Origin of the sequence: Haloferax chudinovii, assembly GCF_042663345.1 — an archaeon.
GTDB lineage: Archaea > Halobacteriota > Halobacteria > Halobacteriales > Haloferacaceae > Haloferax > Haloferax chudinovii.
This window is the reverse complement of sequence record NZ_JBHTAB010000007.1, coordinates 109,326-164,160: the sequence shown is the minus strand read 5'-3', so window position 1 is coordinate 164,160 and position 54,835 is coordinate 109,326. Positions and strand designations below refer to the sequence as shown.

The window sequence follows — 54,835 nt, the reverse complement described above, 5'->3', positions numbered from 1 at the left end:
TCGACAACGTCGTCATCATCAACGTGCTCCGCGCCGCGACGCCGTTCGTGGAGGGACTGCTCAAGGCGTTCCCACGGGCGAAGCAGGGCGTCATCTCCGCCGGCCGCGACGAGGAGGCGGGGATGGACGACGACGGCGGCTTCCCCATCACCATCGACTACGTGAAGCTCCCCGAAATCACGGAGAAGGACACCGTCATCGTGGCCGACCCGATGCTCGCCACCGGCTCGACGATGTGCTCGGTCCTCGACCACATCCTCGAAAACGCGGGCGTCGACCCCGAGAAGCTGTTCGTCCTCTCGGCCGTCTCCGCCCCCGACGGCCTGCTCCGCGTCGACAACGAGTTCCCCGAGGTCGACCTGTTGACGGTCGCCATCGACGACTACCTCGACGACGACGGCTACATCGTCCCCGGGCTGGGCGACGCCGGCGACCGCGCGTTCCGCACGACGTAACTCGGTCTCAGCGCGCCTCGCATCGACGCGCGGGAGTCGTCGACGGCCGCCTCGGCCACCGACCCGGATTCGGGTAACGACTAAGTTACCGCCCGCGCACCTCCGACGCATGGACGAACCTCGCGCCACCGGAGGGTACCGACGATGAGCGACCCGTGCGACGGCTGTGGGCGGGCGGTCGAAGACGCCCTCGCCCGCGCGGTCCAGTTGCAGGTCGACGGCTCGACCGTGGACAACCAGCGGCTCTGTCCGACCTGCTTCGCCGACTGGATAACCCGATACGAAGAACAGATGTCGCCCACGCAGTCGTCGGACGACTCGACGGACTCCGAGATAATCGTCGACTGACGGCACCGATGCGGAGTCGCGTCCCCCGATGCCTGACAGCCGGGGTCCGGCGAACCGCCGTCCGAACCCCCTCACTTCGGGTCGAAAACAGGCTTCCGGCGGCCGGTTTTTCGTTCGAGTCGAACGTCCCGAACCGTACCCCAGTAGACTACTGTGAGAGGTATTTGCACGGGGTGTGCCGGGGTCGGGACCCGACTCGCCGAACCCCTTCGTTTCGGGTCGAACCGCCCGAGAACGCACGGGAAAAATTCGAAGGCGAACGCGGAGAGACCGGCACGCCGGGACCCGACCGAATCGAATCGACACCCCGAGACTGCGGTTCTCTTTCGACCGACCAGTTCAGGGATATGCACCGTTATCGAAGTACAATTCAAAAATCGGTAGCTATCTGGCAGTGTCAATGGGGAACATCGGGATTAGCTGGCCGTTGACATGAACAGCCATAAATACGTATCGTGCCGAATGACACTATATGACTCGGAAGCTTGACCGCCGACAGTTTATCGCCGCGACAGGTGCCGTTGGCCTCGCCGGCCTCGCCGGCTGTTCCGGCGGCGGCGGCGAAGAGACGACGACGACCGAATCCGGTGGCGAAGAGACCACTACCGCCGCCGAGGAGACGACGACCGAATCCGGCGGCACGGGCGGCGAAGAGACCCGACTCTCGTGGCACGCCGGCGGCACGGGCGGCACGTACTACCCCCTCTCGAACGAGTTCAAGTCGGTCGTCGAGGCGCAGACCGACTTCACGCTTCAGGTGCAGTCCACCGGCGCGTCCGTCGAGAACGTCGGGAGCCTCGCCCGCGGCGACGCGGACTTCGCGCTGATTCAGAACGACGTGGCCTACTTCGCCCGCAACGGCGAGGGCATCGAGGCGTTTCAGGGCAACGCCGTCGAGAACCTCCGCGGCGTCGCCACGCTCTACCCCGAGACGATTCACCTCGTCACGCTCGCCGACACCGGCATCGAGACGCCGTCGGACCTCTCCGGTGCGACCATCAACACCGGTGACCTCGGCTCCGGCACGCAGGTCAACGCGACCCAGATTCTCGAGGCCCTCGGCATCTCCGACTACAGCGAGCAGAACACCGGCTTCTCGCAGGCCTCCGACCAGCTGAAGAACGGCGACATCGACGCCGCGTTCGTCGTCGGCGGCTGGCCGGTCGGCGCTATCGAGGAACTCGCCGCGACCGAGGACGTCCGCATCGTCCCCATCGAGGGCGACAACCGGCAGGCCGTCAAGGACGCCGCACCGTTCTACGCCGACGACGAGGTCCCGTCGGGCACCTACGGTCTGGAGAACCCCGCGCCGACCGTCTCGGTTCAGGCCATGATCGCGACGAACGCCGAACAGCCCGAATCGACCGTCGAGTCGGTCACGAGCGCCATCTTCGAGAACGTCGACGAACTCACCATCAAGACTGAGTTCATCTCCAAGGAGAGCGCACAGGACGGCATGTCCATCGAGCTCCACCCCGGCGCGCAGGCCTACTTCGGCTAACGCGGGACGCTTCGCTTCACTTTCGAACAGCGGTTTCCTACCCACTTTCGATGCTTGATTCGACACCCACACGCCTCCTCGTCGTAGTCGCGGTGCTGGCAGTCGCCGTCGGCGGGAGCGCCGCCGTCCCGGCCGGACAGGCGCTCGTCGTCGAAGACGCCGAGACCGGCGAGCGACTACAGACGATTCCGGTCGAAGAGAACACGACCGTCGCGCTCGAATACACCCACAGCGTCGAGAAGACGCGCGTCCTCGACGCCTACGCCGTCCAAGGGGGCGAGCTCGTCATGACCAGAATGGAGTTCAAGTCCTACGGTGCGGGCCTCCCCGCGCGGGCGAACGTGACGACCGAGAACGGCTCGTTCGTCTTCGACCCCGAGGGGAGCTACGAGGACCTGTACGTCAAACCCGGCCGCATCGCCGGCCACAAGCTACACGTCGGTGACCAGACCTACGACCTCGTGGCGCTCTCCGACGCGCGCTCGGTCCGCCTGTACGTCACGCACCGCTCCGTCCTCGACGCCGCCCTCCACTGACCAACGATGAACCGAACACACGACGAGGGCCGACCCGACGGCCCCGACGACGAAGACGCCTCACGGTCCGGACCGGAGTCCGGCGCGGCACCGGGCGACCCGCCGGTTCGAACCGACGGCGGCGAACCGCCCGCGGACGACGACCGCGAGGCCGCGAGTACCGACGAAGAACTATCCGAAGAGGAGGCACAGGAGATGCTGGAGGGCATCGACCGAAAGCGGACGCTCTCGGGCTGGGCGGCGATTCTCACGTCGCTCGTCGCCATCTCGTTTTCCGTCTTCCAGTCGTGGTTGGCCGCCCGCGGCTTCGAGTTCGCCGCCACACTGCCGCTCGTCGGCGAGGTGTCGCTCGGCGCGCTCCAACTCCTGCAAGTGAACTCGATTCACGTCGCCTTCGCGCTCGTGTTGGCGTTCACTCTCTTCCCGGCGACGACCGGCCACGGCAGGTTCGCCACGGCACTCGGTCGCGTGGTCCCGAGCCTCGCGTCGAACCTCGGCGAGGACCACCCGCTCACCCGCGGTGCCGCGGCGCTCCGCCGGTTCGTCCGATGGCTCGCGGTCGACCCCGACCGCGAGCGCGTGACGCCGCTCGACGTGTTCTGCATCGTGCTCGCCGTCGCCACGGCGGCCTACATGGTGTTCGAGTGGTCCGAGATACAGCAACTTCGCGTGTTCGGCCTCGAAGCCGGTCGGACGGTCGCCGAGTACCTCGGCGCACCGTTCGTCTCGTTGGGCGACGCGCTCGGGCCGCTCGGCTTCCTCGCCGACGCGGTCGTCGCAGTCATCGGCGTGCTCCCCTTCGCGGACGTGTCCTACCCGTTCTTCCTCGGCGCGGTCGGCGTCCTCCTCGTCTTGGAGGCGACCCGCCGCTCGCTCGGGTTCTACCTGATGGTTATCGTCGCCTCGTTCATCGTCTACGCGAAGTTCGGCTACCTCATCTCGCCGTCGACGCCGCTGGTCGGCGTGCTGTCCATCCCCGAGGGGACGTGGGCGAACATCGTCCAGAACCTCTGGTACAACACCGAAAACGGCGTCTTCGGCATCCCGGTCACCGTCTCCGTGCAGTTCATCTACATCTTCATCCTGTTCGGAGCGTTCCTGGAGATGTCCGGGGCCGGCCAGTGGTTCATCGACCTCGCGTACGCCGCGACCGGGACCCGCAAGGGCGGCCCGGCGAAGGCGTCCATCCTCGCGTCCGGCTTCATGGGGACTATTTCGGGCTCCTCCATCGCGAACACGGTAACGACCGGCGCGTTCACTATCCCGCTGATGAAGCGCTCCGGCTACCGCCCGGAGTTCGCCGGGGCCGTCGAGGCCTCCGCCTCCTCCGGCGGCCAGATTCTCCCGCCGGTGATGGGCGCGGCGGCGTTCCTCATGATAGAGTTCATCGGCGTCCCCTTCTCCGACATCATCATCGCGGCGGCCATCCCCGCGGTGGTGTTCTTCTTCGGCGTGTGGGTGATGGTCCACCTCGAAGCGACCCGGACGGGCATCGGCGGCCTCGACCGCTCCGAGGTCGTCGACCTCGGCAAACACCTCGCCCGCGGGTGGTTCTACCTCATCCCGCTCGTGTTGCTCATGTACTACCTGCTTGTCGAGCGCCTGACGGTCGCGCGCTCGGCGTGGTTCACGCTCATCGCCATCATGGCGCTTCTGTCCGTCGTCGCGGCGTACAGCAAGCGGACCCGCGTCCCCCTCTTGGGCGCTATCGCGGCGGCGTTCGTCGCGCAACTCGGCTCGTACGTCGCCACCGGCGTCGGCGTCGTCGACGCGGTCACGGGCGGGACCGGCGAACCGCTCGGCGCGACCGCCGCGCTCTTCGCCACGGCCGGCGACCTCGGCATCATCGCCATCGTCGTCAGTCTCGTCGTGATGCTCGTCCGACCGGCGCTCGACTCGCCGCTGTTAGAGTTCGACGACGCGGTCGACGAGGCGGCCGACAACGTCGCGACCGCGGTCTCGCGGCCGTCGCTGTCGGACCTGAACGTCTTCCGCTACGTGACGTTCATCGGGAAGTCGATGGACTCCGGCGCGCGAACGTCGACCGAGGTGGTCGTCGCCGTCGCCGCCGCGGGTATCATCCCCGGCGTCGTCAGCGCGACCGGCCTCGGCCCGAACCTGACCGCACTCATCAAAGCGGTCGCAGGCGGCTCTATCGTCCTCTTACTGCTTTTCACCGCCATCGCCTCAATCATCCTCGGGATGGGGATGCCGACGACGGTGACGTACATCATCCTCGTCTCACTGCTCGGGCCCGCCATCGCGCAGTCCTCGGATATTCCACTGCTCGCGGCCCACCTGTTCATCCTCTACTTCGGGGTGATAGCGGACATCACACCGCCGGTGGCGGTCGCGGCGTACGCCGCCTCCGGCATCGCCCGGTCCAATCCGTTCCGGACCGGGACGAAGGCGTTCTCGCTGTCGCTCAACAAGGCAATCGTGCCGTTCGCGTTCGCCCTCACGCCGGGCATCCTGCTCCTCCGCGGACGGGGCGAGGCCGCGGCGGTCATCACGTTCGCCGACGTGGCCGACGTCGGCTACTTCGTTCCCGAGGTGGTCATCCCGGTCGCGGGCGTCTTCGTCGGCGTTATCGGACTCGGCGCGACCGTCATCGGCTACCTCTACAGCCGCGTGTCGCAGACCGAACGCGCCCTGTTCGCCCTCTCGGCGTTCCTCCTCATGGCGCCGATGCTCCTGTTGAACGCCGCGTTCGACCTCGGCGGCTTCCTCGGACTCGTCGGGGAGGTTCCCAACACGGTCCCCGTCGACCTCGCCATGCGCGCAGTCGGCGGGGCGCTGTTCGGCGCGCTGGCCGTGAAGAACCGCCGCGAGGCGGGCGACAAGGCCGCGCCGACCGTCGCGGAGCAGGCCGAACCGACCGACTGACCGCCGAAAACAGAACTTCGCGCCCGGGTTACTCGATATCCGCGCGGCCGCTGGTCGCGCTCCGGATTCGGTCGCGGAGGTCCGGGCCGTCCTCGACCGGGACGCGGACCTCGAAAGACACCTCGGCCTCGTAGGCGGCGTCGAACTCGACGCCCGCGCTCTCTAAGAGCCCGCGAACGCTCCCCGAGTCGTCGTACTCGACGGTCGCGGTGAACCGCTCGTGGGGTATCTCCTCGACGACGCCCGCGGCGTCAAGCGCCTCCTTCACGGCCCGGGAGTACGCGCGGGCGAGGCCGCCGACGCCGAGGTTGGTGCCGCCGTAGTAGCGCGTCACAACGACGGCGACGTTGCGCACGTCCTGCTGGACGAGGACGTTGAGCGCCGGTTTGCCCGACGAGCCGCTCGGCTCGCCGTCGTCGCTCTGGTACTCGCGGAGCATGACGCTCCCCCCGCCGGGGACCGACGACGAGGCCGACCCCGCGGGCACCCGGTAGGCGGGGACGTTGTGGGTGGCGTCGGGGTGGCGCTCCTCGATTTCGGCGACGAACGCCTCCGCCTCCTCGACCGTCTCCGCGGGGGAGACGTAGCCGATGAACTCCGAGCCGTTCACCTCGAAGCGGGCGTCGGCCCGGCCGGCGACGGTTCGATAGGCGTCGGGCATGCTCCCGAGTTGGCGGCGCGGCGTGGAAAAGCGTTCGCACCGCGTCGCGGCGCACCGACGAAGGGACAGGCGGTGTGGACTCGCCGGGGAAGGCGGCGGACGGCGAAGGGACAGGGATGGCGAAAAGACGGGGACGGGGACCAAACAGCGACGCGCTACTGACCGCAGGCGTCCGCGTACGATGTACACCCGTTTTGGATGCAGACGCCGCAGAGGTGGCGCGTCTCGGAAATCGGCTCACCACAGCACATGCAACTTCGCATGGTACCCATGTGAACACCTACCGCGTGAGGTCACAAGAATCTTATTGCGCCGTTGACAGAATATTCGCGGGGCCGACGGGCCGGCTCAGGCGATAGTGATGCGACGGACGAAATCGAGGTTCGACAGGTCGTTGAGCAGGTCGCCGGGAATCGGCTCGTCGGTGATGATGTAGAGCTTCGGGTCGTCGGTGAACTCGGGGTCCTCGCTTATCGTCTGGCGAATCGAGATGCTCGCGTCGGCGAGTTTCGAGGTGACGGTGGCGACGATGCCGGGCTCGTCGGCGTCGGCGACCTCCACGGTGAGCACGGAGAGATCGAGCACCGGCGCGAGGTCCATCAGGCTCGGAATCGACGAGATGTTCTGGAAGATTCGTCGAAGCTCCTCGTCGTCGAGGATGGCGTCGGTCGTCGAGTCGACGACCCGCCGGTCGACGTCGGCCTCGCGGGCGATGCCGGTGTTCGGTATCTCGATGCCGCCCGAGACGACCCGTCCCTGGTCGTTGACGGAAAAGCCCCGTTCCAAGAGGAGCCGAATGACAGCCTGCTGGCTCGGACTGCCCTCGAACTTCTCCATAATCTCGTCGAACATTCGTTGGTCGGGGGATTTGCGGGCGGGTACATTAAGTGGTCCGTCACCGACGACGCCACGGCCGAGGGGTCCGGGGGCGACCCCGCGAGCAGGCCATCGCCGCCGCGGCCGGGGAATGGGTTTAACCGTCGGCGCGGAGACCCGTCGTCTATGCGCGAACTACGCACCTGCGACTTCTGTGGGGCCGACGCCGTCGGCGTGTTCGAGGTACTGCCACCGGCGTTGACGCCGGCCGACGACCAGCGCCGCGTCGTCCTCTGCGAGCACTGCGAGGAGACCCTGAGCGAGGTCATCGCACCGCTTCTCTCCCGGCTCGGCGTCGATGCCGACGTAGACGTGGCCGACGACGCGCGGGCCGAGACGGGCGCGTCCGCGGCACCGGAACGGACCGCGAGCGGGTCGGTCGGCGAGGCCGCCTCGGTCGACGTGAACGCGGTCGACCCCGCGCCGACGCCGCCGGAGCCAGCGAACCACGACTCGCCGGGCGAGGCCGACGACTCCGACGAAACAGAACAGACCGACAAAACAGAACAGACCGACGAAACCCGACCGGCCGACGACGCAGAACAGACCGACGACGAACCCGAGTCGGCCGCCGCCGAGGAGACACAGGCTAGCCCCGAGTCATCCGGCCGGGGGGAGGAGCCGCCGAAGTTCCGGAAGGTCATCCGCATCCTCCAGAACCGGGAGTTCCCCGTCGAGCGGGCGGAGGTCGAGGCGCTGGCGTCCGGCGCGTACGACCTCGACGACGACGAGGTCGCCGACATCTTCGACTACGCTATCGAACGCGGTCTGCTCGTTGACGACTCGGGGACGCTCCGGCGGCCCTGAGCGGTCGAACGCGCGGAATCAACGGAGAGAAGACGGCGACTACAGTTTTCCTTTCGTGCTCGGCGTGTCCGAGCGCCGCGGGTCCACGCGGGTCGCGTCGTCGAGCGACCGCGCCAGCGCCTTGAACAGCGCCTCGACCTCGTGGTGGGCGTTGTCGCCCTCGACGCCCGCGTGGAGCGTGAGGCCGGCGTTCATGGCGAGCGACATGGCGAAGTGCTCGGCCATGTGGCTGGTGAACTCGCCGACGGAAGGCTGGGAAAACTCGCCCGAGAACTCGAAGAAGGGGCGACCCGACACGTCCACGACGACCGAGGCGACGGCCTCGTCGAGCGGGACTTTCCGGTCGGCGTAGCGGACGATGCCGCGCTTGTCGCCGAGCGCTTCGGTGAACGCCTCGCCGAGGACGATAGCCACGTCCTCGACGGTGTGGTGGTCGTCGATGTGGAGGTCGCCGTCGCACTGGACGGTCAGGTCGAACAGGCCGTGTTTGGCGAAGGCCTCCAGCATGTGGTCGAAGAATCCGATACCGGTGTCGACGACCGCGTCGCCGTCGCCGTCGATGGACAGCGTCACGTCGATGGTCGTCTCGGACGTCTCGCGGGAGACGGCCGCGCGTCGGTCGGCGTCGCTCATGTCGCGTTCGAGGCGGGCCGCGCATATAGGGATTCTCGTCGTCGAACGAGGTCGACTGCGAGGCCGTCCGCGTCAGACGCCCGTCTGACGGACGTTCATGGTTTCGGACGCGTAGGGTGGGGTATGCAGCGAAAGGGAGCGGTGGTGGTGGGGTACACCATCTGCGTCGGGGGACTCCTGCTCACCGCGGGGTCCGGGGTCGCTGTCGCGCTCGGCGTCGCGCTGGTGACGCTCGCGGTCGCGGCGGCGGTGCTCGGCGGGGGCGTCTGAAATGGGAGAGACCGAATCGACGCGGCGGGAGCCGAGTCGTCCGGGGGCGAGCGACTGATGCGGCACGGAGCGACCGGCAGTCCGAAACGGGACGTCGTGACGGTCAGTATGCTCGTCCTCGCCGGTCCCTTCCTCGCGACCTCGCGCCCCGTGACCGTGAGTATCGGCGCGCTGTTCGTCGCCGTCGGCGTGTACGGGACGGTCGAGAGCCTCGTCGCGGCCGTCGGCCCGTACCTCGACGCGTAGCGCCGCGCGGCGTCTCGGGCGCGTCTCGGTGCGCCGGTGACTCGGCTACGCCTCCATGGCTTCTTCGAGCGTGAACCGCCCCTCGTAGAGCGCGGTCCCGACGACGGTCGCCGCCGCGCCCGCCTCGCGGAGCGCACGGACGTCGTCGAGCGAGGCGACGCCGCCGGAAGCGACGACCGGGATGTCGACCGCGTCGACGACCGCCGAGGTCGTATCGAGGTGGACGCCTTCGAGTCGCCCCTCCACGTCAACGTCGGTAAAGAGGATGGCCGCCGCGCCGAGGTCCTCGTAGCGAGCGGCCGCCTCTGCGGGGTTGAGGCCGGTGCCCTCGGTCCACCCGGAGACGACGACCTCGCCGTCTTTCGCGTCGAGGCTGACCATCACGCCGTCGGGGTAGTCGGCGGCGAGTTCGGCGACGATGTCGGGGCTCTCGACGGCCGCGGTACCGAGGATGACGCGGTCGACGCCGCGGTCCAAGAGGTCGCGGGCGTCGGCGGCGGTGCGGATGCCGCCGCCGAGTTGGAGCGGCACGTCGACCGCGTCGAGGACGGCGTCGACCGCCGGGGCGTTCTTCCGCTGGCCCTCGAACGCGCCGTCGAGGTCGACGAGGTGGAGCGTCTCCGCGCCGGCGTCGACCCAGCGGCGGGCGGCCTCGACCGGGTCGCCGTACGTCTTCTCGGTGCCGCGTTCGCCCTGTACGAGCTGGACGACCTCGCCGTCTTGCATGTCGACCGCGGGGACGACTTCGAACTCCGGGAACATACGTCACCGTGGGCGAGCGGCGTGCGTAAACGCACCGGATACGGCGACTCGGATGCGACACCCCGGAGTGGGCGACTCCAATCGGGCGACGAACGTAACAAGATAACCAACAGGTCGGAACGGCTTTGTCGCGCCGGAGTTCACACACACTCAATGAAACTCTTCGGTTCCAGCGGTACCCGCGGCGTGGTGGGTGAGAGCCTCACCCCGGAGTTCGTCCTCCGCGTCGCGAAGGCCGCCGGCACGGTCTGGAACGCGGACCGGGTCGCCATCGCACGCGACACCCGAACCACGGGCGAGATGTTCGTCAACGCCGCCGAGTCCGGACTGGCGAGCGTCGGCGTCGACGTGGACGACCTCGGCGTCGTCCCCACCCCCGCGGCGGTCCGCTACTGCGAGAATCAGTCCGTTCCCGGCGTCGTCATCACGGCCTCGCACAACCCCCCGGAGTTCAACGGCGTCAAGCTCGTCGGCGACGACGGCGTCGAACTCGCCGTCGAGGAGCTAGAGCGCATCGAAGACCACATCCTCGCCGAGGAGTTCGACGTGGCCGAGTGGGACGCCGTCGGGAGCGTCCGGTCGGTCGAGACCGCGAACGACGACTACCGCGAGGACCTCCTCGCCAACGTCGACCGCGAGCAGATCGCCGACGCGAACCTCACGGTCGCGGTCGACCCCGGCCACGGTGCCGGGTCGCTCGTCACGCCCGACTTCCTCCGCGAACTCGGCTGTGAGGTCCGCACCGTCAACGCCCAGCCCGACGGTCACTTCCCCGGTCGTCAGTCCGAGCCGGTCCCCGAGAACCTCCGCGACCTCGAACGCCTCGTCCGCGCGACCGACGCCGACGTGGGAATCGCTCACGACGGCGACGCCGACCGGGCCGTCTTCGTGAACGAACGCGGCGAGTGCATCTCCGGCGAGGCGTCGCTGGCCGCCCTCGCGGCCGCCGCCCTCGAACCGGGCGACGCGACCGTCTCCGCGGTGAACGTCTCCCAGCGCCTCGTCGACGTCTGCGAGGAGGTCGGTGCCGACCTCGAACTCACGCCCATCGGCGCGACGAACCTCATCACCCGCGTCCGCGAACTCTGGCGCGAGGGCCGGAACGTCCCCGTCGCGGGCGAGGGCAACGGGGGCGTGTTCTACCCCAACTACCGCCTCGTCCGCGACGGCGCGTACATCGCGGCGAAGTTCCTCGAACTCGTCGCCGAGCGCCCGCCGAGCGAACTCGTCGCGCCCTACGAGGGCTACGACAACGTCCGCATCAACCTCGAATACGACGAGGAAGCCGAGTTGACGGCGATGCTCAACGCCGCCGCCGACTACGCCGAATCGGCCGACGCGACGCCGAACACGACAGACGGCTACCGCCTCGACTACGGCGACGCGTGGGTGCTCGTCCGACCCTCGGGGACCGAGCCGAAGGTCCGCGTCTACGCCGAAGGTCGCTCCGAGGAGCGCGCGACCGAACTCGCCGAGGACGCCGCCGACGCGCTCCGACGCGCGGTCGCGACGCTGTAATCGGTCCGAACAACGCTTTTTTGAACGGGAGATGCTCATCGGGACAACCCGCAACACATCAAACCCCCTTCAGATGCTTCGTTAAGACTTCCGGACCCAGAACCAAATTCGGCTTTAGAGCCCCAAAAGACCCGTTTGTAGATGTCTAAGGGTATTTACTAAAGTTTAAGAATTTTGTCGGTTAACGATTTAATCGAGAAGTGACGCTGGAGGAACAATGAGCCCTCTCTGTAGGGGCTGAGCCCTCCCGGCGTCCGCTTACCGTCGAAAGGGAAGCGATGATCCCTCTCTGCAGGGGCTGAGTTCTCTTTCGGGGTGGATTTTACCTTAGAGTCGGTGGTCTCGAACTACGTTACTAGCGACGGCACAGTCGCCTTTCCGCTGGTTTCGATGCCACGAGTAGGCCGCTAAGTCGGCGATTTGTAGCCCCGGTACCGACCTGCTATCTTGGGTTGTGAATGTAGTAGGTACACCGATCTCCTCGTGAGAATCAAAGCATCCACCGACGACGTCTGCGGGGGCGTCCCACACAGTATCGTCCAGTATAACGTTGATTTCGTCGATCACGTCGAGGTTCATCACTCCCTCTTGGAAGAGCGGGCTGACAGCCGAGATAAAACTCATCGACCGTATCATGGCGCGGACGCTCGACTCGGAGCGGTTCCACGCTGACGTTTTCCGTTCCTCACAGGCTAATCGCCGCGAACAGGAGCGCCAGCGCGCCGAACACCAACAGCATGAAGCCGCGTTCGAGGTCGTCGCCGTCGAGTTCGTCGTCCGGCGGGTCCTCGCGGGTCGGGTCGAGGACGAACTCCGGGTCGTCCGAGCGGGCGACCCGGCGGGCGGCCGCGGCGCTCTTGAGCAGTCGGCCGCCGAGGGCGAAACAGCTCAGTCCCACGACGACGGCGACCAGCGAAATCGGATTGACGCTCAGCATCGGCCCGCGGCCGCGGTCATCGGTCGGTCGCCACGGGGGTCGCCGTGGTCGTCGCGCCGGTCGCGCCCGTCATCGGTCGGCTCGCATCGGTCACTCGTCGCCGTAGACCGCGTCGGGGTCGAAGACGCGCTCGCCGACGTGCTCGCCCTCGACGGTGCGGTAGAAACACGACCGGTGGCCGGTGTGGCACGCGCCGACGTTCTGGTCGACGAGGTACAGCAGGGTGTCGGCGTCGCAGTCGACGCGGACCTCCCGAATCTCCTGTGTGTGGCCGCTCGAAGCCCCCTTCTCCCAGAGTTCGTCGCGGCTCCGCGAGTAGTAGTGCGCCCGGCCCGTCTCGATGGTCCGGTCGAGCGCCTCCGGCGAGACGTACGCCAGCATGAGCACCTCTCCGGAGTCGGCGTCCTGCGCCACGGCGGGGACGAGCCCGTCCTCGCCGAAGTCGACATCGACGGTCATGATTCGGGGCACGCGGTCGTGGGGGTTATCTCTTGTGCGTCGCCGCGCGAAAGGCGCGCCCGGCCGGTTCTCCGCGGCGACTCAGACGATACCGAGCGCGCCGAGAATGCCGAAGAGGACGTCGCCGTAGACGAACGCGACGACGAGGCCGACGAACATGGGGACGAGAAACGGAATGCCCGGGGAGATCCACACCGACTCGCGGGACGCCACGAGGTCCAGTCCGCCGCGGAGTTTCTCGGGCGACGTGCCGTAGGCGCTCCCCTCGATGCTGTCGAGGAACCGGGCCGCACCCCACGGGTCGTCGGACGACGCGTCCGAGTCGGCTTCGCGGCCGTCGTCTCCGGCGGCGTCTCCTCCGGCGGCGTCCGCGGTCTCGCCGTCGCCGTCGAAATCGGCCGACGTGCCGCCGTCGGTGGCCGCGCGGTGGACCGCGCCGTCCGTCGGGTCGAACGTCTCGTCGATGCTGTCGGGGTCGCGGAGCGCGTCCGGGTTCGAACGCAGGTCCGCGAGCGTCAGGCCGCGCCAGCGCAGGTACATCCGGAGCGCGTCGAGGTCGAGGCCGTTCCGCGTGACGCCCTCGGGCGACTCGAACAGGCGGCCGTGGGCCGTCGAGAGCGACGACACGGAGACGCGGCGGCCGACGAACGAGATGGGGAGCTCGAACTCGCCGTCGGCGAGGTTTCGGGCGGCGAGGAAAAGCGGGTAGGCGAGGCCGGCGATGACCGTGTTCGTGAGAACCGTCATCGAGAAGACGCCGAGGCGGGTGGCGGCGAGCGGGAACTCCGTCCCGGCGAGGGTGTAGCTGGGAAACGTCGGGAGCAGGACGGCGAACACCATGAGCGCCTTCGCGTCCGCGCCGCCGAAGCCGCCGAGCCGCCAGAACAGATACGAAAGCGGGACGACGAGACAGACGCTCACGCCGACGCGAATCAGGTAGAGTCGGTCGAAGACGGTCTCGGGCGGGAGGTGGCCGACCAGTTCCCACGCGAGCAGGACGACGCCCAGCGCCGCCAGCGGATACCAGACGACGTTGGGGACGCGGCGCGTGCGAACGTCGCGTACCGCGGTCCACGCGAGAACGGGGAGCACCGCCAACCGCAGGAGGTCGGGGAGCGTGCCGATACCGAACATACCCGCAGACTGGGGGCAGGGGAGTTAGGTGTTCGGGACGGGTATCAATCCTGAAACCGACCCCGCTGGGAGGTCAGAACGCCGCGAGTTCGACGAAGCCGACGAGTCGAATCGAAAGCGAGAACAGCGCCATCGCGGCCGCGGGAACCCACACCGACGCCGAGCGGTGGTAGCCGAAGGCGGCGACCCCGAACGCGAGCGCCCGCAGGGCGTGCTCAATACCGCCGGGAACGTCGGCGAAGGCGGTTCCGAGCGCGACCACGCCGAGCAGTCCGAAGGCGAAGACGGGAGCGAGCACCGGCCGCGAGAGCGGGCGAAGCGACCGTTCGACCGCGCTTCGGTACGTCACGCCGGCGGCGACGCAACCGCAGACGGCGGCGACGAGGAGGAGGGAAACGATGGTGACCCGCCACGGTTTCGGAAAGACGACGAGCGTGAAGGCGGCGTCGCGAAGCACCGAGCGAAAGAGCGTCGCGAGCGCGGCCGTCGCGGCGACCGCGCGAGCGGGCGAGAGGCCGACCCGCGACGAGACGAGGTCGAACACGACCGCGACGAGGAGTCCGAACCCGAGCCCCGCGAGCGCCACGTCTTCGGCGACCTGAACTGCCGCCGTTACGACCGACGCCTCGGGGTGGTACGTCCACCCGACGAGCGCGGCGAACGAGGCGTCGAAGCCGACCGCGAGGAGGGCGCTCGCCGCGACGACGGCGAGACCCGGCGCGAGGACCGCCGCCAGCGCGTCGGCGATGCGGGAGCGCTCGGGGAGTCCGAACGGAAGCGAGACGCCGCGGGAGCGCGCGTAGGCGAGCGTCGGAACCGCGAGTCCGGCGACGTTCGGCGACGCGAGCGCGCCGACCACCGGGACGCCGAGAACTCTGAGCGCCACCCAGTAGCTGACCGCGCTCGCCACCGTGAGACAGGCGAGAAACAGTCCGATTCGACCGAGTTCGGTCGCTTCGGTCGGGAAGGGCAGGTCGGCACGGAGCTCGCGGACGGCGGTCGTGAGCCTCGACACGGGAAAAGCGACTGCGTCGCGGGACAAATCGCTGTCGGCCTCGCGATTCGCGGGGCGGACAAACGGCGTACCCGCGGGTCACGGGTCGGTGCGTCGAAAGAAATGTGCGGGTGAACGCCTCAGATGACGCGGTTCTGCAGGTAGTCGAGGTGCTTCGCGTTGTAGACGATCTTGACCTCGTCCTCGATAGGCGAACCGATGCAGGTGAGACGGACGTCCTTCTCGTTGACTTCTTCGTCCGAGAGAATCTGCTGCATGTCCATGTCGATTTCGCCCTCTTTCAGAATGGCCGCGCAGTTCGCACAGGCACCTGCGCGACAGCTGAAGGGCCAGTCGTAGCCCTGAGCCTCGGCGGCTTCCAGGATGTACTCGCCCTGGTTGACTTCCATCTCACCGTAGTCTTCCGCGTCGAGACCGGCGTCAGCCGCCTCTTCAAAGAGGTCGTCGTCGTCGAGGTCCCAGCCGTTGTCGTCGAGAACTTCGTAGTTGAGGTAGGTTACCGTGGGCATCGACAGAGGATTCGAAGGCCACCCCATTAGACTTTGCTGTTCCGTGCGCCGAATTCGATTCGCACCGCGGCGATGGCTCCGTTTGTTTCATTGTTGACCGTGATAGTCCCGGAACGGCGGCCGCGACGGGTGACCGCGTCAGATAATGTTAGCCGAGAATAACGCGTACGACGCGAGCGCCGAAAGCGAGGGCGTGAGCATCCAAAAGAAGATGACGCGCCCGGTCGTGCCGGGGTCGAACAGGTCCTGTGCGGAGAGTTCGTCCGGCGCTTCCTCGCCCATCTTCGGCACCTCGTCCTCTCGCTCGGCGGCGAGCGCGTTGACCGACACCTTCGGGGCCTCGCCGCCGCTCAGTGCCTCGCCGATGGTGACGGTGCGGGTCGCCCGGCCCCAGCCGAGTCCGACGATACACATCGTCGCGCTCACGGCGAGACTGGCGGGGATGCCGATGGCCGACAGGAAGGAGATGAGCGACGCGCTCACCGCCTCGACGATGAGCGCCGCGAGGATGGGCAGTTGCGTGAGGTCGTTGCCGACCGTGTCGAGCGTCCGGCGGGCGATGGTGAACGCGCCGACGCCGATAGCGCCGCCGGCGACGAGAATGCCCGTGTTCATCTCGAGCGCGCCGTTGCCGACGAGCGGGGCGACCGCGTTGGCGACGTTCGACGCGCCCGCGGAGAACGCCATGTAACAGGCGACGACGACGACGAGGACGGTGCTTCCGAACTCGCGGTAGGTCGTGTTCGGTCCGAGTCGCGGCCGCGGGACGCCGCCGTCGCGGTCGAGCGCGACGAGCGCGCCGGGACTCCGGTCGAGTTTGAGCCACGCGTCGAGGTAGGGATAGACGTACCGCCCGATGACCGCACAGACCCAGAAGGCGATGACCGGCGCGACGATCCACCACGAGATGATTTCGAGCATCACGCCGGCGTCGAGCGACCCGTGGGCGAGGCCGAGCCCCGCGATGGCCCCGACCGCCGTCATCGACGTGGAGGCGGGGACGCCGAAGGTGTTGGAGACCAACAGCGCGAGGCCGACGAAAAAGAGGACGGCGACGCTCGCCGCGAGAGTGAACTCGTTTTGCGGGACGATTTCGCCGCCCATCTTGGCGACGACCTCCCTCCCGAGGGTCCACCCACCGAGGAGCGCGAACCCGGTCATCAGCGCCGCGGCGGCGAGTTTCCCGAGCACGTCGCTCCCGACCGCGGGGCCGAAGGCGACCCCCGTGGACGAGCCGCCGATGTTGAATCCGACGAACACTGCCACCAAGAGACCGACGAAGAGGAGTGCTTCTACCACGAAGTTACCTACTGGCGCAGGCACAAAAGGGACAGCGGTCGGTGTCCAGTCAGTCCGACGACGACGACGCCGCCGACGCTGACGCCAACGATGACGCCGACACCGACACCGACACCGACACCGACACCGACACCGACACCGACACCGACACCGACGACGGGGCGACCGGGAGCGACTCGTCCGAGGCGAGCGCGCTCAGTTCGACGCGGCGCGAATCGCCTGATCGAGGTCGTCGATGATGTCGTCGACGTCCTCGATGCCGACCGACAGCCGGACCATGTCTGGCGTGACGCCCGCGGCGGCCTGCTCGTCTTCGGTGAGCTGTTGGTGCGTCGTGGACGCCGGGTGGATGACGAGCGTCTTCGCGTCGCCGACGTTGGCGAGGAGCGACGCGAGTTCGACGTTGTTGACGGTGCCCTTGGCGGCCTCGTAGCCGTCGGTGAGGCCGAACGTTATCATGCCGCCGTAGCCGCCGTCGAGGTACTTCGACGCCTCCTCGTGGGTCTCGTGGGATTCGAGGCCGGGGTAGTTCACCCACGACACCTTCTCGTGGTCGTCGAGGAACTCCGCGACGGCCTGCGCGTTCTCGCAGTGGGCGCGCATCCGAAGCGGGAGCGATTCGAGCTTTTCGAGGGTCTGCCACGCGTCGAACGGCGACTGGGCGTTGCCGAGGTCGCGCAGGCCGCGGGCGATGCCGGCGTAGGTGAAGCCGGCGGGGCCGAACGTCTCGTCGAAGTTGACGCCGTGGTACGCCGGGTTCGGCTTCGCGATTTCGGGGTAGTCGTCGGCGTACTCGTCCCACGGGAAGGTGCCGCCGTCGACGAGGATGCCGCCGATGGTCGTGCCGGCCCCGTGAATCCACTTCGTCGTGGACTGCCAGACGAGGTCCGCGCCGTGTTCGATGGGGTTGCAGAGGTAGGGCGTCGCGAACGTGTTGTCCACGAAAAGCGGCGTCCCGTGGTCGTGGGCGACCTCGGCGATGGCCTCGATGTCGGGCGTCACGAGCGCCGGGTTGCCGATGGTTTCGAGGTGGACGAAGGCGGTATCGTCGTCGATGGCCTCCTCGTAGGCGTCGACGTCGAGGGTGTCGACGAACCGGGTCGTGACGCCGCGGCGCTCGACGGTGTGGGTGAGGTAGGTGTAGGTCCCGCCGTACAGCGACGACGCGGAGACGATGTTGTCGCCGGCCGAGGCGAGCAGGAAGGTGGCGAGGTCGAACGCGGCCATCCCGGACGACGTGGCGACCGCGCCCACGCCGCCTTCGAGCGACGCGAGGCGCTCCTGCAACATCCCGACGGTCGGGTTCATCAGCCGCGAGTAGATGTGGCCCGGCTTTTCGAGGGCGAACTGCGCGGCGGCGTCGGCGGCGTCTTCGAAGACGTACGAGGTAGTTTGGTACAGCGGCGGCGCGCGCGCGCCCGTCGCTGAGTCGGGGCTCTGTCCGGCGTGGAGGCTCCGCGTGTGGAAGCCCGGGCTGTCGTCGTCGCTCATACCTCGACCGTCGAAGCGGACGAGGGTAAAGCGCGGTGGCGGTCGCAATTCCCGCCGGGTTCTGCGACGCGGTAGCAGTCGACGGGAAACCCCTGAGAACCGGGGGCGAAACGCCGCGACGACCGCCCGCGTCTCAGCGCGAGAACAGCGAGGAGTGAACGGGCGCGAAGTCCTCTTCCTCGTCGGGGTCGCCGCCGTCGGTCGCGGTGTCGGTTACGGCGCGACCCGCGACGCCCTCGTCGACGAAGTCGCCGAGCGGCGGCCCGACCTTCTCGGGTTCGACGAGGAACGCGTCGTGGCCGTGGTCGGACTCGACGACGTGGTGGGCGACCGGCACGTCGACGCGGCGGAACGCGCCCGCCAGCGACTCGGACTGCTCGGTCGTGAAATGCCAGTCGCCGGTGAAAGAGACGAGGAGCGACTCGCCCTCGAAGGCGGCGAGGGCGGCCGCGTCGGACTCGTAGCCCTCCGAGAGGTCGAAGTCGTCCATGGCGCGCGTGAGGTACAGATACGCGTTGGCGTCGAAGCGCTCGGCGAACTTCTCGGCCTGATAGTCGAGGTAGGACTCGACCTCGCGGTACGGGAAAAAGGCGGCCGCGGGGTCCGACGGGAAGGCGTCGCCGCGGTCGCCGCGGCCGGCGGAGCGCCGGCCGAACTTGCGCTCCATCGAGTCCTTCGAGAGGTACATCAGGTGGCCGAGTTGGCGGGCGAGGCCGAGGCCCGCGTCGGGCGAGGGACGGTCCTCGCCGTAGTAGTCGCCGCCGTTCCAGTTCGGGTCCGAGGTGATGGCGCGGCGGGCGACGGCGTCGATACCGAGACACTGCGAGTCGAGGCGGGCCGCGGAGGCGACGACCGCGAGGCGCTCCACGTCGTCGGGGAACTGCACGGCCCAGTCGAGGGCGTTCATGCCGCCGACGGAGCCGCCGACGACGGCGTGTAAGCGGCCGACGCCGAGGTGGTCGAGCAGGCGGCGCTGGGCGCGGGTCCAGTCGTGGACGGTGACCGGCGGGAAGTCGGTCCCCCACGGCTCGCCGTCCGGCCCCTCGCTGGCCGGGCCGCTGGTGCCGTAACACGACCCCGGAACGTTCACGCAGATGACGTAGTAGTCGTTCGTGTCGAGCGCCTTCCCCGGCCCGACGATGTCGCCCCACCACGCGCGGGCCTGCCCGGAGACGCCCGAGTCGGTGCCGTGGCCGGCGACGTGCTGGCTCCCGGTGAGCCCGTGACAGACGAGGACGGCGTTCTGCCCGTCGAACTCGCCGTAGGCCTCGTAGGCGACTTTCAGGTCGGGCAGTATCTCGCCCGACTCGAACTCGTGTTCCCCGATGTCGACGACGTCGGATTCGACCCGGCGACCGGGCGTGGTTCGCGTGCGGCTCATTGTCTCTTCGAGTCCCCGTCGGCCTGCTGACCCAAGGCGTGTTCGATTGCCTGATCGAGGTCGGCGATGATGTCGTCGGCGTCCTCGATGCCGACAGACAGCCGGAGCATATCGGGTTCGACGCCCGCCGCGCACTGTTCGTCCATCGAGAGCTGGGCGTGCGTGGTCGACGCGGGGTGGATGAGAAGCGACTTCGCGTCGCCGATGTTGGCGAGGAAGCTCACGAGGTCGACCGACTCGCAGACGGTTTTTGCGGCCCCGTAGGCCGCCTCGTCGTCCTCGCCGTCGAGGCCGAAGGTGACCATGCCGGCGTAGCCGCCCTGCAGGTACTCCGAGGCGAGGTCGTGGGTCTCGTGGTCCTCGAAGCCGGGGTAGGTGACCCACGCGACGCCGTCGCGGTCGCGGAGGAACTCGGCGACTTGGCGGGCGTTGTCGCAGTGGGCGCGCATCCGGAGCGCGAGCGTCTCGACGCCCTGCAAGGTCTGCCACGCGTCGAACGGCGACTGGCAACTGCCGGTGCTCCTGACGGCGCGCTGGCGGACGGCCTCGGCGAAGGCGCGCTCGCCGAACCGCTCGACGAAGTCGACGCCGAACGCGGGGTTCTCCCCGGAGAGTTCGTCGTAGTCGGCCGCGTCCCACGGGAAGGTTCCGCCGTCGACGACGACACCGCCGACGGTCGTGCCGGAGCCGTGGAGCCACTTCGTCGTGGACTCCCAGACGATGTCAGCGCCGTGTTCGATGGGCCGGCAGAGCGCGGGCGTGGCGAACGTGTTGTCGACGACGAGCGGGACGCGGTGCTCGTGGGCGACCTCGGCGACGGCCGCGAAGTCCGGCGTCTTCAGCGAGGGGTTCGCCACCGTCTCGACGTGAACGAAGGCGGTGTCGTCGTCGATGGCTTCCTCGTAGGCGTCCACGTCGAGGGTGTCGACGGTCCGGGGTTCGATGCCGCGTCTGACGGCGGTCTTCGAGAAGTACGAGGCCGTGCCGCCGTACATGTCCTCCGAGAGGACGACGTTGTCGCCGACGGACGCGAGGACGGTCGTGAGCGCGTCGAGGGCACCCATCCCCGAGGCGGTGGCGACCGCGTCGACGCCCGCTTCGAGGGCGGCGAGGCGGCGTTCGAGGATGCGGGTCGTCGGATTGGAGATGCGGGAGTAGACGTCGCCGTCGGCTTCGAGGGCGTACAGGTCCGCGGCGTGGTCCGCGTCGTCGAAGACGTACGACGTGGTCTGATAGAGCGGCGGGGCGCGGGCCCCTGTCGCCGGGTCCGGGTCCTGTCCGGCGTGGAGGCCGAGCGTGCGGAAGCCTCGGTTCATGTATCAGGTGCATAATCTTCGACGGACGAATAACCGTCAGTTACGGCAAGCGTTGCCCGTGGTTGGCGGCGGGAGCGACCACGGAGAGCGGGGACGACGGGAACGCGGCGGTTCGGCCGGCGCGCACTCGTCAGTCGCCCTCGTCCTACCGTCACCCCGGAGCGTTTACCCGCCGGCCGGCCGACACCCGAACCAATGAGCGACGCCGACGTCGACACCGAGTCGAACCCCTATCTCCGCGACCCGCCGACCGAGTTCGAGCCCGCCGAGTCGCTCTCGCGCGAGGCCGCCGAGGAGCAGGCCGCCCTCCTCCGCGAGGCCGTCCGCGAACACGACCACCGCTACTACGTCGCGGCCGACCCCCTCGTCTCCGACGCGGCCTACGACGCGCTGTTCTCCCGGCTCGTCGCGCTCGAAGGCGCGTTCGACCTCGATACGACCAACAGCCCGACGAACCGCGTCGGCGGCGAGCCCATCGACGCGCTGGAGACGGTCGAGCACGTCGCGCCCATGCTCTCTATCGACCAGAGCACCGAGGCCGACGACCTCCGGGAGTTCGACGAGCGCGTCCGCCGCGAGGTCGGCGCGGTCGACTACGTCTGCGAGCCCAAGTTCGACGGCCTCTCGGTCGAAGTCGTCTACGAGGGCGGCGAGTTCGTCCGCGCGGCCACCCGCGGCGACGGCCGGCGCGGCGACGACGTGAGCGCGCAGGTGAAGACGATTCCGACCGTCCCGCTGTCGCTCCGCGGCGACCACCCGGAGCGACTCGCCGTCCGCGGCGAGGTGTACATGCCGAAATCCGACTTCAGCGACCTCAACGCTCGGCGCGTCGAGGCCGGCGAGGACGCCTTCGCCAACCCCCGGAACGCGGCCGCCGGGACGCTCCGCAACCTCGACCCCTCGGTCGTCGCCGACCGCCCGCTCGCGGTGTTCTTCTACGACATCCTCGACGCGAGCGCGCGGCCCGACAGCCAGTGGGCGGCGCTCGACCGCCTGCGCGAGTGGGGCCTCCGCGTCGCCGACCGAATCGAGCGCGCCGCGGACGTGTCGGGGGCCATCGACTACCGGAACCGGATGCAGGCGGCCCGCGACGACCTCGACTACGAAATCGACGGGACGGTCATCAAGGTGGACTCGCGCGACGCCCGCGAGCGGTTGGGCGAAAAGAGCCGCTCGGTCCGCTGGGCGTTCGCCTACAAGTTCCCCGCGCGCCACGAGGTGACGACCGTCCGCGACATCGTCGTGCAGGTCGGGCGGACGGGTCGGCTCACGCCGGTCGCCATCCTCGACCCCGTGGACGTGGGCGGCGTCACCGTCTCGCGGGCGACGCTCCACAACCCCGACGAGATAGCCGACCTCGGCGTCGCGGTCGGCGACCGCGTCCGCGTCAAGCGCGCCGGCGACGTGATTCCGCAGGTGGTCGAGGTCACGGAAGACGGCGGCGGGAGCTACGAGTTCCCCGACGAGTGTCCGGTCTGCGAGAGCGTGGTCAACCGCGACGGCCCGCTGGCGTTCTGCTCGGGCGGGCTGTCCTGTCCGGCCCAGCGGGAGGCCTCCATCGGCCACTTCGCCGTCAAGGGCGCGATGGACATCGACGGCCTCGGCGAAGAGCGCGTCGCCCAGCTCGTCGACGCCGGCCTCGTCGAGACGGTCGCCGACCTCTACGACCTGACGGCCGACGACCTCGCCGAGTTGGAGGGGTGGGGCGAGACGAGCGCCGAGAACCTCGTGACCGCCGTCGAGAACGCCAAGCACCCGTCGCTCGACTCGTTTCTCGTCGGCCTGAGCATCCCCGAAGTCGGCGAGGCGACCGCCCGCGGCCTCGCCCGCGAGTTCGGCGCAATCGAGGCGTTCCCCATCGAGGCCGACGCCGAGGAAGGCGAGTTCGACGCGTTCGAAGAGCGCCTGACGGCGGTCCCCGACGTGGGCGAGACGGTGGCGCGTCGCGTCCGCGACTTCTTCGAGAACGAGGACAACCGCGCCGTGCTTCGCGCGCTCCTCGACCGCGGGGTCGACCCCGAACCCGTCGAATCGGGCGGCGACGAACTCGACGGCCTGACGTTCGTCGTGACCGGGGCGCTCGCCGCCGGCAGAGGTGACGTGAAAGACCTCGTCGAATCTCGCGGCGGTAACGTCACCGGGTCGGTCTCGGGGAACACCGACTACCTCGTCGTCGGCGAGAACCCCGGCCGGTCGAAGCGCGACGACGCCGAGGCGAACGGCGTGCCGACGCTCGCGGAGTCCGAGTTCGAGGAACTGCTCGCGGAGCGCGGCGTGGCGTATCCGCCGGAATAGAACAGTCGGAAGTCGGTTCGCCGAGACGGGGCTGTCGCGACTGCCGCAGGGCCAGTATCGGCCTCAGAGGTCAGCCTTCTCGAACGCCCAGTAGCCGAGTAGCGGCGGGACGACGACCCACGCGAGGAGGATAGCGAGGATGAACGGCCCGGAGAAGTAGAACGGCAACGACTCCTGGAACGCCGACTGAATGGTGAGCCGCTCGGCGAGACCGGCTTTGAACAGGCGGGCGGCGACCGCGGGGCCGTACAGTTCCGCGACCAGCGTCTCGTAGGCCCGAAGCGGGTTCAGGTACTTGATGAACAGTCGCATCTGGACGATTTGCGGCGCGGTCAGCGCGGTGAGGCCGAGCTGTTCGACGACCCAGTTGACGAGCCGCGGGACGCCCGTGGCGACCGTCGACCAGAGCACGGCGAAGATGAAGTACAGCCCGATGGTGCCGAACAGCGCCTGTCGCTGGGAGGCCGAGGTCGCCGAGAGCCAGACGCCGATGGAGACGAACGCCGTGGCGAGGAGTCCCGAGAGGGCCACCTGCCCCGCGTAGGAGGCGAACATGACCTGCCCGCCGGTGAACAGCATCGCGAAGAGGGCGACGACGAAGCCGACGAGCATCGAGATGATGACGACGAGCGTGCGGCCGACGAGCTTTCCGAACACCACGTCGCGCCGGGAGTTCGGAAGCGACAACAGGAGCTTGATAGTTCCCGATTCGCGCTCGTCGATGAGCGAGCCGTGGGCCGTCACGAGCGCGATGAGCGCGAGGACGAACCCGAGCATGCCCGCATACGAGAAGTTGAACAGCCCGCCCGGCGCGGTGCTGAGGCCGAACAGCGTCTCGGAGTTCGCGCCCGCGCCCGAGAGCAAGACGCCGTAGAACAGCGCCGTCGACCCGCCGATGAGGAGGGCGAAAAACAGCGTCAGACCGAGGAGCCACCGCGACCGGAGGGCGTCGCGGAAGTCCTTGCGCGCGACCGATTCGAGCGTCACGCCGCCACCTCCGATTCGTCGGCCGGGTCGTCGCCCTCGGTGTACGCGAGGAAGATGTCCTCGAGCGACGCGGAGTCTGTCTCGAAGTCGGCGACGGTCGCGCCGCCGGCCTCGACGGCCTCGATGACGCGGGTCTTGGCGTCGTCGGTACAGCCGACGACGAGGCGGTCGCCGTCGGTCTCGACCGACGAGACGCCGTCGAGCGCGCGGACCGCGTCGAGGTCAGCGTCGCCGTCGACGTCGATGCGGAGAATCGCCTCGGCGTCGACGCGGTCGCGGAGGCCCTCGATGGTGTCCTCGGCGATGAGTTCGCCGTCGCGCATGATGCCGACGCGGTCGCAGACCGCTTCGACCTGTCCGAGCACGTGGCTGGAGAAGAACACCGTCGCACCACGGTCGGCCTCGGTGCGGACGATGTCGCGCATCTCGCGCGCGCCGGCGGGGTCGAGACCGGAAGAGGGCTCGTCGAGGACGAGGAGGTCGGGACTCCCGGCGAGCGCCATCGCGAGCGCGAGGCGCTGGGACATCCCCTTGGAGTAGCCGCCGGCGCGGCGGTCCGCCTCGTCGGGGGCTAAGCCGACGCGGGAGAGCAGTTCGTCGGGGTCGTCGTCGGCTTCCTTGGACTCGATGGCGAACTCGACGTGTTCGCGCCCGGTGAGTCGGTCGTACACGTCGTAGCCCTCGGGGAGCACCCCGGTCCGACGCCGGACGGCCACGCTCTCGGCCTGCGCGTCGTGTCCGAGCACGCGGATGGACCCGCTCGTCGGGCGGACGAAGTCGAGAAGCATGTTAATCGTCGTCGATTTTCCGGCACCGTTGGGACCGAGGAACCCGAAGACCTCCCCCTCAGCGACGGAAAACGAGAGGTCGTCGACGGCGGTGACGGTGTCGGGTTCGGACGACGGGAGGAGGGAATCGAACAGTCCCTCGTCGTCTTCGAACCGTTTTGTCACCCCGTTCAGTTCGATGGCGGCCATGGGCAGGCCTGCGTCGCACTGCCTTAAAGTGTTTTAGGTGCGAAAATCACGGGCGATAACATTCCGGGTCGAAATCGACGCTCACCTCGCCGCCGTCGGGCGGGTCGGACCCCTCGTCGGCTCAGACCTCGTCTTCGGCGTCGTGGGAGTCGGCCATCTTCGTCGCCTCCGCCGCGTACCGCTCGCGCAGGTCGTCGTCGGCCACGGGTTCGAGATTCTCCGTCGGCGCGTCGATGGCGGCGGTCACGGTCATCCGGCGCTGGTGCATCACGGCCGCGGCGAGCTCCTTGCGGAGTTCGTACTCGCCGTCGGGCGTCGCGTAGATGAGGATGATGAGGTCCCGGTCGTCGTAGGACCGCTCGACCAACCAGAGCCGCGTCGTGTCGTCGTCGCTCATGGGCCGTGGTTCGGCCGGGGTTCCCTTACGCGTGCCGGCATCGACGCCGCGCGGCGCGCCGCGGGTCTCCCCTACCGTATATTCGCCCCGCGAGCGTACGATTCCGGCATCTTGGAGACGTTGCTCGGCGACGACGTGGGGTCGTCTGGTCGGTACCTCCCCGAACTCATCTACGGGGCGAACGACGGCATCGTCACGACGTTCGCCGCCTTCATCGTCGCCGGGTGGGCACCGCTGTTTCCGTCCGTGCTCGGGGTCGAACCGCTGTTTCCCGTCTCCATCGCCGTCACCGCCGCGGCGTTCTTCGCCGTCGGCGCGAGTCGGAGCCTCGTGACGAACCGCTCGTGGCTCGCTAACGGCGTCGAGATGTTCGTCGTCGGAATGGCGGCCGCCACGGTCGCCTACGCGGTCGGGAACCTCCTCGCCGGCGTCGCCTGACGCGGACGCGCGTCCGAGTCACGTCAGGCAGACCGGCTCCCGGACAGTTCCTCGACCTCGGTGGCGAGCGACGACAGCGCCCGCGTGCTCTCGTCGGTCGCCGCGACGATGCTGTCGACCGCGCCCTCGGTCTCGACGGTCCGGTCGCGCACGTCCTCGATGGTCGCGGTCAGTTCCTCGACCGCCTCGGCCTGCTCGTCGGTCGCGCGGGAGACCTCGGCGACGCCGTCGGCGGCGGTGTCGATTGAGGAGGCGATTTCCTCGAACGCCGACAGCATCTCTGAGATGCGCTCGTCGGCGTGCTCGATGCGGTCGTTGGACTCCGTCGCCGCGTGGACCGCCTCGTCGGTCTGCGACTGGATGTCCTCTATCTGCGTGGTGATGTCCTCGGTGTGCTGGCGCGTCTCGTCGGCGAGCGACTTGACCTCCTCTGCGACGACGGCGAAGCCGTCGCCGTCCTCGCCGGCGCGGGCGGCCTCGATGTTCGCGTTGAGCGCGAGCAGGTTCGTCTGTTCGGCCACCTCGGAGATGACCTCCACGACCGCCTCGATGTCGTCCATGCGGCCGCCGAGTTCGGTCACGCGCTCGACGAGTTCGTCGCCCATCGTGACGACGCTCTCGGTGGCCTCGCGCGCCTCGCTGTTGGCCTCGCGGCCCTCGGCGGTCGCCTCGCGCGCCTCCGTGGCCGCCGTGTCGACCTCGTCTGCGGTCGCGGCGACCTCCTCCATCGTCGCGCTGAACTGTTGCATCTGGGTCGCGCCCTCGTCGAGGAGGTCGCGCTGTTCGTCGACGGTCTCGACGATTGCGTCCGCCGCCGACGCGGCCCGCGTGACCGCCGCGGTCGCTGTCTCCGTCTCGTCTTCGACGTTCGACGCCAGCGTCGAGAGGTTCCGCGCCGTCTCGTTGACCGCGTCGACGACGAGATAGAGTTGGTCGTCGACGGTGCCGCGCTCCGCTATCGTCGCCCGCGCGTCGAGGTTGCCCCGGCTCAGTTGGGTCAGCGTCGACTCGACCTCGGAGACGAGCGCGGCGACCTCGCGGTGGCGCTCGACTTCCGTCGTCCGGTTGCGGACGGTCTGGAGGACGCCGACGAGCTCGTCGCCCTCGTAGAGCGGCATCGCCGTGTGCCGGGCGTGGCAGTCGTCGCCGTTCGCGTCCGTGAACGTCTCTTCTGCGGCGTAGAGCAGGCGGTCTGGGTCGTCGAGTTCCACGCCGTCGAGCGACGCGGCGTCGCGGGGGGTGTCGAGGACCTGCCCCGCGAGTACGCGGGCCGCGGCGTCGCCGTAGAAGGTCTCACCGAGGTCCCGGCGGCCGAGCGCGGCGTCGGCGGACGTGCCGGTCAGCGACTCGACGCCAGAGTTCCACGCCGCGATGCGACCCTGTTCGTCGAGGACGAACGCCGGAAGCCCGACGCCGTCGAGGAGCACGTCGTCGGCGACGTTCAGGTCGGGCGCGTCGGCGGCGGAGTCGGCGACGATTCCGCCGTCCGGTACCGGAGCCTGTCCACCGAACCACGAGCGGACGCGAGAGAGTATACCAAGTGACATTAGAGGCCACGTTTCAGAGCATCACACGAGTATCTTTCGAGTATATTATCAAAAAAGATAATTCGAGGACTGCGAGGCGGCGACGCGCCCGACGCGTCAGCCTCAAGCCTCTCGCGCGGTAAGCCACCCCAGATGGACCCTGTCGCGGTCAGCGAACGAGCCAGCGCGCTTCCGGCGGACCCGGGCGTGTACCAGTTCGTCGCCGGCGACGCGGTGTTCTACGTCGGGAAGGCGGTCGACATCCGCTCACGGGTTCGGTCGTACGCGGACCCCCGGTCGGAGCGCATCTCCCGGATGGTCGCCCGCGCGGAGCACATCGACTTCGCCGTTACCGACACTGAGACGCAGGCGCTCCTCCTCGAAGCCAACCTCATCAAGCGCCACCAACCGCGCTACAACGTCCGCCTGAAAGACGACAAGTCCTACCCGCTGGTCCAACTGACGGCCCACGCGGTCCCGCGGGTCGAGGTCACCCGCGACCCCGAGGACTCGGCGACCGTCTTCGGGCCGTACACCGACAAGGGCCGCGTCGAGACGGTCGTGAAGGCGATTCGAGAGACCTACGGCCTCCGCGGCTGTTCGGACCACAAGTACGCGAACCGCTCGCGGCCGTGTCTCGACTACGAGATGGGCCTGTGTACGGCCCCCTGTACCGGCGAAATCGAAGAGCGCGACTACCGCGAGGACGTGGAGTCGGCGGTCCGCTTCTTCGAGGGCGAGACGGGCGTCCTCGCCGACCCGCTCCGCCGGGAGATGGACGCGGCCGCGCAGGACGCGGAGTTCGAGCGCGCCGCCAACCTCCGCGACCGGTTGGAGGCCGTCGAGTCGTTTCACGGTGCGGGCGAGGACGCCGTCTCGTCGCAGTCCGACGAGCGCGCCATCGACGTGCTCGGCGTCTCGCTCCGCGGCGACTCGGCGACGGTCGCCCGACTCCACGCCGAGCGCGGCCAGTTGGTCGACCGGACCCGCCACCACCTCGACGCGCCCGAGGGCGAAGACCGCACGGCCGCCGTCCTCTCGGCGTTCCTCGCGCAGTTCTACGCCGAGCGCGACCTCCCCGACGCGGTCGTCCTCTCGGAACGCCCCGACGACGAGGACGTGGTGGCGTGGCTCGAAGCCGAAGGCGTGGGCGTGCGCGTCCCCGGCGCGGGCCGCGAGGCGAAACTGGTCGAACTCGCGCTGAAGAACGCCCGCCGGCGCGCCGGCCGCGACGACGGCCTCGCCACGCTCGCCCGCGAACTCGACCTCGACGTGCGCCGCGTCTCTCGCATCGAGGGCTTCGACGTGAGCCACGCGCAGGGCAAGGCCGTCGTCGGGAGCGACGTGTGCTTCGTCGAGGGGAGCGCCGAGACCGCGGACTACCGCCGGCGGCGACTCCCCGAGCGCAACGACGACTACGCGAACATGCGCGAACTCGTCCGCTGGCGGGCGACCCGCGCGCTGGAGGGCCGCGACGACCGCCCGGACCCCGACGTACTCCTCATCGACGGCGGCAAGGGACAGTTGAACGCCGCGCTCGACGCCCTCGACGAGACCGGCTGGGACGTGCCCGCCGTCGGCATCGCCAAGGACCGGGAACTGGTCGTCACGCCCGACCGGACGTTCGACTGGCCGGACGACGCCCCGCACCTGCACGTCCTCCAGCGCGTCCGCGACGAGGCCCACCGCTTCGCCGTCCAGTACCACCAGACGCTCCGCGACGAGGTGAAGACCGTCCTCGACGACGTGCCCGGCGTCGGCGAGAAGACCCGCCGGGCGCTCCTCACGCGGTTCGGGAGCGTCGAGGGGGTGCGCGAGGCGTCGGTCGAGGACCTGACCGACGTGCCCGGCGTCGGCGAGAAGACGGCCGACGAACTGAAACGGCGGCTCTGAGGAAGGGACTACGCCTCGAACGCCGGCGAGCGAACCACGAGTGCCGCGGCGACGACCACCCACGGAACGACGGCGACTGCGCCGACGGCGGTCGGGCCAAGTAACGACGGCGCGCCGGTCGTCGCGAAGACGCTCCCGAGGCCCGCGAAGGCGTTGAACATCCCGTGGCCGAGCGCCGCGGGCCACACCGAGTCGGCGCGGAGCGCGACCCACGCGAGAAAGACCCCGACCGCCGTCGTCATCCAGACCATCGCCAGAAAGCCGGTCCACGGCGCGCCGGGGTAGCCGAAGCCGTAGTTGTAGCCGAGCGCGATGAGCGGCCAGTGCCACGCGCCCCAGACGACGCCCGAGAGGAGGACCGCCCGGCGGGGACCGAGCGGGAGGAGCTTCTGCAGGAGGTACGCTCGCCAGCCGAACTCCTCCCCGAAGGCGAAGGCGGTGTTCACCGTCGCACCGAGGACGAGCCCCTGTGCGACCTGTGCGACCACGACGAGTTCGAGCGACGTGCCCGGCGGGAGCACCCCGCGGAGCGCCGTCGCGTCGGGGTCGAAATACGCCGGAAAGAGCGCGAAGAACAGCGCCGAACCGATGGCGATGACGAGACCGGGCGCGAGCCACGCGAGGAGGTAGGTGCCGACGTTCGACCGGAGCGCGGGGCGAATCCGCAGGCTCGTCCATCCCTCGCCGGTGACGAGCCGGGTGACGACGTTCGCGACCGACGGCGAGAACATGTAGCACGTGCTGACGAGCACGAGCCACAGCGGGAGCCCGACTGCGACCGGCGGCGAGTTCGTCAGGCCGCCGGTGAGAGACACGACCAGCGCGGTCGCGCCCGCGAGCCCGAAGGCGACGAGAAGGAAGACGAAGACGCGGCGGGACTCGAACGATTCGGCGCGCGCGTTCGGGTCCGTCCGACCGTCTCCAACTGTAGACATACGAGACCTATCGGCCGGCGACGAGATAACGGTTGACGCCGCGGAGACACGCGTGTCAGCGGGAGGAGACGCCGAACCGCAAAAAGTCGGGATGTCGACAACCGAGCCGAGTTACGCGATTTTGTCGTACTGGTCGCGGAGCTTCTCGGCCGCGTCGTCCATGAGGTCGGCCTCGTAGTCGTCGAGGTCCCACTCGACGACCTCCTCGATGCCGTTCGAGCCGAGCTTGACGGGGACGCCGAAAGCGGTGTCCTCGTAGCCGAACTCGCCGTCGAGGACGAGCGAGCCGGGGAGCACTTCGCCGGTGTCGTGCAGGACGGCCTCGACCATGTGGGCGACGCCGGTCGCCGGGCCCCACTGGGTCGCGCCCTTGCGCTCGATGACGTCCATGGCGGACTCCTGGAGGTCGCCGAGAATCTCCTCTTTCTCGTCGGCGGAGAAGGCGGGGTCGTTGCCGTCGACGCGGACCTTCGAGAAGGCCGGAACCTGCGCGTCGCCGTGCTCGCCGAGGATGGTCGCGTCGACGTTCTTGACCGGCACGTCGAAGCGCTGGCTCAGGACGTAGCGGAAGCGGGCGGAGTCGAGGCGGCCGCCGAAGCCGATGACCTTGTGGCGGTCGCGGTCGCCCGTCTCGTAGAGGTGGCGGTTGAGCAGGTCGACGGGGTTCGACGTGGTGATGGAGACGAAGTCGTCGTTGTGCTCCGCGAGCGAGGAGCCGATGTCGTCCATGATGGGAGCGTTGTCGCCCGCGAGGTCGATACGGGTCTGCCCCGGCTGGCGCGGGATGCCCGCCGTGATGACGACCACGTCGGAGCCGGCGGTGTCCTCGTAGCCGCCCTGCGTCACGACCGTGTTGGAGTCGTAGGCGATGCCGTGGTTCGTGTCCGCCGCCTGTCCGACCGTCTTGTCTTCCATCTTCGGGATGTCAACGAACACGAGTTCGTCGCAGACATCGCGAAGCGCGAGGTTGTACCCAGCCGCGGCACCGACCGTGCCGGCCGCACCAATCACGCTAACTTTCGTCATGCCACATTAACGACGCTGTGGATTCCGAGTAAACGTTTCGGAACGGGCACCGAACCGCAGTCTGTCGATTCTGTCTACGTCAGTCGTCGAATTTCGGGCGACTGCGGCGGGGTGACGTCGGTCGCGAGAGCCGGTGAGACCGCCGGTCCCGGAACCGGTCGAGCGACGCCGTGGGGTTTTTCGACGCACGTCGCGTCCACACCCACATGAGCGACTTCGACAAGGAAGCAGAGCGCCAGCGACTTCGGGAGAAGTACGAGCGAGACGAAACGAAGCGCCGGTCGACCCAACGGATGAGCGAGTTGCTCCTCAAGGGCGCGACGATGACGGACAAACACTGCGACAACTGCGGCGACCCGCTGTTCCGCTACGAGGGGCAGGTGTTCTGTCCGACCTGTCAGGCCGAGGGGCAGGCCGCGGCGAACGCCGACCAAGACGCGGAGCGGGCCGACGAGGCGGCCGTCGAGGCCGACGCCAACGAGGGCGAGGGCGAGGCCGCGTCCGGCGGGGCGACCGCGTCCGCAGAGAGCGTCGATGCGGCCGATGCGGAGAGCGTCGGTGCCGAGGCGACGGAAACTGAGCGGCCACAGATCGGAACGCAACAGCCCGAGCGGGCCGGGCGGAACCGCGTCGCCGACGAGGCGCGCCGCGACACTGCCGGCTCGAACGGGCGGGCCGCGTCGGCGACACGGTCCCGAACCACGGGTGGGCGGGGGACGACCGAGGGACGCGCGACGCGCGAAGTCGCCGGCGACGTGACCGCCGCGCGCGAGTCGCTCGTGCGGACGCTGACGTGGGCCGCCGAGCGAGCCGAGTCGACCGACGACCCGCGGCGGGCGACGGAGTTCCTGACCGCCGCGCGCGAGGCCGCCGAGGCCATCTCGGCGCTCGACCGATAACGACCGACACGTCGTCGCCTCAGCGCCCGCTCCGGCGGTAGAACTTACCGCCCCGCGGGCCCTCTGTCTCGTATGGACGTACTCATCCCCATCGACGGCACCGACGCCAGCAAGCGCGCGCTCGACTTCGCCATCGAGATGGTCGTCGGGATGGGCGGACGCCTCCACGTGGTCCACTACACGAACAACCAGACCGACGCGACGGCGGCGATTCTCGACGACGCGCGCGGCAGACTCGAAGCGGGCAATATCAGCGGCGAGCCGGAGCTCTCGACCATCACGGTCGACGTGTGGACCGCCGACCGCGTCGGCGAGGAGATTCTCGACACCGTCGAACGCGGCGGCTTCGACCACGTCGTCATGGGCCACCACGAGGACGGCATCGTCGAGCGAACCGTCTTCGGGAGCGCCGCCGAGACGGTGCTTCGGGCCGAGGCCGTTCCGGTGACTATCGTTCCCTGACGCGCGACGGGCGGTGAACGCGGCTCAGCGGTACTCCGAGCCGACGACCTCGCGGATTCGCTCGGCGGTGACCTGGCCGACACCGCGGACCTCTTTGAGGTCGTCCTCGTTGGCGGTCATGACCGCCTCGACGCTCCCGAACACTTCGAGCAGGGTCCGCGCCGTGACCGGGCCGATGTCGGCGATGGCGGAGACGACGTACTCCTGTTGCTCGTCGAGCGTCTTCGCGCTCTTGCCGCCGTGGACGCTCACGGTCCGTTCGCGGTCCGTCTGCTCGCGAGTGGCGATGGTCGCCAGCATCTCCGCGGTGTCGTCTTCGCCCTCGGTGAACAGCACGCTCACGTTGAAGTCGACCGCGACCGACGACAGCGCCCCGCGAATCGCGCCGGGATGGATGTTGCGCTCCTCGTAGAGGCCGCGCCCCTCGATGACGAGAAGCGGCCGCGCGTAGTGGCGCGTGAGGTCCGCAATCTGCTCGAATATCGACCGGTCGCCGCCCGTGAGCGTGTCGAGGAAGTCCGAGACGCTCTTTCGCTCGACCGCGACGCGGTCCGAGAGGACGTAGTCGCCGACCGCGAGCGTCTCCAGTCGGGTCGTCAGGTCCTCGCGCTTCGAGAGGGTGCGGGCGATGTTGGAGTCGAGTTCGCGCTGGTCGACGACGATTTCGACGGTCTCCGCGTCGTCGGTGCCAGCCGCGGCGACGGTGGCCGAGTCGTCCACCTCGTCGCCCTCGTCGGCTCCGGGTTCCGATGACGGGTCGGCATCCGAGTCGCCCGCCTCGTCGGCCGATTCGGCGTCCGTGCCGAGGCTGTCGTCGCCGTCGTCCGCCCGCGCTAACTCCTCGTCCGAGGGGCCGAAGTCGGCGAGGCCGGACTGTCCCTCGGAGTCGGTCGCCGCGGCGGTCGCGGTCCCGCCGTTCGAGGCGGACGACGCGGCGGCCGACGCCTCGTTCGCACCGCCCTCGCTCGCGGCGTCAACCCCCTCGTTTCCGGTGGAACTTCCCGTCTCGCCGGCGGAAGCTCCGTCGTCTCCCGCGAACGCCGAGAGGTCGCGCTGGGAGGGGTCGAGTTCGGCTTCGAGGTCCTCGGCCGCGCCCTTGAGGTCGCGAAGCTCGTTTTGCATCGTCTTCTCGCGGCGGCGCGATATCCAGAAGTACGCCTCGTCGCGGGTATCCTCGGCGAGGAGGACGACCACGCGGCCGTCGGCTTGACGGCCGGTCCGGCCCTTCCGCTGGATGGACCGGATGGCCGTCGGCACGGGTTCGAAAAAGAGCACGAGGTCGACCTCGGGCACGTCGAGGCCCTCCTCCGCGACCGAGGTCGACACCAGTACCTCGAACTCGCCGTTTCGGAACTTGTCGAGGGTCTCCTGCTGTTCGTTCTGGGTCATCCCGTCGGAACCCTCGCGGTCGCCCTGCCCGACGAACCGCCGGACTGAGAAGCTCTCCGAGAGGAACTCCGTGAGCGCCTCGGCCGTGTCGCGCGATTCGGTGAAGACGATGACGCGCTCGCCGTTCTGGATGCCGAGCGTCTCCGCGAGGAGGATGCGCGTCTTCCTGAACTTCGGGTGGAGCCCGTCGAACGACTCGGCTTTCCGCATCGCCTCGCGGACCTTCGGTTCGGCGACGAGTCGCTGGCTCGCCTTCGACGCGCCCGACGAGCGGGCGGCGTTGCGCTGGCGCTCGAAGTACCGCCGGACCGACTCGACCGACTGGGTCTCGACGAGTTCGACCGCCCGACGGAGTTTCATCACCTCCGCGTGCGTCGACATCCCCTTGTAGCCCTCAGACTTGTCGGCGTTCATCAGCCGCTGTAGCTCCGCGCGCATCCGGTTGAGCTTCTTCTGGGAGATATCCGGCTTCGTCGATTTGGTGACGCCCAACTGCTTGAGCTTCTCCAGCCGGTCGGTGATGACATCGTTGAGCGCGTCGCGTATCTCCAGAATCTCGTCAGGGAGCTGGATGCGGTTCCACTCCACGTCCGTGTCGTGGGTGTACTCCGATACGTCGGCGTCCTCCTCGGTCATCACCTCCACGTCGACGATGCCGAGGTTCTCACAGACGTCGAGGATGGCCTCCTCGTCGCCGCCGGGCGAGGCGCTCATCCCCGTGACGAGCGGGTCTTCGGCGTCGGCGTGGTAGCGCTCGGCGATGTAGACGTAGGCGTAGTCGCCGCTCGCGCGGTGGCACTCGTCGAAGGTGAGGTGCGTCACGTCCCGAAGCGAGATGCGGTTGCCGATGAGGTCGTTTTCGATGACTTGCGGCGTGGCGATGACGATCTGGGCATCCTGCCAGAGCGCGGCCCGGTCGTCGGGCCGAACGTCGCCGGTGAAGACGACGATTTCGTCGTCCGGGACGTTCAGCGCCTCGCGATAGAAGTCGGCGTGCTGTTGGACGAGCGGCTTCGTCGGCGCGAGAAACAGCGACTTCCCGCCCACGTCGTAGAGCCGCTGGGCCGTGACGAGCAGGCTGACGGTCGTCTTCCCGAGTCCGGTGGGGAGACAGACCAACGTGTGGCCGTTGCGCGCGGTACCGGCGAGGCGAATCTGATAGAGCCGCCGCTCGATGAACGACGGCGCGAGTAGCGGGTGGTCCACGTACGCAACGTCCTCAGAGGCCGACATCGGTGACGATTGCTCGTCCTCGCCGATAAGCGTTCGCAGAGCAGGGTGAAACTAAAGGAGTCCGCCGAGAGACGCCGCGGCGGTCGTCAACCCGCGCTGTCGGCGGTGTCGAGGTCGGGGTCGTCTGGTCGCGCGGACGGGAGCGACGCTCCGAGGAGCGACGCCCACTCGGCGACCTTTTCGTTGTGTGGATTGGACATAGCGCTTCCCCAAGGAGATATACTCTCAACTATCGTATATAACGGTTGTGCCGATTCGACGGATGGACTCGTACGAACGAGACCGAGAAACCGTCGCTCCACCGGAACCAGTGGGGTCGAAGGTCGGTCCACCGCGAGAAACGCGCTCAGTCCTCGCGGTTGCCGGGACCCCACGAGTCCGGGACTTCGATGACGTACCGGCCGTCCTCGCGAAGCGAGATGATGTACTCACTTCGGTCGTACAACTCCATGAGGTTGAGTTCGTACTGACCGGGATTGACGATTTTGATGCTCTCGAACTGGTCGTTGAGCTCCTCACGGAGCTTGTCAAGGTCGGGTCGCTCGTCGGACGACGGCTCGATGACCGTGCCGTCGGCGTCCGTGGGGGCGGCATCCGCGGGCCGGCCGGCCGCCGCGTCGGGGGCAGAGGACACGTCGGGGTTGGAAGGCGCTTCCGACGGCGCCTCGGCCGCCGAACCGGGTCGGTTCGCATCGGCCGCGGCGAGTTCTTCCGGCGTGACGACGTCGCTCCGGGCGCTCTTTTGAGAGTTGTCCTCGTCCGTCTCGCGCGCGTTGATTTTACCGGGCTCTCGATTCGAGGGTGAGGCCGAACTCGGGGAGCTATCGGGCTGACCCGTCGCGGGCTCTCCTCGGGATTCGTTCCGCGACGCTGGTGGCTCCTGGGGGTCCACCCCCGGAGACTCGCCGGGCGCTGACGGCCACTCACCCCAACCGCGGGGGCCGGGGTCGGGTTCGCTACCCGTGTCGGCCGCGTCAACCGCGTCGCTCGACTCGGTCGCATCGGTCGGCGACGGCTCGTTTCGGGTCGAACCCGCGGCGTCGCCGGTCTCGGCTCGCTTTGGGGTGTCGGCGTTTGCGTTCGCCCAGTCGCTGACGGTTATCGACTCCTCGTCGGTCGAGTCGGGATGGGACTGCCGCTGTGCGCGGTCTCGGACGGCGTCGGCCGCCGAGGAGGTCAGGTCCCGCGTTCCGGCGCCGCCCGTCGACGGCGTGTCATCGCTTGCGCTCGCGGGAGCGCTCCCGCTCGACGCGGGCTTGAACTGAAACTTGTTGCCGCCGCAGCTCGGGCACCCCGAAAGCATCTCCTTCGAGCCGTCGGGGAACACCTCACCGCACGTGGTGCATTGATGTGGCATTGATGGATGGTAGCGCCGGATGGCGCGTGAGGGCGTTCGTGGGACCTCCTATTTTCGGGAGACGAGCGCGCTGATGAGGTTCTCGTCCTTGTGGAGCGTCTGAATCTGGTTCGCGGGTCCGATAACCGTGAGCTTCTGGGTCGACTGTCGGCCCATGAGCCGGTCGAGGAAGCTCTGTTCTGCGGTCTGCGAGCGCGGATACGTCTCGATTTCGATACCGTTGAACTCGTCGGGGCTTATCTCCGCCATCGTGACCTCGATGAGCTTCGACTCCTCGTCGGGCGAGAGGCCCTCTTCGAGGATGACGATGTTGCCGTCGCGGACGCCGTCGAGGATGAGCCGAATCTTCTCCATGCTCGTGAGATTCGCCAGCCGATTCCCGCTGAAGAGGTCTATCTGGACCCCGTCGGTGCCGTTGTCGGAGGCGGTTGCTTCAGGCATGGTGAATCACCCGAAGTACTCCGCGATTTTGGCGTACACTTCGTCCATGTTCTCACCTTCGAGCGCCGACAACTCGACTGTTTCGTGCTGTGGGTACGCGTTCGCGATGCGCTCGACGTTCGCCTCTTCGAGGTCGATCTTGTTCCCGAAGATGAGCACGGGCAGGTCCTGGCTCTCGATGATGCCGATGAGCATCGTGTTGACCTGTGATATCGGGTCTTTCGTGCTGTCGAGCACGTAGACGACGCCGTCGACGTCCTCGCGGAGCCAGTGCATGGCCTCGGCGACGCCCTCGGTCGCCTCGCGGGACCGGCGGACGGCGTCGTCTTTCTCCATGTCGTGTTCGAGGAATTCCTTGTAATCGACCTTTGTCGTGACCCCCGGCGTGTCGACGATGTCGATGGTGACTTTCTTGCCGTTCCGCTCGATTTCGACGTTCTCTTTCCGCCTGGCGCGGCGAGTCTCGTGAGGGATGTGGCTCTCGGGACCGATGGCGTCACCGGTCCAGTCACGGGCGATACGGTTTGCGAGAGTCGTCTTCCCGGCGTTGGGCGGGCCATATATACCGATCCGCTTCGGCTCGCTCTCCGAAAAGAGCCGGTCGACGACTCGTGAGATGCTGTCTCTTAAATCTGTGAGCAGTCCCATCCTGGGCCTCCCGCACCTCCCGAACGCGTCGTGGAGGGCGTATGGAGGTATCACCCAACCGGACTCACTTAAGCACTACGTCAGACACCAGTCACGTGGGAGACAAGACGACAGAAAGGAACGGCGAAGACGGCGGCCGACTCGGCAAGTCGGCGTCGAGCGGAGGAGATTCGGCCCGCTGACGTCCGGTTGCGGCGCATCGAACGGGCGACGTGAGAACGGGCGACGTGAGAACGGGCGACGTGAGAACGGGCGACGTCGGGCTCAGAGTCGTAGTTTTGTCGTAATTGTTACTTCGGGCGTACACGTGCGTATCCCGAACCGTCTCCAGAACCCCGAACGTTCGCCGGTGAATCAGTTTGATCCGGAATGGCCGCATACCAACAGTCGCAGACGAGACACGGATTTGGGAGTTCCGACGGGGCCGAAGCACCCACCCGGTGACACCCCCACCCCTTCGTTTCGGGTGGAACCGCTCGAACGGGTGGGTGGGGGGAGACCCCTAGACGGCGGTGAGTCGTTAATTGAATTCTAGGCTCGGATGATAATATGGTATTTCTCCCCAGTACGGATATGGTACGAATACATTTGTAATAAAACCACTCTTTTCCAAGAACCACCGAGACCCCCCTCCCCTTCGATTCTCATCTCCACCCGAAACAAAGGGGTGTGGGGCAATCGACACCGAGGGGTTTCCCGTCGAACTGGAGAACCACCACTTAATTGCATAGAAGAACCGAGGAGTAGACAAAGACGAGAACCGTTCTATCTCTCGGTTTTTCGAAAAGCGTGTTTTCGCTGTCTCCACACGAAACGGAGGGGTTCGAACCAGCGATTCTTCTCGTCGGACACCACCCTCACCCTGAGTTCCACTCTAACTGTCTCCGATTGCCGGTTCGCGTGGACCGCAGACCCGACTCGGAACCGCCGGTCGTCAGAGCCGAGTGCAACTCGGACGGCCCGACCTGCTCGCTTCCCGGTCAACCTACGGACACCCACCCACTACAACCGTCGGGTCTGACGATATCGTGACTGTTCGTGTTGAAACGGTCCCGGCCCCCCGAGTTCCGGTCGAACGACGGCAGACGAGTCGGAGAAGTAAGATTTTTGTACCAACTGTTCGTTTGGTTCCTTTGCATCATCTGGAATCGCCTTCTTCGGCGTGGTGTGAAAATGCCGACTGTCTCCGGCCTCACACACCCTATGCGCCGGTTTGGGGTGGCGATTCCACTTGAAACAAAGGGGTATTCACGATGGACGAGGAAGAGAATCCGCGAGGCGGCACACGAGAGGAAGCCGGGAACAGCACGTCGGACGATATCGTCGCGGACGCCGACCCCGGCGCACCGAGTACCGACGCGTCCGACGGCGACACGCCTGCTGACGGCGCTTCCACCGCGGACGACGAGGACGACGTGTCCCCCGAAGACATCGACATTCAGGCGAGCATCGGCCCCGACGCCGACGCGCCCGATGGGGACCTCGACCAGCACAAAGACCCCGATGTCGGGCTCGACAAGGTCGTGCTCAACGACGACGAGGGGTCGAAGGGGCTGTTCGACGACCTCCTCGCCGGCGAGCCGATTTTCGAGAACAAGGAGGTCCTCCGCCCGTCGTACACGCCGCACGAACTCCCCCACCGGACCGACCAGATAAACCAGATGGCGACGATTCTCGTCTCCGCCCTGCGCGGGGAGACGCCGTCGAACATCCTCATCTACGGGAAGACCGGGACCGGAAAGACCGCGAGCGCGAAGTTCGTCAGCCAGGAGCTCGAATCCACCTCCCAGAAGTACGACGTGCCCTGTGAGGTCGAGTACATCAACTGCGAGGTGACCGACACGCAGTACCGCGTGCTCGCCCAGCTCGCGAACAAGTTCATCGAGAAGAACGTCGAGCGCATCGAGGCCGAACAGGAGCGCCTCGACGAGATGCGAACGCGGGCGACGGAAGACCCCAACGCCCTCGCCGACACGCCGTACGACTCCATCGCCGAGATAGACGAGCGCGCGGCGGAACTCGACGACGACGCCGACGAGATGGAGACGGTGCCGATGACCGGGTGGCCGACCGACCGCGTCTACACGACGTTTTTCGACGCCGTCGACTACAAGGAGCGGGTGGTCGTCATCATGCTCGACGAAATCGACAAACTCGTCGAGAAGTCGGGCGACGATACGCTCTACAACCTCTCGCGGATGAACTCCGAACTCGACAACTCCCGTATCTCCATCATGGGTATCTCGAACGACCTGAAGTTCACCGACTTCCTCGACCCTCGGGTCAAGTCGAGCCTCGGCGAGGAGGAAATCGTCTTCCCGCCGTACGACGCCAACCAACTCCGCGACATCCTCCAGCACCGCGCCGACGTGGCGTTCAAGCCCGGCGCGCTCACCGACGACGTGATTCCGTTGTGCGCCGCGTTCGCCGCCCAAGAACACGGCGACGCCCGGCGCGCGCTCGACCTGCTCCGCACGGCCGGCGAACTCGCAGAGCGCGGGCAGGCCGACACCGTCGAGGAGGCCCACGTCCGACAGGCGCAGGACAAAATCGAACTCGACCGGGTGGTCGAGGTCGTCCGCACCCTGCCCACGCAGTCGAAAATCGTCCTCTTCGCCATCATCCTCTTGGAGAAAAACGGCGTCCGCAACATCAACACCGGCGAGGTGTTCAACATCTACAAGCGCCTCTGCGAGGAGATCGACGCCGACGTGCTGACCCAGCGCCGCGTCACCGACCTCATCTCGGAGCTCGACATGCTCGGCATCGTCAACGCCGTCGTCGTCTCGAAGGGTCGCTACGGCCGAACCAAGGAGATCAGCCTGTCTGTCCCTATCGACGAGACCGAAGCCGTCCTGCTGACGGACTCCCGACTCAGCGACATCGAGAGCGCACAGCCGTTCGTGCAGGCGCGGTTCGACAACTGAAGTCCGACAACTGAAGCGTCCGACTCTTTTACCCCACCCGCGTCACGCCGCGAGCGCGTCGGCTCGCGCCGGTGTCTCCGATGGTTCCGATGGCTCGACCTGAAGCGGTGCCGTCGTCGCCGGGGCGTCGCCTCCCGCCGCGTTCGTCGTCGACACGTCGGGAGCCGCCGTCTCCATCGTCGTCACGTCGACGAACTCGACAGGGGCGGGCGCGACCGGCGTCGTCGTCGCCATCGAGTTGGCGAGCGTCAGTCGAACCCACCCGAGAAGCGGGATGCGGATTCGCGCGACGCCTTGGACCCACTCGGGGCGGACCGGGTCGGCGATACCGCTCACCTGGTCGTACCGCGGGTTGTTGTCGCCTTTCGTGATGAAGCCGCTGTACTCGGCGGGGCAGTTGGCGAGTTCCCGGCAGTTGCCGGCGGCCATGTACTCGGGGTTCGCCCTGTCGTACCAGTTTTCGCCTTCCTCGACCCAGAGCATCGCCCGGTGGATAATCGGGGGGCCGCCAGCGCCGGGGTCGTCGTAGACGATGACGCTTCCGGGCCCGCCGAACTTCCGGTAGTCGACTTCGGCACCTGTCTCGGCCGTGACGACGGCGGTCCTCTCGACCGCCGAGTCGGGAGCGTATCGCTCCGGCCCCGTGATGAACACGAGGTCGCCTTTGTACATGTGCGGTTCCATGCTCCCGCTTTCGACGGCGACCATCGGCGGCCACACGCCGCTCACCGCGAACAGGAGCAACCCGACGGCCAACACGGCGAGCGCGCTCGTCAGGACTTCGCGGACGAACAGAAGCGGTCCCTCATCTGCCGTCCGAAGCCGAGTTAGCACGCCTTCGTCGGAGGCGGGACCGCGCCGCGGGTCGGGGGAGGAGGGGCGGCCGTCGTCGTCACTCATCACTTCCAGTTTACCCGGGCCGGGTTTCAACGTTCTGGGTTTCGGCATCCTTTTTGCCGCGTGTCGCACACTCCGGGTGTGCCACTGGAGACGCCGGCGCGCATCGTCCGAGCGCTCGTCGGTCGCGGCTACAACGCCGAACGCGAGGCCGTGACACTCATCGCCGGCTCCGACGACCCCGGCCGCACCCTCGCCCGCGTCGTCGAAGCCACCCCGGACGACGCGCTTCGCATCACCGCCGATCACGTCCGCGAGGTGCTCGCCTCTACCCCCGCCGCGGACCCGGCGGGAACCGCACCGACGGGGCCGGCCGCCGCGGACGCCGCCGCCGCATCCGACACCGCCGCGTCAGACCCCTCCGTTTCTGATGCAACATCGCACGACAACGCGGCTCACACCTCTCAATCGACTCCAGCCGAAGCGGGGGTGAGCTCGGGCGGTCGGAACGTCGACCCGGCGCTTCGCTCCCTCGAAATCGCAAACGACATGACCGGGCAGTCGACCGGGACCGGCGAGTACGACGACTTCGTGAAGGTGTTCCGCGACCGCTACGAGAAGCTCTCGAAGATGCTCCGCGGGCGCGTCAACCACCGTCCTGCGACGGCCATCTCGGACATGTCCGGCGGCGAGGACGCGGAACTCATCGGCCTCGTCGACGACGTTCGGTCCACCAAGAGCGGTCACTGGATTATCGACCTCGAAGACACGACGGGGACGTTCCCCTGTCTCGTGATGAAGGACAAGGACATCGCGGGCTCCGTCGACGAACTCCTCATGGACGAGTGCATCGCGGTGCAGGGGACGCTGTCGGGCGACGCGGGCATCCTCTTCGTCGACTCGATGCACTTCCCCGACGTGCCGCGGAGCCACCGCCCCAACACCGCCGATAGGGACGTGCAGGCGGCGCTCATCTCGGACGTGCACGTCGGCAGTCAGGAGTTCATGGCCGACGCGTGGAATCGCTTCGCCGACTGGCTCCACACCGAGGAGGCAGAGCGCATCGAGTACCTCCTCATCGCCGGCGACATGGTCGAGGGCGTCGGCGTCTACCCGAATCAGGACGAGGAACTCGACGTCATCGACATCTACGAGCAGTACGAGGCGTTCTCGGAGCACCTCAAATCGGTGCCCGGCGACCTCGATATCGTGATGATTCCGGGCAACCACGACGCGGTCCGACTCGCGGAGCCCCAACCCGGCTTCGACGACGAACTCCGCGACATCATGTCGGCCCACGACGCCCGCATCACGAGCAACCCCTCGATGGTCACGCTCGAAGGCGTCAACGTGCTCATGTACCACGGCGTCTCGCTCGACGAGGTTATCGCCGAACTGCCGGCGGACAAGGCGAGCTACGACGAGCCACACAAGGCGATGTACCAGCTCCTGAAGAAGCGCCACGTCGCGCCGCAGTTCGGGGGTCACACCCGCCTCGCGCCGGAGGAACTCGACTATCTCGTCATGGAGGACGTACCCGACATCTTCCACACCGGCCACGTCCACAAGCTCGGCTGGGGCAAGTACCACAACGTTCTCGCGGTCAACTCCGGCTGTTGGCAGGCGCAGACCGACTTCCAGAAGTCCGTCAACATCGACCCCGACGCCGGCTACGCGCCCATCGTCGACCTCGACACGCTGAACATGACGGTCCGGAAGTTCTCCTGAGTCGGCGACTCGCCTCAGACTCGAATGCGCCCTGATAGCACGCCGGATGTGCGGCGATTGGGACCATTCCGCCGTCGCTTTTTATGGACGACGCGCACAGAATCGGTGATGACCGACGACGCGCTGTTCGACGCGACGAGCCTGAACGACCTGTCGCTCGCCAATCGAGTCGGGCTGGCACCGATGACGCGCATCAGCGCCACCGACGAGGGGCTGGCGACCAACGAGATGGCACACTACTACCGGAAGTTCGCCGACGGTGGCTTCGGCTTTCTCGTCACCGAGGGCGTCTACACGGACGACGCGTACAGTCAGGGCTACCTGAACCAGCCCGGACTCGTCACCGACGACCACGTCGAGGCGTGGACGAACGTCACGGACGCCGTCCACGAGGTCGACACGCCGATTTTCGCGCAGTTGATGCACGCCGGGGCGCAGTCGCAGGGGAACCCCCACCTCGACGGCGACCGGACGCTCGCGCCCTCCGCGGTCCAGCCCGACGGCCAGAAGGCCGAAGCCTACGGCGGGAGCGGCGAGTTCGCCGTTCCGAAGGCGGCGGACGAGACCGACCTCGAAACCGTCCGCGAAGGATTCGTGCGGGCGGCGCGGAACGCGGTCGAAGCCGGCTTCGACGGCGTGGAACTCCACGGCGCGAACGGCTACCTCCTCAACGAGTTCCTCGCGGCGGACGCGAACCGACGGGACGACGAGTACGGCGGCGGTCCCGAGTCTCGGGTCCAGTTCCCCGCCGAGGTCCTTTCGGCGGTTGCCGACGCGGTCCCCGAGGAGTTCGTCGTCGGCGTCCGCGTCTCGCAGGAGAGAGTGACCGACGGCGACTACGAGTGGCCCGAGGGCGAGGACGCGGCCGCGGTCTTCTTCGAGGCGCTGTCGGCGGCCGGAGCCGACTACGTCCACACGACTGAGACCGACGCGACGACTCCGACTTTCGGCGCGGACGGCCCGTCGCTCGCGGCGGCCGCCGCCGAGTACGTCGCGGACGACACGGTCGTCATCGCCAACGGCGGTCTCGGCGACCCCGACACGGCGCAGGCCGCCGTCGACGCCGGCGCGGACCTGTTCACGCTGGGGACGAGCGCGCTCGCCAACCCGGACTGGCCGGCGCGCGTGGTCGCCGGCGACGACCTCGACGCGTTCGACCCGGCGAACTACCTCGCGCCGACCGCCGGCCTCTCGGACCACGAGGTGCCGTCGGAGCCGCCGCTCGCGGACGACTGACGCGGGTTTACCACTGGCTTCGCCGCGGGGGAATCGACTCCGAACCCCTTCGCTTCCACTCGAACGCTCGTTTCACGGCTCCTCGACGGTCGCCGTATGCGGACGCGCTGACTCGATTCGACTACCCGAGCGTCACGTCGAGGTAGAGCATCACGACGACGCCGAGCATCGTCCCGAACGTCGCCACGCGCTCGTGACCGTTCGAGTGCGTCTCGGGGACGATTTCGTCGGAGATGACGAACAGCATCGCGCCGGCGGCGAAGCCCATCGCGTAGGGGAGCAACGCCGCGGCGTACTGGATGGCCCACGCGCCGAAGACGGCGAGCGGAATCTCCACGAGGCCGGCGCGGATGCCCGCGAACGTCGCGTAGGTCGTGTTCCGAAGCCCGGCGTTGACGGCGGCGATGGAGACGGCAAGCCCCTCGGGGATGTTCTGGATGCCGATGGCGAGCATCAGCGGGATGGCGGTCCCGAGGTCGCCGGAGCCGAAGCCGACCCCGACGGCGAGGCCCTCGGGCATGTTGTGGATGGTGATGGCGACGATAAACAGGATGACCGAGGCCATCTTCTCGTCCGTCTCGGGGGCGTCCGTCCGTGTCTTTCCGGTCACGAGGATGTGGACGTGCGGAATCCACAGGTCAGCCTGGTCGAGGACGACGACGCCGATGACGAAGCCGGCGAGAACCGGAATTGGGTCCCCGCCCGCCGCCTCGATGCCGGGGAGGATGAGGCTCGTGAAGCTCGCGGCGAGCATGACGCCGGCCGCGAAGCCGAGGAGCGTGTCGAGCGAGCGCTTCGAGGGGTCGCGCCAGACGAGAATGAGGAGCGCGCCCAGCATGTTCATGCCGGCGATGACGACGCCCCCGAGGAGGCCCTGCATCACCGGGTCCGAGCCGGCGATCGAGACGAACAGCTCTTCGACCGCGGTCACGGGTGTCTCACTTCCGGCGGCCGTCTCTCGCGTCGTTCGGTCATGGGCCACCTGACGGGCGGGAGGTATGTATTCCCTCGGTCGGTTCTCGCCGCCCGCGGCGACGACGGTGGCGGCGGGGAACGACGAAGCCGAGCGGCTCGCTCGCTACTCTGTCTCGTCGAGGACGTACCGGACCGTGGGTGCGCCGTCGAACCGGGGGCCGTGGCCAACCCGGTCGAAGCCGGCGTGCTCGACCGCGTCGCAAAGCGGCGTCTCGGATTCGAGGACGAGCACCTCGACCGGCAGGCTCTCGGCGCTGGCGAAGCGGAGCGGCTCTTCGAGCAGTCGTCGCACCGCCGTCTCGGTCCCGCCGAGTCGGGTGACGTGGAGGACGCCGTCGCGGACGTCGAAGCCGACGAACCCGAGCACCGGTTCGTCGTCCGCCGGCGCGTCGGCGTAGGGGTCCGAACCCGTCTCGGCGGTGGCGAGGCGGACCGTCCGGTCGCGTATCAGCCGCCGCATCGCCCGTATCGGCGCGTCGGCGACGGCGGCGAGCGCCTCGGCGTCGGTGTCCACGGCGTCTCTGATATCCATGCCCGAACGTTCCGCGGCTTCGGTGATAAATCTCCGCCCGCGAGGCGTCGGTACGGGCCGTCTCCGCGCCGGATTCGCGGGTGACGGCAACGGTTGAATCGGAGGACATAGTTATACGTCCCCCCGCGTTAGCCCCTCGCATGTTTACCAACGAAGCCCCGAAGCGACGCGACGCACCGGAGGGACGATGCGCGTAGTCGCGAAGTTCGGCGGCACCTCGCTCGGGAGCGGCGACCGAATCAACCGCGCCGCGGACTCCATCGCCGCGGCCGTCGAACACGGTCACGAAATCGCCGTCGTCGCCTCCGCGATGGGCTCGACGACCGACGACCTCCTCGACGATATCAAGTTCGAGGCCGACGACCGCGACCGCGCCGAAATCGTCTCGATGGGCGAGCGGACCAGCGTGCGGATGCTCAAGGCGGCGTTGGCCGCCCGCGGCGTCAACGCCCTGTTCGTCGAACCCGGCACGGACGAGTGGCCGGTCATCACGAACGACCTCGGCGAGGTCGACGTCGAGGCGACCAGAGAGCGGGCCGCGAAGCTCGCGGCCGAACTCGACGGCGTCGTCCCGGTCATCACCGGCTTCCTCGCGCAGAACCACGACGGGGAAATCACGACGCTCGGCCGCGGCGGCTCCGACACCTCCGCCGTGATGCTCGGCAACTACATGGACGCCGACGAGGTCGTTATCGTGACCGACGTGGAGGGCGTCATGACCGGCGACCCGCGCGTGGTCGAAGGCGCGCGAAACGTCGGCCGCATCACCGTCGACGAACTCCGAAACCTCTCGTTCCGCGGGGCCGAGGTCGTCGCGCCGTCGGCGCTGTCGTACAAGGACGCGGCGCTCGACGTTCGGGTCGTCCACTACCAGCACGGCGACCTGCTCACCGGCGGGACGCTCATCGAAGGCGAGTTCCACAACCTCATCGACATGCAGGAAGAGCCCCTCGCGTGTCTCACCGTCGCCGGGCGGGCGATTCGCAACCGACCGGGCATCCTCGCGGACCTCTCGGCGGCGCTCCGCGACGAGGACATCAACGTCGACTCGGTCGCCTCCGGGATGGACTCCATCACGTTCTACGTCCTCGAAGACGACTCCGACCGGGCCGAGGCCGTCCTCCACGACCGCGTCGTCGCCGACGACGCGCTCTCGTCGGTCACCGTCGAAGACGACATCGCCGTCGTCCGCGTCACCGGCGGCGAACTCCCGAACCGCCCCGGCGTCATCCTCGACATCGTCCAGCCGCTGTCCGACGCCGGCATCAACATCCACGACGCCATCACCTCCGCGACCTCCGTCGCCATCTTCGTGGCGTGGGACGACCGCGAGGAAACCCTCGGCATCATCCAAGACGAGTTCTGAGCCGGCTTTCGTCGCCGCTTTCGAATCCGTTTTCGCGCGGTTGCGTCCCCGCTCGCGACGCCGCACGGCCGGTGAGCCACGACGCCCCACGAGGTCGGTTCGTGGCGATAGCGGAACAGCCGGTGACACCGATGCACACTCCCGTCCACGAGCGCCGAAACCCGGGCGTCGTCGCTCGATTTTCCGCCTGCCGATTACTTCACGCTCGCGGGCCTATTGCGGGCATGAAATCGTACAAGGCGAAGATGGTCGAGCCCATCGAACTCCCCTCGCGCGAGGAGCGCGAGGCGGCCCTCGAACGGGCCGGCTACAACGCGTTCAACCTCGACGCCCGCGACGTGTACATCGACCTCTTGACCGACTCGGGGACGGGCACCATGTCCGCCGAGCAGTGGGCGGCGATGATTCGCGGCGATGAGGCCTACGCCGGAAGCGAGTCGTTCGCCCGGCTCGCGGAGTCGGTCCGCGACGTGATGGGCTTCGAGCACGTCGTGCCGACCCACCAGGGCCGCGGCGCGGAGAACGTCCTCTACGGCGTCCTCTTGGAGGACGGCGACGTGGTGCCGAACAACTCCCATTTCGATACGACCCGGGCCCACGTCGTCAATCAGGGCGCGGAACCGGTCGATTGCCCGTCGCCCGCCGCCCGCGACCCCAACTCGACGGAGAGGTTCAAGGGGAACTTCGACATCGACGCGGGCGACGCGCTTGTCGAGGAGGTCGGCGCCGATGCGATTCCCGTCGTCGTCCTCACCATCACGAACAACTCCGTCGCCGGCCAGCCCGTCTCGATGGCGAACATCCGCGCCACCGCCGAGTTCGCCCGCGACATCGACGCCATGTTCGTCATCGACGCCTGTCGGTTCGCCGAGAACGCCCACTTCATCAAGACCCACGAGGCGGGCTACGAGAACCGCTCGGTCGCCGAAATCGCCCGCGCGCAGTTCGAACACGCCGACGCCATCACCATGTCCGGCAAGAAGGACGCGCTCGTCAACATCGGCGGCTTCGCCGCGATGCGCGACGAGACGGTGTTCGAACACGCGAAACAGCGCGCCATCCTCTACGAGGGCTTTCCCACCTACGGCGGCCTCTCGGGCCGCGACATCGAGGCGATGGCCGTCGGCCTCCGCGAGGCCGTCACGCCGCCGTACGTGACCGACCGCGTCGAGCAGGTGGCCGAACTGGGCGACCGCCTCGTCGAGGCGGGCGTCCCCGTCTACCAGCCGACCGGCGGGCACGCGGTCTACCTCGACGCCGGCGAGGTGTTCCCGCACGTCCCGAAAGACGAGTACCCCGGACAGCAACTCGTCTGCGCGCTCTACCTCGAAGGCGGCGTCCGCGGCGTCGAACTCGGCGGCTTCGCGTTCCCCGGCACGGACCGGCCGGACCTCGTGCGCCTCGCGCTCCCGCGGCGCACCTACAGCCGCGAACACCTCGAACACGTCGCCGAGACGGCCGCGATGGTGATGGACTCCGCCGGCGAGTACGGCGGTCTCGAAATCGTCGAGGAGCCGCCGATGAAGGAGCTTCGGCACTTCTCGGCGCGGCTCGAACCGGTGTCGAACTGACGGCTTCAGGATAGCGACTCGCTTTTTCCCCTACTGCCCCTCGTACAGCCGACTCGCCAGCCGCTCCGGCAGGCCGACCTCGCGCACGCGCTCCGCGACGCGGTCGATGTCGTAGGCGACGCGCTCGGCTTCGATTTCCATCGCGTCGAGGTCGGCGACCGCGTAGGCCGCCCGCGGGTCGCCGTCACGGGGTTGGCCGACGCTTCCGGGATTCAGCACGATTCCGTCGTCGTAGATTCGGTGACCCTGGACGTGGGTGTGGCCCAACACCAGCAGGTCCTCGCCGTCGAGGAGCGACGGCGAGAAGTCGTCGGGGTAGGTGTAGCGGTCGGGGTCGTTCGGGTGGCCGTGGGCGAGTTTGACCCGCCCGTCGGCGACGTGCCGCGTGTTCGGGAGCGCGGAGAGCCACTCCATCGACGCCGGTGACAGCGCGTCGCGGGCGTAGTCGACGCCCGCGGCCGCCATGCTGTTGAAGCGGAAGCCGGTCCCCGACGTGACCGCGCGGTCGTGGTTCCCCGAGACCGTCGGCACGTCCCGCTCGGCGAGTTCGGACACGCACTCCTCGGGCCACGGGTTGTAGCCGACCACGTCGCCGGCGCAGACCAGTCGGTCGACCGGGGGCATCGATTCGAGCACCGCGTCGAGTGCCGGGAGATTCCCGTGCACGTCCGAGATGACGCCCAGATGCATGGCTCGGTGTACGGTGTCGCGGCTGAAAAATCTCGGGCCGAGGCGACGTTATTCGCCGTTGTAGAAGGCGGTCTCGACCGCGTCGCCGACGGTCGCGGCGGCGGCGCAGACGGCGTGTTCGAACTCGTGGTCGTACAGTTCGCGGGCCGCGTCGGCGGCGGTCTCAGCGTCGAGGTCGAACGCGCGCGGGTCGTCTTCCTCGTAGGTCGCCACGAGCGTGGGCTCGGCGACGGCTTCGACGACGAGCGCGTCCTTGCGGACGATGCCGATGAAGGCCTCGTCGTCGCCGACGACGCCAGCGATGCGGGGCGTGTCGTAGTCGTCTTTCTCGTAGTCGAGCGCGAGCAGAATCTCCGCGAGGGCGTCGCGAGGCGGGTAGCCGAGGTCGAGTTTCTCCGCGATGGGGTCGACCTGCGAGCCGTTGCCGACGACGACGTAGTCGCCGCCCTCGCGGACGCAGTTGTAGGCGATGTAGGGGTTGTCCGTCTCGGGGGCGTCGGGCGTCGGCCCGACGGTCAGCGCGCCGTCTCGGTCGACGACCTGTCGGTTCGGGAAGGACCGAGAGGAGACGCGATACGCACCGATTCCAGGGCCAACGACGACGAAACGTCCGACGTACATACACGACAGTGGATAGAATAGGGGCAAATAGCTGGCGGTTTATGCACGTCTGTCCGTGTCCGTGCGACGAAATCCCACGGCGGAATCGACACGCAACGTTTACAAATACCCGCGAAGTACGAACTGATGCGAAGTCCCATGGGGTAGTGGCCAATCCTGTTGCCTTCTGGGGGCAACGACCCAGGTTCGAATCCTGGTGGGACTACTTCTCAGCGTTCTACTCTCGACGAGGCTACGCCGTCTCCCTGTTCTCCAGTTGAAACGAAGGGGTACATTTCAGAAACCAAAGGGATACGTTTCGAGTGGAGTTTTTCGGTACGGATTCTCAACCCCTCGAATACGGACGATATGGACCGCGAAAAACCGCTTAACGTTCGACCGCGAGGAGCGCCACTCGCTCTCTGACCAGCGCGGGGAGGTCGCCGTCGGCGACGTTCAACTCCGTCTCGCCCACGTCGAACACCTCGCGGACGAGCGCTTCGTCGTAGTCGCCGAGGGTTTCTGCGGGTTCGAGGTCGAGTCGGTCGAACAGCGCGGCCTCGGCGTCGGCCTCGTCGCCGCCGTCGACGAGAATCACGACGGGAAGCGTCCCCTCCGAGACGCCGATTTCGAACGCGCGGTTGATCTGCCGGCGGCCGCTGGCGTAGAGGAGGATTTCGACGGTGCGGTCGCGGGCGATTTCGTTGCCGCGGGCGATGGCCCGGTCGGCGAGTTCGGTCGCCCGTTCGAGGTGCTCGCGGTCCACGACGTAGCGGGCGTCGAACGCCTGCACCGTCGCGCCCGTCTCGTCGGCCACCTCGCCGACGGCCGCGATGAACGAGTCGAGGTCGGAGACGGTCGCCTCGGCTTCGACGAGCCTCATTCGAAATCACCCAGACTGGCCTGCTGGTCGGCGCGTTCTTTTGCCGTCTCGAAGCCGGCGTCGTCGGGGACGGCGTCGTCCGGCGCGTCGTCCTCGTCCACCGCGTCCATCGACGGGTCCGTTCGCCCCGCGGCTTCGAGGATGTTCTCCGCGGTCTTCCTGCGACCGCGGAGCGCGGCGAGGATGCGCGACTTCTCGGCCTCGCGGAGGTCGGCCCGACTCTCGACGCCGGCTTCGAACAGCCGCCGGGCGCGCTTCCGGCCGACGCCGCGGACGCCGGCGAGATCGAGCAGTTCCTCGCGAACGCCGTACTCGACGCGCTTTTTCGCCTCGCGGACCGCGTACACCGAATCGAGGTCGAGTTCGGAAGCGAGCCGCTCGGCCGCGCCGAGGAGCCACTCGGCCGTCTCGACCTTTCCGCGGATGTCGCCGGGGCCGACGCCGTAGCGCTCGGTGATGCGGTCCTCGTCGACCTCGCCGACCCAGTCTTCGAGGAGCTTCGCGGTCTTCAGCGCCGACAGCCAGTCTTCGAACGCCACGTCCTCGTATTCGGAGGGGACGCGCCCGAGGAACTCCGGTTCGTGCTCGTAGCACAGTTCGGTGTACGTCTCGCGGTCGCCGGACTTCAGATAGAGCTGATACATGTCCGGCGTCCGGCAGACGAGGTGATAGAGGCCGAGCGGCGTCGGATACGTCCGGTCCGTCTCGAACTCGTTGGTCTCTTTGTCGTCGCCGCCGTCCGCGCCGTCCCCATCTTCGTCATCCCCACTGCCGCCGTCGTCGGCGACCATCTCGCTGGCCCGCTGGAAGCCGTCGGGTTCGTCGTCCGAGTCGCTCCGGTCTCGCTTCGGCTTCTCGGGCGTCTCGCCCGCGAGCGCCCGGAGCTTCTCGTTCCGGTGGTCCGCCGCCCATTCGAGGCCGTCGATGATTTCGGCGGCGCTCATCGGGTCGAGGTAGAGCCGCGAGACGGTGTGGCCGACGGGCGTCGCCTGTATGGTCTCTCCCTCGAACTCGACGAACCCGTTCACTTCGAGGTAGTCGAGCACGCGGTCTGTCACCTGTCCGAGTCGCTCGGGGTCGTCGGTCTGGGTCGCATACAGCGTCTGGTCGAGGAATTCGAGCAGTCCCTCGCGGGTGTGAGCGAAGCCGGAGGCGACCGTGGCGAGCAGGTGCGTCCGCAGGGCGGGCTCGGCCGCGAGCTTCGACCGCACGTCCTCGGCGTCGGCCCAGATGTACCGCTCGAACAGTTCGTCGCGGGCGTCCGCGTTCTTCGCCAACAGGACCGCCTCGCCGTAGGGGTCGAGGCCGGGCCGACCGGCCCGGCCCATCATCTGGTGGACTTCGAGCACGTCCAGCGGCTTCATCCCGCCGTAGTCGCCGTCGTACCGTTGCCAGTCGCGGACGACGACCCGACGGCTCGGAGTGTTGACGCCGGCGGCGAGCGTCGGCGTCGCGCAGATGCACTTGATAAGTCGGTCGCGGAAGGCGTCTTCCACGAGGGTGCGGTGCTCCGCGGCGAGCCCCGCGTGGTGGAACGCCGCGCCCTTGGCGACCGCCGTGGCGAGGTCTTCGGAGGTCTCGGTGTCGGACACGTCGCGTATCTCGGCGGCGAGTTCCGCGAGGTCGCTCCGCTCGTCGCCGGTGAGGTACCGCTCCGTCACGTCGGCCATGCGGCGGGCCGCGGACTCCGCGTTGCGCCGCGAGTTCACGAAGACGAGCGAGGAGCCTTGGTCGCCGTCGTCGTCGCCCTCCAGCGCGTCGGCGACGAGCGCGGGCGTCTGTCGCTCCCCGCGGCCGACCGGCACCTCGCGTTGGCTCCCGTCGGCGAAGGAGACGGCGTTGCCGTAGTGGACGCCCATCTTGAGGTCGATGGGTCGCCAGTCGGACTTGACGAGCGTCGCGTCGAGCCAGTCGGCGACGACGCCCGCGTTGCCGACGGTCGCCGACAGCGCGACGACCTGCAGGTTCGGGTTGAGCCGACGGAGCTTCGCCAGCGTGACCTCCAGCGTCGGTCCCCGGTGGCGGTCGTCGACGAGGTGGACCTCGTCGGCGACGACGCAGGTGAGTTGGTCCATCCACGCCGCGTTGTTCCGGACGAGCGAGTCGACCTTCTCGGAGGTGGCGACGATGATATCGCGCGAGGAGAGCCACTCGCCGTCGGACTCGTAGTTGCCGGTCGAGACGCCCACGTCGATGCCGTACTCCTCCCAGCGTTCGAACTCGGCTTTCTTCTCGGCGGCGAGCGCCCGGAGCGGGACGATGTACAGCGCCTTCCCGCCGCGCGCGACGCTCGACAGCATCGCCAGCTCGGCGACGAGCGTCTTCCCGCTCGCGGTCGGGACGGCGGCCACGAGGCTCTCGCCGTCCGTCAGCCCGGCCTCGACGGCCTCGGCCTGCGGCGGGTACAGCTCCTCGATGCCCTCGTCGCGGAGGGCCTCGGGAATCCCCGTCGGCAGGCCCGTCAGGTCCGCAGTTCGCATTGCATCCCCCTTGGACCGTCCCCCGGTTTAAGCCATCGGGTCGGGACGGGTGCGGGCGCATCGGTCCCGCGTCGGCAGGGCTTTGTACGGCCCGGCGGTACGATTGCCCATGAGAGTCGAGTACGACCGTGACACCTGCATCGGCATGTTCCAGTGTGTCGACGAGTGGGAGGGCTTCGAGAAGAACGTCGACGACGGCAAGGCCGACCTCGTCGACGCCGAGGAGACCGACGACGGCGTCTTCGTCCGCGAGATTCCCGAGGACGCCGAGTTCGACGCGAAGTTCGCCGCCCGCGTCTGCCCCGTCGAGGCCATCCGCGTCCTCGACGACGACGGCGAACAGCTCGTCCCCTGATTGCGACGCCGGCGACGACGGCGAACAGCTCGTCCCCTGATTGCGACGCCGGCGACGACGGCGACGCCACCGATTGCTCTCGGTTCTCCGACGCGACCGGACCGTGTGACCGTCGACCGTGGGGCGCGTCCCCGAACCCCTTCGTTTCGACTGGAGATTCGACCGACGACAGAGTGTAACAGTTAAGCGGCGGGCCCCTCATCGTGCCACTATGAGCCAAGCGACGAAAATCGTGCTCGGTACCGTCGGCGTGTCGGCCCTGCTGGCCGTCGTGTTCATCGGGATGAGCATCGCCTGAGCGGATGTTCGAGACGCGCACCCTGCCGTCGGACCTCGAATCGGTCCGCGACGAGTACGCCCCCGGCGCGCTCGTCTTGGACGTGGCCGGTGACTTCGACACCATCCCCCCGGAGGCCGCGGAGAACCTCGGGCTGGTGGTCGAGTCGCTCTCCCCGGCGGCGTACCCCGCGGAGTGGCTACCGGACGACGCGCCCCAACAGCTCCGGCGCTACGCGTCGTCCGATTTCACCATCGGGATGCCCGGCGACGGCACGGTGACGTGGTCCCGACAGACCGCGCCGCCGGTCGTGCTGGTGAAGTACCGCGCGAAGGGGACGCCCGACGACTTTCTGGACTTCCTCATCGCCGAGGCGTTCGTGCAGGCCGGGACCGACGAGATTCCCGAACACTTCCTGCCTTTCTTCGGCGAGCG

Annotated in this window: 53 protein-coding genes and 1 tRNA gene (2 of these 54 only partly in view); 24 read left to right on the top strand and 30 right to left on the bottom strand. The window is 68.1% G+C overall.

What is annotated here, in order from left to right; translation table 11 throughout:
* From upp to ACFQI8_RS13575, 5 genes are all read left to right on the top strand, one after another.
* Positions 1–455, top strand: the 3' portion of a protein-coding gene (gene upp / locus ACFQI8_RS13595; RefSeq protein ID WP_004044864.1) for a uracil phosphoribosyltransferase. Its footprint begins 226 nt before the window's first position; 455 of the gene's 681 nt are visible here — the last part of the coding sequence; its start codon lies beyond the left edge, outside the window; the stop codon is at positions 453–455.
* Positions 456–599: 144 nt separating this feature from the next.
* A complete protein-coding gene (locus ACFQI8_RS13590) occupies positions 600–803 on the top strand; it encodes a DUF7569 family protein (RefSeq protein WP_390245639.1) in 204 nt (67 codons plus the stop codon).
* Positions 804–1,275: 472 nt separating this feature from the next.
* Complete coding sequence (locus tag ACFQI8_RS13585; RefSeq protein WP_390245637.1) at positions 1,276–2,304, top strand: TAXI family TRAP transporter solute-binding subunit; 1,029 nt, start codon at positions 1,276–1,278, stop codon at positions 2,302–2,304.
* A 50-nt stretch (positions 2,305–2,354) separates the two neighbouring features.
* Entirely contained in the window at positions 2,355–2,840 is a 486-nt protein-coding gene (locus ACFQI8_RS13580) for a DUF1850 domain-containing protein (RefSeq protein WP_390245635.1), read from the top strand.
* 6 nt (positions 2,841–2,846) lie between these two features.
* Positions 2,847–5,726: a TRAP transporter permease gene (locus tag ACFQI8_RS13575; RefSeq protein ID WP_390245633.1), complete on the top strand. Its 2,880-nt coding sequence runs from the start codon at positions 2,847–2,849 to the stop codon at positions 5,724–5,726.
* A gap of 28 nt (positions 5,727–5,754) precedes the next feature.
* Here the strand turns inward: ACFQI8_RS13575 and ACFQI8_RS13570 are convergent, their stop codons facing one another.
* Together ACFQI8_RS13570 and ACFQI8_RS13565 are read right to left on the bottom strand one after the other, a co-directional pair.
* The gene (locus ACFQI8_RS13570; protein ID WP_390245631.1) at positions 5,755–6,387 is read right to left on the bottom strand and encodes an IMPACT family protein; all 633 of its coding nucleotides are present in this window, start codon (positions 6,385–6,387) and stop codon (positions 5,755–5,757) included.
* Between the two features lie 348 nt (positions 6,388–6,735).
* Positions 6,736–7,239, bottom strand: coding sequence for an ACT domain-containing protein (locus ACFQI8_RS13565; protein ID WP_004968711.1), 504 nt, complete (start codon positions 7,237–7,239; stop codon positions 6,736–6,738).
* 150 nt (positions 7,240–7,389) lie between these two features.
* Between ACFQI8_RS13565 and ACFQI8_RS13560 the strand changes: the two genes are divergently transcribed.
* A complete protein-coding gene (locus ACFQI8_RS13560; RefSeq protein ID WP_390245628.1) occupies positions 7,390–8,070 on the top strand; it encodes a hypothetical protein in 681 nt (226 codons plus the stop codon).
* 39 nt (positions 8,071–8,109) lie between these two features.
* On the opposite strand, the gene hisB is transcribed toward ACFQI8_RS13560, so the two are convergent.
* Entirely contained in the window at positions 8,110–8,703 is a 594-nt protein-coding gene (gene hisB, locus ACFQI8_RS13555) for an imidazoleglycerol-phosphate dehydratase HisB (RefSeq protein ID WP_390245626.1), read from the bottom strand.
* A 123-nt stretch (positions 8,704–8,826) separates the two neighbouring features.
* Here hisB and ACFQI8_RS13550 point away from each other — a divergent pair, with 123 nt between their 5' ends.
* Both ACFQI8_RS13550 and ACFQI8_RS13545 read left to right on the top strand, forming a co-directional pair.
* Positions 8,827–8,973: a hypothetical protein gene (locus ACFQI8_RS13550; RefSeq protein ID WP_390245624.1), complete on the top strand. Its 147-nt coding sequence runs from the start codon at positions 8,827–8,829 to the stop codon at positions 8,971–8,973.
* 57 nt (positions 8,974–9,030) lie between these two features.
* Entirely contained in the window at positions 9,031–9,219 is a 189-nt protein-coding gene (locus ACFQI8_RS13545) for a hypothetical protein (protein WP_390245622.1), read from the top strand.
* 45 nt (positions 9,220–9,264) lie between these two features.
* On the opposite strand, the gene hisA is transcribed toward ACFQI8_RS13545, so the two are convergent.
* Positions 9,265–9,981: a 1-(5-phosphoribosyl)-5-[(5-phosphoribosylamino)methylideneamino]imidazole-4-carboxamide isomerase gene (hisA, locus tag ACFQI8_RS13540; protein ID WP_390245620.1), complete on the bottom strand. Its 717-nt coding sequence runs from the start codon at positions 9,979–9,981 to the stop codon at positions 9,265–9,267.
* A gap of 153 nt (positions 9,982–10,134) precedes the next feature.
* Here hisA and glmM point away from each other — a divergent pair, with 153 nt between their 5' ends.
* Entirely contained in the window at positions 10,135–11,499 is a 1,365-nt protein-coding gene (glmM, locus tag ACFQI8_RS13535) for a phosphoglucosamine mutase (protein WP_390245618.1), read from the top strand.
* A gap of 685 nt (positions 11,500–12,184) precedes the next feature.
* Here glmM and ACFQI8_RS13530 read toward each other — a convergent pair.
* The 6 genes from ACFQI8_RS13530 to ACFQI8_RS13505 all read right to left on the bottom strand — a co-directional run bounded on the left by ACFQI8_RS13530 (position 12,185) and on the right by ACFQI8_RS13505 (position 16,813).
* Positions 12,185–12,436, bottom strand: a complete 252-nt coding sequence (locus ACFQI8_RS13530; protein ID WP_390245616.1) for a hypothetical protein — start codon at positions 12,434–12,436, stop codon at positions 12,185–12,187.
* 90 nt (positions 12,437–12,526) lie between these two features.
* Positions 12,527–12,895, bottom strand: a complete 369-nt coding sequence (gene hisI / locus ACFQI8_RS13525; RefSeq protein ID WP_390245614.1) for a phosphoribosyl-AMP cyclohydrolase — start codon at positions 12,893–12,895, stop codon at positions 12,527–12,529.
* Between the two features lie 81 nt (positions 12,896–12,976).
* Entirely contained in the window at positions 12,977–14,029 is a 1,053-nt protein-coding gene (locus tag ACFQI8_RS13520; protein ID WP_390245612.1) for an A24 family peptidase, read from the bottom strand.
* A 73-nt stretch (positions 14,030–14,102) separates the two neighbouring features.
* Positions 14,103–15,044: a hypothetical protein gene (locus tag ACFQI8_RS13515; protein WP_390245610.1), complete on the bottom strand. Its 942-nt coding sequence runs from the start codon at positions 15,042–15,044 to the stop codon at positions 14,103–14,105.
* Positions 15,045–15,163: 119 nt separating this feature from the next.
* Positions 15,164–15,553 (bottom strand): ferredoxin Fer, encoded by a 390-nt coding sequence (gene fer, locus ACFQI8_RS13510; protein ID WP_390245608.1) that lies wholly within the window; start codon positions 15,551–15,553, stop codon positions 15,164–15,166.
* Positions 15,554–15,691: 138 nt separating this feature from the next.
* A complete protein-coding gene (locus ACFQI8_RS13505; RefSeq protein ID WP_390245720.1) occupies positions 15,692–16,813 on the bottom strand; it encodes an inorganic phosphate transporter in 1,122 nt (373 codons plus the stop codon).
* Between the two features lie 80 nt (positions 16,814–16,893).
* Here ACFQI8_RS13505 and ACFQI8_RS13500 point away from each other — a divergent pair, with 80 nt between their 5' ends.
* On the top strand, positions 16,894–17,091 hold the full coding sequence (locus ACFQI8_RS13500) for a hypothetical protein (RefSeq protein WP_390245606.1): 198 nt from the start codon (positions 16,894–16,896) through the stop codon (positions 17,089–17,091).
* On the opposite strand, the gene ACFQI8_RS13495 is transcribed toward ACFQI8_RS13500, so the two are convergent.
* The 3 genes from ACFQI8_RS13495 to ACFQI8_RS13485 all read right to left on the bottom strand — a co-directional run bounded on the left by ACFQI8_RS13495 (position 17,048) and on the right by ACFQI8_RS13485 (position 21,040).
* Positions 17,048–18,343, bottom strand: coding sequence for an O-acetylhomoserine aminocarboxypropyltransferase/cysteine synthase family protein (locus ACFQI8_RS13495; protein WP_390245604.1), 1,296 nt, complete (start codon positions 18,341–18,343; stop codon positions 17,048–17,050). The genes ACFQI8_RS13500 and ACFQI8_RS13495 overlap by 44 nt on opposite strands.
* A gap of 133 nt (positions 18,344–18,476) precedes the next feature.
* Positions 18,477–19,724 carry a homoserine O-acetyltransferase MetX gene (metX, locus tag ACFQI8_RS13490; RefSeq protein WP_390245602.1) on the bottom strand — a complete coding sequence of 416 codons (1,248 nt, stop codon included), beginning with the start codon at positions 19,722–19,724 and terminating at the stop codon, positions 18,477–18,479.
* Positions 19,721–21,040: an O-acetylhomoserine aminocarboxypropyltransferase/cysteine synthase family protein gene (locus ACFQI8_RS13485; protein WP_390245600.1), complete on the bottom strand. Its 1,320-nt coding sequence runs from the start codon at positions 21,038–21,040 to the stop codon at positions 19,721–19,723. Before ACFQI8_RS13485 ends, metX begins: the two co-directional genes overlap by 4 nt.
* 195 nt (positions 21,041–21,235) lie before the next feature.
* Between ACFQI8_RS13485 and ligA the strand changes: the two genes are divergently transcribed.
* Positions 21,236–23,335 (top strand): NAD-dependent DNA ligase LigA, encoded by a 2,100-nt coding sequence (gene ligA, locus ACFQI8_RS13480; RefSeq protein ID WP_390245598.1) that lies wholly within the window; start codon positions 21,236–21,238, stop codon positions 23,333–23,335.
* A 63-nt stretch (positions 23,336–23,398) separates the two neighbouring features.
* Here ligA and ACFQI8_RS13475 read toward each other — a convergent pair whose 3' ends face one another.
* From ACFQI8_RS13475 to ACFQI8_RS13465, 3 genes are all read right to left on the bottom strand, one after another.
* The gene (locus ACFQI8_RS13475; RefSeq protein ID WP_390245596.1) at positions 23,399–24,322 is read right to left on the bottom strand and encodes an ABC transporter permease; all 924 of its coding nucleotides are present in this window, start codon (positions 24,320–24,322) and stop codon (positions 23,399–23,401) included.
* Entirely contained in the window at positions 24,319–25,299 is a 981-nt protein-coding gene (locus ACFQI8_RS13470) for an ABC transporter ATP-binding protein (protein WP_390245594.1), read from the bottom strand. Before ACFQI8_RS13470 ends, ACFQI8_RS13475 begins: the two co-directional genes overlap by 4 nt.
* Positions 25,300–25,420: 121 nt before the next feature.
* On the bottom strand, positions 25,421–25,696 hold the full coding sequence (locus ACFQI8_RS13465; RefSeq protein ID WP_390245592.1) for a DUF7967 family protein: 276 nt from the start codon (positions 25,694–25,696) through the stop codon (positions 25,421–25,423).
* 111 nt (positions 25,697–25,807) lie between these two features.
* Here ACFQI8_RS13465 and ACFQI8_RS13460 point away from each other — a divergent pair, with 111 nt between their 5' ends.
* Positions 25,808–26,134: a VIT1/CCC1 transporter family protein gene (locus ACFQI8_RS13460; RefSeq protein ID WP_390245590.1), complete on the top strand. Its 327-nt coding sequence runs from the start codon at positions 25,808–25,810 to the stop codon at positions 26,132–26,134.
* A gap of 23 nt (positions 26,135–26,157) precedes the next feature.
* On the opposite strand, the gene ACFQI8_RS13455 is transcribed toward ACFQI8_RS13460, so the two are convergent.
* Positions 26,158–27,681: a methyl-accepting chemotaxis protein gene (locus tag ACFQI8_RS13455; protein WP_390245588.1), complete on the bottom strand. Its 1,524-nt coding sequence runs from the start codon at positions 27,679–27,681 to the stop codon at positions 26,158–26,160.
* 132 nt (positions 27,682–27,813) lie between these two features.
* On the opposite strand from ACFQI8_RS13455, the gene ACFQI8_RS13450 reads away from it, so the two are divergent.
* A complete protein-coding gene (locus ACFQI8_RS13450; RefSeq protein WP_390245586.1) occupies positions 27,814–29,553 on the top strand; it encodes an excinuclease ABC subunit C in 1,740 nt (579 codons plus the stop codon).
* A gap of 8 nt (positions 29,554–29,561) precedes the next feature.
* On the opposite strand, the gene ACFQI8_RS13445 is transcribed toward ACFQI8_RS13450, so the two are convergent.
* Both ACFQI8_RS13445 and mdh read right to left on the bottom strand, forming a co-directional pair.
* Positions 29,562–30,488 carry a CPBP family intramembrane glutamic endopeptidase gene (locus ACFQI8_RS13445; protein ID WP_390245584.1) on the bottom strand — a complete coding sequence of 309 codons (927 nt, stop codon included), beginning with the start codon at positions 30,486–30,488 and terminating at the stop codon, positions 29,562–29,564.
* 111 nt (positions 30,489–30,599) lie between these two features.
* Positions 30,600–31,514 (bottom strand): malate dehydrogenase, encoded by a 915-nt coding sequence (mdh, locus tag ACFQI8_RS13440; protein ID WP_390245582.1) that lies wholly within the window; start codon positions 31,512–31,514, stop codon positions 30,600–30,602.
* Between the two features lie 206 nt (positions 31,515–31,720).
* On the opposite strand from mdh, the gene ACFQI8_RS13435 reads away from it, so the two are divergent.
* Both ACFQI8_RS13435 and ACFQI8_RS13430 read left to right on the top strand, forming a co-directional pair.
* Entirely contained in the window at positions 31,721–32,413 is a 693-nt protein-coding gene (locus ACFQI8_RS13435; protein WP_390245580.1) for an Sjogren's syndrome/scleroderma autoantigen 1 family protein, read from the top strand.
* A gap of 72 nt (positions 32,414–32,485) precedes the next feature.
* Positions 32,486–32,875 carry a universal stress protein gene (locus ACFQI8_RS13430; protein ID WP_390245578.1) on the top strand — a complete coding sequence of 130 codons (390 nt, stop codon included), beginning with the start codon at positions 32,486–32,488 and terminating at the stop codon, positions 32,873–32,875.
* Between the two features lie 24 nt (positions 32,876–32,899).
* On the opposite strand, the gene ACFQI8_RS13425 is transcribed toward ACFQI8_RS13430, so the two are convergent.
* The 4 genes from ACFQI8_RS13425 to ACFQI8_RS13410 all read right to left on the bottom strand — a co-directional run bounded on the left by ACFQI8_RS13425 (position 32,900) and on the right by ACFQI8_RS13410 (position 37,943).
* Entirely contained in the window at positions 32,900–35,497 is a 2,598-nt protein-coding gene (locus ACFQI8_RS13425; protein ID WP_390245576.1) for a DEAD/DEAH box helicase, read from the bottom strand.
* Positions 35,498–35,843: 346 nt separating this feature from the next.
* Positions 35,844–36,854 (bottom strand): OapC/ArvC family zinc-ribbon domain-containing protein, encoded by a 1,011-nt coding sequence (locus ACFQI8_RS13420; protein ID WP_390245574.1) that lies wholly within the window; start codon positions 36,852–36,854, stop codon positions 35,844–35,846.
* Between the two features lie 48 nt (positions 36,855–36,902).
* Complete coding sequence (locus tag ACFQI8_RS13415) at positions 36,903–37,295, bottom strand: DUF2073 domain-containing protein (RefSeq protein ID WP_390245572.1); 393 nt, start codon at positions 37,293–37,295, stop codon at positions 36,903–36,905.
* A gap of 6 nt (positions 37,296–37,301) precedes the next feature.
* Entirely contained in the window at positions 37,302–37,943 is a 642-nt protein-coding gene (locus ACFQI8_RS13410; protein WP_390245570.1) for an Era-like GTP-binding protein, read from the bottom strand.
* A 1,253-nt stretch (positions 37,944–39,196) separates the two neighbouring features.
* On the opposite strand from ACFQI8_RS13410, the gene ACFQI8_RS13405 reads away from it, so the two are divergent.
* Positions 39,197–40,870, top strand: a complete 1,674-nt coding sequence (locus tag ACFQI8_RS13405) for a Cdc6/Cdc18 family protein (RefSeq protein ID WP_390245568.1) — start codon at positions 39,197–39,199, stop codon at positions 40,868–40,870.
* A 42-nt stretch (positions 40,871–40,912) separates the two neighbouring features.
* Here the strand turns inward: ACFQI8_RS13405 and ACFQI8_RS13400 are convergent, their stop codons facing one another.
* Entirely contained in the window at positions 40,913–41,704 is a 792-nt protein-coding gene (locus tag ACFQI8_RS13400; protein ID WP_390245718.1) for a S26 family signal peptidase, read from the bottom strand.
* A gap of 144 nt (positions 41,705–41,848) precedes the next feature.
* On the opposite strand from ACFQI8_RS13400, the gene ACFQI8_RS13395 reads away from it, so the two are divergent.
* Together ACFQI8_RS13395 and ACFQI8_RS13390 are read left to right on the top strand one after the other, a co-directional pair.
* Positions 41,849–43,435, top strand: a complete 1,587-nt coding sequence (locus tag ACFQI8_RS13395) for a DNA-directed DNA polymerase II small subunit (protein WP_390245566.1) — start codon at positions 41,849–41,851, stop codon at positions 43,433–43,435.
* Positions 43,436–43,543: 108 nt separating this feature from the next.
* Positions 43,544–44,671 (top strand): oxidoreductase, encoded by a 1,128-nt coding sequence (locus tag ACFQI8_RS13390; RefSeq protein WP_390245564.1) that lies wholly within the window; start codon positions 43,544–43,546, stop codon positions 44,669–44,671.
* A 121-nt stretch (positions 44,672–44,792) separates the two neighbouring features.
* On the opposite strand, the gene ACFQI8_RS13385 is transcribed toward ACFQI8_RS13390, so the two are convergent.
* On the bottom strand, positions 44,793–45,602 hold the full coding sequence (locus tag ACFQI8_RS13385) for a ZIP family metal transporter (protein WP_390245562.1): 810 nt from the start codon (positions 45,600–45,602) through the stop codon (positions 44,793–44,795).
* 147 nt (positions 45,603–45,749) lie between these two features.
* Positions 45,750–46,178, bottom strand: a complete 429-nt coding sequence (locus tag ACFQI8_RS13380) for a thymidylate synthase family protein (RefSeq protein ID WP_390245560.1) — start codon at positions 46,176–46,178, stop codon at positions 45,750–45,752.
* 187 nt (positions 46,179–46,365) lie between these two features.
* On the opposite strand from ACFQI8_RS13380, the gene ACFQI8_RS13375 reads away from it, so the two are divergent.
* Positions 46,366–47,544: an aspartate kinase gene (locus ACFQI8_RS13375; protein ID WP_390245558.1), complete on the top strand. Its 1,179-nt coding sequence runs from the start codon at positions 46,366–46,368 to the stop codon at positions 47,542–47,544.
* Between the two features lie 224 nt (positions 47,545–47,768).
* Positions 47,769–49,115 carry a tryptophanase gene (locus tag ACFQI8_RS13370; protein WP_390245556.1) on the top strand — a complete coding sequence of 449 codons (1,347 nt, stop codon included), beginning with the start codon at positions 47,769–47,771 and terminating at the stop codon, positions 49,113–49,115.
* A 30-nt stretch (positions 49,116–49,145) separates the two neighbouring features.
* Here the strand turns inward: ACFQI8_RS13370 and ACFQI8_RS13365 are convergent, their stop codons facing one another.
* Both ACFQI8_RS13365 and ACFQI8_RS13360 read right to left on the bottom strand, forming a co-directional pair.
* Positions 49,146–49,805 (bottom strand): metallophosphoesterase family protein, encoded by a 660-nt coding sequence (locus tag ACFQI8_RS13365; protein WP_390245554.1) that lies wholly within the window; start codon positions 49,803–49,805, stop codon positions 49,146–49,148.
* 48 nt (positions 49,806–49,853) lie between these two features.
* Complete coding sequence (locus tag ACFQI8_RS13360) at positions 49,854–50,426, bottom strand: IMP cyclohydrolase (protein ID WP_390245552.1); 573 nt, start codon at positions 50,424–50,426, stop codon at positions 49,854–49,856.
* Between the two features lie 132 nt (positions 50,427–50,558).
* Between ACFQI8_RS13360 and ACFQI8_RS13355 the strand changes: the two genes are divergently transcribed.
* Positions 50,559–50,631 (top strand) — tRNA-Gln (locus tag ACFQI8_RS13355).
* 162 nt (positions 50,632–50,793) lie between these two features.
* Here ACFQI8_RS13355 and cgi121 read toward each other — a convergent pair.
* A complete protein-coding gene (cgi121, locus tag ACFQI8_RS13350; RefSeq protein WP_390245550.1) occupies positions 50,794–51,288 on the bottom strand; it encodes a KEOPS complex subunit Cgi121 in 495 nt (164 codons plus the stop codon).
* Complete coding sequence (locus tag ACFQI8_RS13345; protein WP_390245548.1) at positions 51,285–53,768, bottom strand: ATP-dependent DNA helicase; 2,484 nt, start codon at positions 53,766–53,768, stop codon at positions 51,285–51,287. The genes cgi121 and ACFQI8_RS13345 overlap by 4 nt, the downstream gene beginning before the upstream one ends.
* Positions 53,769–53,877: 109 nt before the next feature.
* On the opposite strand from ACFQI8_RS13345, the gene ACFQI8_RS13340 reads away from it, so the two are divergent.
* From ACFQI8_RS13340 to ACFQI8_RS13335, 3 genes are all read left to right on the top strand, one after another.
* On the top strand, positions 53,878–54,123 hold the full coding sequence (locus ACFQI8_RS13340) for a ferredoxin (protein WP_390245546.1): 246 nt from the start codon (positions 53,878–53,880) through the stop codon (positions 54,121–54,123).
* Positions 54,124–54,334: 211 nt separating this feature from the next.
* Positions 54,335–54,421 carry a hypothetical protein gene (locus tag ACFQI8_RS19490; RefSeq protein WP_424008935.1) on the top strand — a complete coding sequence of 29 codons (87 nt, stop codon included), beginning with the start codon at positions 54,335–54,337 and terminating at the stop codon, positions 54,419–54,421.
* Between the two features lie 4 nt (positions 54,422–54,425).
* Positions 54,426–54,835 carry the 5' end (the start) of a DUF7089 family protein gene (locus ACFQI8_RS13335; protein WP_390245544.1) on the top strand. The gene runs 442 nt beyond the window's last position, so only the first 410 of its 852 coding nucleotides appear in the window; the start codon lies at positions 54,426–54,428; its stop codon lies beyond the right edge, outside the window.

What these genes read in the sequence shown, in the direction of transcription:
- ACFQI8_RS13590 (WP_390245639.1), top strand. Translation starts at nt 600, where the DNA reads ATGAGCGACCCGTGCGACGGCTGTGGGCGGGCGGTCGAAGACGCCCTC.
- ACFQI8_RS13585 (WP_390245637.1), top strand. Translation starts at nt 1,276, where the DNA reads ATGACTCGGAAGCTTGACCGCCGACAGTTTATCGCCGCGACAGGTGCC.
- ACFQI8_RS13580 (WP_390245635.1), top strand. Translation starts at nt 2,355, where the DNA reads ATGCTTGATTCGACACCCACACGCCTCCTCGTCGTAGTCGCGGTGCTG.
- ACFQI8_RS13575 (WP_390245633.1), top strand. Translation starts at nt 2,847, where the DNA reads ATGAACCGAACACACGACGAGGGCCGACCCGACGGCCCCGACGACGAA.
- ACFQI8_RS13570 (WP_390245631.1), bottom strand. Translation starts at nt 6,387, where the DNA reads ATGCCCGACGCCTATCGAACCGTCGCCGGCCGGGCCGACGCCCGCTTC.
- ACFQI8_RS13565 (WP_004968711.1), bottom strand. Translation starts at nt 7,239, where the DNA reads ATGTTCGACGAGATTATGGAGAAGTTCGAGGGCAGTCCGAGCCAGCAG.
- ACFQI8_RS13560 (WP_390245628.1), top strand. Translation starts at nt 7,390, where the DNA reads ATGCGCGAACTACGCACCTGCGACTTCTGTGGGGCCGACGCCGTCGGC.
- hisB (WP_390245626.1), bottom strand. Translation starts at nt 8,703, where the DNA reads ATGAGCGACGCCGACCGACGCGCGGCCGTCTCCCGCGAGACGTCCGAG.
- ACFQI8_RS13550 (WP_390245624.1), top strand. Translation starts at nt 8,827, where the DNA reads ATGCAGCGAAAGGGAGCGGTGGTGGTGGGGTACACCATCTGCGTCGGG.
- ACFQI8_RS13545 (WP_390245622.1), top strand. Translation starts at nt 9,031, where the DNA reads ATGCGGCACGGAGCGACCGGCAGTCCGAAACGGGACGTCGTGACGGTC.
- hisA (WP_390245620.1), bottom strand. Translation starts at nt 9,981, where the DNA reads ATGTTCCCGGAGTTCGAAGTCGTCCCCGCGGTCGACATGCAAGACGGC.
- glmM (WP_390245618.1), top strand. Translation starts at nt 10,135, where the DNA reads ATGAAACTCTTCGGTTCCAGCGGTACCCGCGGCGTGGTGGGTGAGAGC.
- ACFQI8_RS13530 (WP_390245616.1), bottom strand. Translation starts at nt 12,436, where the DNA reads ATGCTGAGCGTCAATCCGATTTCGCTGGTCGCCGTCGTCGTGGGACTG.
- hisI (WP_390245614.1), bottom strand. Translation starts at nt 12,895, where the DNA reads ATGACCGTCGATGTCGACTTCGGCGAGGACGGGCTCGTCCCCGCCGTG.
- ACFQI8_RS13520 (WP_390245612.1), bottom strand. Translation starts at nt 14,029, where the DNA reads ATGTTCGGTATCGGCACGCTCCCCGACCTCCTGCGGTTGGCGGTGCTC.
- fer (WP_390245608.1), bottom strand. Translation starts at nt 15,553, where the DNA reads ATGCCCACGGTAACCTACCTCAACTACGAAGTTCTCGACGACAACGGC.
- ACFQI8_RS13495 (WP_390245604.1), bottom strand. Translation starts at nt 18,343, where the DNA reads ATGAGCGACGACGACAGCCCGGGCTTCCACACGCGGAGCCTCCACGCC.
- metX (WP_390245602.1), bottom strand. Translation starts at nt 19,724, where the DNA reads ATGAGCCGCACGCGAACCACGCCCGGTCGCCGGGTCGAATCCGACGTC.
- ACFQI8_RS13485 (WP_390245600.1), bottom strand. Translation starts at nt 21,040, where the DNA reads ATGAACCGAGGCTTCCGCACGCTCGGCCTCCACGCCGGACAGGACCCG.
- ligA (WP_390245598.1), top strand. Translation starts at nt 21,236, where the DNA reads ATGAGCGACGCCGACGTCGACACCGAGTCGAACCCCTATCTCCGCGAC.
- ACFQI8_RS13470 (WP_390245594.1), bottom strand. Translation starts at nt 25,299, where the DNA reads ATGGCCGCCATCGAACTGAACGGGGTGACAAAACGGTTCGAAGACGAC.
- ACFQI8_RS13465 (WP_390245592.1), bottom strand. Translation starts at nt 25,696, where the DNA reads ATGAGCGACGACGACACGACGCGGCTCTGGTTGGTCGAGCGGTCCTAC.
- ACFQI8_RS13455 (WP_390245588.1), bottom strand. Translation starts at nt 27,681, where the DNA reads ATGTCACTTGGTATACTCTCTCGCGTCCGCTCGTGGTTCGGTGGACAG.
- ACFQI8_RS13450 (WP_390245586.1), top strand. Translation starts at nt 27,814, where the DNA reads ATGGACCCTGTCGCGGTCAGCGAACGAGCCAGCGCGCTTCCGGCGGAC.
- ACFQI8_RS13445 (WP_390245584.1), bottom strand. Translation starts at nt 30,488, where the DNA reads ATGTCTACAGTTGGAGACGGTCGGACGGACCCGAACGCGCGCGCCGAA.
- mdh (WP_390245582.1), bottom strand. Translation starts at nt 31,514, where the DNA reads ATGACGAAAGTTAGCGTGATTGGTGCGGCCGGCACGGTCGGTGCCGCG.
- ACFQI8_RS13435 (WP_390245580.1), top strand. Translation starts at nt 31,721, where the DNA reads ATGAGCGACTTCGACAAGGAAGCAGAGCGCCAGCGACTTCGGGAGAAG.
- ACFQI8_RS13430 (WP_390245578.1), top strand. Translation starts at nt 32,486, where the DNA reads ATGGACGTACTCATCCCCATCGACGGCACCGACGCCAGCAAGCGCGCG.
- ACFQI8_RS13425 (WP_390245576.1), bottom strand. Translation starts at nt 35,497, where the DNA reads ATGTCGGCCTCTGAGGACGTTGCGTACGTGGACCACCCGCTACTCGCG.
- ACFQI8_RS13420 (WP_390245574.1), bottom strand. Translation starts at nt 36,854, where the DNA reads ATGCCACATCAATGCACCACGTGCGGTGAGGTGTTCCCCGACGGCTCG.
- ACFQI8_RS13415 (WP_390245572.1), bottom strand. Translation starts at nt 37,295, where the DNA reads ATGCCTGAAGCAACCGCCTCCGACAACGGCACCGACGGGGTCCAGATA.
- ACFQI8_RS13410 (WP_390245570.1), bottom strand. Translation starts at nt 37,943, where the DNA reads ATGGGACTGCTCACAGATTTAAGAGACAGCATCTCACGAGTCGTCGAC.
- ACFQI8_RS13405 (WP_390245568.1), top strand. Translation starts at nt 39,197, where the DNA reads ATGGACGAGGAAGAGAATCCGCGAGGCGGCACACGAGAGGAAGCCGGG.
- ACFQI8_RS13390 (WP_390245564.1), top strand. Translation starts at nt 43,544, where the DNA reads ATGACCGACGACGCGCTGTTCGACGCGACGAGCCTGAACGACCTGTCG.
- ACFQI8_RS13380 (WP_390245560.1), bottom strand. Translation starts at nt 46,178, where the DNA reads ATGGATATCAGAGACGCCGTGGACACCGACGCCGAGGCGCTCGCCGCC.
- ACFQI8_RS13375 (WP_390245558.1), top strand. Translation starts at nt 46,366, where the DNA reads ATGCGCGTAGTCGCGAAGTTCGGCGGCACCTCGCTCGGGAGCGGCGAC.
- ACFQI8_RS13370 (WP_390245556.1), top strand. Translation starts at nt 47,769, where the DNA reads ATGAAATCGTACAAGGCGAAGATGGTCGAGCCCATCGAACTCCCCTCG.
- ACFQI8_RS13365 (WP_390245554.1), bottom strand. Translation starts at nt 49,805, where the DNA reads ATGCATCTGGGCGTCATCTCGGACGTGCACGGGAATCTCCCGGCACTC.
- ACFQI8_RS13360 (WP_390245552.1), bottom strand. Translation starts at nt 50,426, where the DNA reads ATGTACGTCGGACGTTTCGTCGTCGTTGGCCCTGGAATCGGTGCGTAT.
- cgi121 (WP_390245550.1), bottom strand. Translation starts at nt 51,288, where the DNA reads ATGAGGCTCGTCGAAGCCGAGGCGACCGTCTCCGACCTCGACTCGTTC.
- ACFQI8_RS13345 (WP_390245548.1), bottom strand. Translation starts at nt 53,768, where the DNA reads ATGCGAACTGCGGACCTGACGGGCCTGCCGACGGGGATTCCCGAGGCC.
- ACFQI8_RS13340 (WP_390245546.1), top strand. Translation starts at nt 53,878, where the DNA reads ATGAGAGTCGAGTACGACCGTGACACCTGCATCGGCATGTTCCAGTGT.
- ACFQI8_RS19490 (WP_424008935.1), top strand. Translation starts at nt 54,335, where the DNA reads ATGAGCCAAGCGACGAAAATCGTGCTCGGTACCGTCGGCGTGTCGGCC.